The organism is Candidatus Campbellbacteria bacterium (genome assembly GCA_024653945.1).
In the GTDB taxonomy this organism is placed as follows: Bacteria; Patescibacteriota; Minisyncoccia; order Phycocordibacterales; family EsbW-18; genus EsbW-18.
This window is the reverse complement of the sequence record JANLIT010000002.1, coordinates 171790-229460: the sequence shown is the minus strand read 5'-3', so window position 1 is coordinate 229460 and position 57671 is coordinate 171790. Positions and strand designations below refer to the sequence as shown.

Here is a 57671-nt window from a genome sequence, read left to right as displayed (position 1 = left end):
TATTCGGTACCTCATTCCGGTAGAATTGGAAGTTTTATTTTGTTCCGCCGAAGTCATAAACATCAGCGAGTATACACTTTTCGAGTAAAAAGAAAAGGGACCTCCGCAGAGGCCCCCTCAGACACGTTGTCTGGTTATCGTTGGTGAATCATGGTGGAAATCATTTGTCTGACTTGTGCTTCAGTCAAAGATTTCCATCCGATTTTCCGCAAATCCTTTGCAATCTGCGGAGAGTGGGACTGGGCGGTCCTAATACTCATCCCTTGGTTGTTAGCCCAGGTAATGATTTCAGCCCGAAGATCTGGCTCCTTCTCTTTCAGAACAAACCGCTCGCCAGCCGATATCTTTTCTTGTGCCCGTCGTCGGCTTTTCTCCTCAATTGCGGCCAAGTCGGCAAGCATGTCTGCATCCGTCTTTGGCTTGAGCTTCGTTTTGTCCACCAGAGTAATAACCTCTGGTAACTTCGGAGCGGGCGGTGGAATCGAAAAACCACTGATGTCCAGAGGCTCCTCGCCCGGACCTCGCGAGAACTCAAGGGCCACCTGGGCCATGACATGCTTCACCAAAAGCTTTTCCTTTGGGGACATTGTCCACCTCCAGTTTGAACTTCTGAGAAGAATTATACCACCATTTGACAATAACACAATACTGTTCTCTTCTACAACATAGATACACCGAGAAACAACGTTGGTTACACAAAAACCTTCACAGAACAAGTTTGCGTAACCCCCACACAAGAGCATGTGTCATACATCAGTACCACTGCATATTAAAAGGTTTTTAAAAAGCATCGCCACTGCAATCGGCCCAATGCCTCCCGGAACAGGTGTCATGAGTGAAGCTTTGTCGGCACATGTTGGGTCTGCATCACCAACAACTTTTCCACCGCTCTCAGATGTGCCTGCATCAAGAATCACCACGCCATTTTTTACCATGTCGGGTTTTAGAAAGTGCGGAGCACCCGCACCGAGCACAATAATGTCAGCTTTGTGTGTGTGCTCTGCAACAACATCTTGGTCATCCAACGAAACGACGTGCGCTCCCCACTGCGACATCCACACCGCAACTGGCTCACCCACAAGTATTCCTTTTCCAACAACGACAACATGTTTTTCCGCGACCTCAATGCTGTATCGTTCAAGAATCTCCTTGATTGCCCCAACAACCGGAGGAAGAAGTGGACTATCTCCTCTTTCAAATGCATTTCGTGCTTGTGTGCCAAGACAATCCACATCATGCGACGCGGGAATAACATTTTGTATTTTTTTGAAATCAATATGTTGCGGGAGCGGTAATTGGACAATAATGCTATTGCTCTCAGTAATGATGTCCTGAACCGCACGAACAAGTTCCTGTGTTGTTATTTCTTTCGAAAACCGATGCTCCGTAAGCGTCACACCAACAGATTCCGCAACACGCTTCTTAATACGCACAAACTGCTCCATAACGACGTCATTTCCTACCATAACCACACCGAGGGACAGGTGTGTGTTGGTTTTTGAAAGTATCTTTTGAACACGAGAACAAATATCCTCCGCGATTTCTTTTCCGTTGATAAGCATGACTGACATCATATAACACGAGACGAGTAGTAGGTAGTAGATAGTAAAATAAATATGAAAAAGGCCCGCCTCCGCACAACAACGTGTGCATCGGGCGGGCCCAAACCTCCTCAGGAATTGCTTGCCTGTGTCATGTCTGCGCATGCAGGAGACAGGCGGGAGACGAAGCAAATACCCTGGCCCCACCTGTCGGGGCTGCCGAGATAGTCGGCCTCCACGATCCAGCCGCTGTCTAACCATTCCCCGAAGACCGCGCACAGCACGTCGTCCTTGTCACGGACGTAGCTGACGGTCAACGTCAGGTTGCCCACGGCCTGCTTAACGGCGAGAACCTCACAGAAGTGGGCGAGGAAAATCTCCACGCCCTCTTCGTTGCCGAGCTCCGCGACGATGGGAATGTCGCGTGAGGTTTTGAGAAGCTCGTGGAGACACAGAGTTGTGTCGTCCACATTCTCCTCGACCTTCGACAAAAACTGCCGCTTGAAGTTCTCGCCGAGGTGGCTGATGCGGGTGCGCTGACCCAGATCCATGTTGATCCGGAACGCATCCTTGGCGACGAACTTCTTGCTCCCCGCAACCTTGCTGGTGAAGAGAAAGCGGAGAAGGTTCTTCTTACCGCTCCAGACCTCCTCCTTGCGGAGGAAACGCCCGAGGGCAGTGAACCATTCCGCTCCGGCCTTGCCGAGCAGCTTCTCCAGCAGATCGACGAGCATCCCCAACCACTCGGCGGGAACGGTCACGATCATTACTACGATACGACCGAGCATGCTTTCGCGCATGGTCAGCCTCCTATTTGTGGCCGCTGTCTCCATTAACCGCGGTTTTGAAAATTCATTTCCAACATTCTATAATTCTATAGAATTATAGAATGAAAAAACCCTCAAAACTGCGGTCAATTTCGCCTGCCTGCGCAGGCAGACAATTTCCTGTGAAAGAACTTACTCTGATAGTATAACATCATTATTATCATTTTGTCAACCCCGATAGTGTTTTAACGCGGGCAAAACACTATCGGGGTCAATACTTCCTCGTATGCCCAAAATAACCTTATTTTAGGCTCTTTTCCCCTCTTCCCTAACAAGCTAAAGAAGCTACAAGCTAACAAGCTATCCTCTCTTCCCTAGCAAGCTAACGAAGCTACAACCTAACAAGCTATTTTATATTCCCGCCCGCGATAGAATGGTTTTCACCGTTTTGAGTGCAATTTTGAGGTCTAGTGTAATGCTTCTGTTTTTGATGTAGTACAAATCATAGGACAGTTTCACTCGCGTCTCCCCCACATCCGTTCCGTGGTGCGGGTGATGTTCGTGATAAATCTGCGCCCAACCGGACAGCCCGGGTTTAATCAAGTGACGCACATTATAAAACGGCACTTCGTGTTCGTAGTGTTTTACCATTGCAGGAAATTCAGGGCGCGGACCAATTAAAGAAAGGTCCCCACGAAACACGTTCCATAGTTGTGGCAATTCATCAATGCGAAGTTTTCGAAGTATCGCTCCCGTCTTGGTTACTTCGTGCTTGCTTGCAAGCACATCGTCTCCCGAATCACTTCCCGTCATCGTACGCACCTTAAAAATACGAATGACGTGGTTGTTTCTTCCCACACGGTCCTGTGAAATAAATAACGGACCCTTGTCTTCAAGACGAATGGCAAGGTACACAAAAGGAAAAAGAACGAAAGATACAAGCAACAGCGGAATAGAGAGCACAATATCCATCGCACGTTTCAAAAATTCGTATGTAAACTTTCGTGTCGCGGAAATATTTTCAAGAAACCAACTGTGTTGCACGAGAGAAAGTGGAATACGGTCAAAAATGTCTTCGTACACTTTGTGCATATCAATAAACCGAACACCTGAAAACATGAGGTTATAAAACTTGGGCAGGATTTGTATTACGTTTTCATGTTTAGTGTCTATCACGATTGTCGTGATACCCTCGGCATATACGCGCTCAACAACTTCTTTCTGAAAATCTAAGTCAGCAATATCAGACAAATCTATTGTTGAGGCGAAAAAGATTCCGTACCGGGGATTGCCGTTGACCTCACGCTTTAGTTCGTCCATTTCGCTTCCGCTTCCGATAAGTATTGCGGCCTGCCGTTCGGGAGATTCAAAAAACATGAGACTGTTGCGTCTCCACGTAACCACACACAAAAAAGACACAACAAGAAAAATAAAGAGTGTTGTTTTTGGTGTAATCCCAAAATAGGGAATGAAGTAGAAGAAAAAGATACCGAGAATGATATTGACCACTTGTGCATTCAAAATAATGGACGGAATACGCTTTTTAAGAAAGGTGGTGTGCTTGTCATAGAGTCCCGCAATAAAAAATACTAGAATCCACAACACAAAAAGGATTGTGAAAGGCTGAAAGTGTGACTCAAGGGCGTTTGTGTCGGGAATTTCAAAACGTCTCAAAAAAAGCGTTATCCACAATGAAAAATACAGGACGAGTACGTCCCCAAGGAAGAGAATGAATGCTTCTGAACGATTAACTATTTTCCCTACGTGCATGAATACACACACGGTACATCAGAGTGGGGCGCTTGTGAAGCCCACCCAACAAAGGATATATCCAGCACTTACCATAATCACTTTTTATTTTAGCTATTGCCGTAAAGGTAAGTGCTGGATATAGTGATGTAATGAACGGACGAAAAAAAATACTCTTTGTCATCACCAAGTCCAACTGGGGTGGAGCGCAACGATACGTATACGATATAGCAACGTCACTCCCCACTTCAGAGTTCGAGGTTGCGGTTGCGTGTGGTGGCAATGGACTACTTGTCTCGATGTTGCGTGAAAAAAATATTCCCGTGTTTGAAATCAAAAGTTTTCAACGCGATATTAGTTTTAGAAAAGAATTTTCTTCCCTGTTTGAGTTGTGGAAATTGTACAAAATGTTCAAACCCGATGTTGTGCACCTCAACTCTTCAAAGGCCGGTGGTGTGGGTGCGTTTGTTGCACGTCTCGCGGGAATACAAAAAATACTTTTCACCGCGCACGGATGGCCGTTTTGGGAGCAGCGAAATATGGCACAAAAAATCCTCATCGTATTCTTTTCATGGCTTACCATTGTTTTCACACACAAAACTATTTGTATTTCAGAATATGATGTGCGCATTGGACAGCGCATGCCCTTCGTTAAAAATAAAATTCACCTCATACGAAACGGCATTGCGATGTATGAGCCGTTGCAACGCGACATCGCTCGATTAAAACTTTTTGACCAAACAGTGATTGAAGAACATGCGCATGATATCTGGGTGCTCACCAATGCTGAACTCACACCAAATAAAAATCACCTACGCGCCATTGATGCTGTGATTGCATATAATCAATCGGCGTCCGAAAAGATTTTTTATGTGTGTATGGGTGATGGTGAATTGCGCGAAACACTTTCTGTACACATCAAAAAAAATAATGCCGAGAACTATATTGTTATGCTTGGATTTGTGCCACGGGGCTATTTGTATTACGGTGCATTTGATATTTTTTTCCTCCCCTCCCTTAAAGAAGGTGTACCGTATGTACTTCTTGAGGCCGGAATTGCAGGACTTGCGTGTATTGCAGGAAACGTTGGTGGTATTCCAGAAGTTATAACGCATGAAAAGAGCGGTCTCCTCGTCACGTCTTCAAATACCGAGGAACTCAAAAAAGCCTTACAAAACCTATGTAAAAATGAGACTAAGCGGTCACGCTTTGGAGCAGGGTTGAAAAAAACTATCGCAGAACAATATTCAAAAGACGAAATGCTTACACAAACAAAGCGTGTATATGTTACCTAGATTGTACCTCTCGACAAATACACACGGAATAGCTAGTATAGAGTCATGACCAACGACGTTATTTTTGATGAACGATCAATGTCATCAGTTGTTTTACAAGGACAGCGAAGTCCTCTTGTATCGTTACTTATTAAGAGTGGCCTTGTGCATTCCGAAGTAACTGCACGTGTAACACTTCTTGCTAGTGGCGCCGTATTTATAACACTCGCACTTTTTATTTTTCTAAGAACTGTGAATGACCCGGGAATTAATCCGGAGCGTGATATTCCACCACTGAGCCGAACGTCCGCAGGACAGCAATAATTTCATCAACATATCAAAATAATCAAGGATTTATCCAGCACTAAAAAGGACCTACAGATGTATGTATTCTCAAAAACATTTTAAAAAGCAAAATCATTTTTTTAGTGCTGGGTTTACCCTCATTGAGGTTATGGTTTCTATAAGTATCATCGCGCTTCTTTCAAGTGTGGTGATGTCAGCTACAAACAGTGCACGAAAAAATGCTCGTGACTCAAAAAGAATTTCATCTATCCGAGAACTACAGGTTGGACTAGAACTCTATTTCTCAGACAATCAGACATACCCTCCTGCAGACGTAATTGGTGAATCAGCTAACCGTGCAGGTGATCCTGCTATGGGTGATGCGGGTAACTGGGATACACCATTTGACAATGACTTTCTAACATCACTCGTTGGTGGAAAGTACATGCAAGGACATGTCTTTGATCCGCTTGGTGTAGCGGGTAGCTCTTTTCAAAACAATCTCCGATACTATCGTTTTCCCGCAGGGTCTTGGGGCTGTCCTGTAAATCGTGGTGCATTTTATGTCCTTGGAGTTGTTGACATGGAAACAAGTAGCGGTCGACACCAATTATCTCCAGGATGGAACTGTCCTAACTTTGATTTTGGAAACCCTGCAGTATACGGATTTGAATTCGTTGTTGGAAAGTACGAAAGTTAACCCTTTGCTCACCTCATATTTTTTCAAAGCACGAAAACCGCCTGGTGGCGGGTTTTCTATTGCATCACCACTTCATCACCAAACACATCTCGGTGTGTAGCGCGACGGTATCGGCGCATACCTGAAAGTATTCCGAGAGACAAGAACTCAATAACAAGGTGGCTTCCTCCATATGACACAAACGGGAGAACTGTTCCCGTAACAGGTAGGAGGCCAACGTTCATACCGATGTGAATGATGGCAGGAGCAGCAAGGGTGAGAGCCACACCAATCGCAAACAATGTTTCAAAATTGGTCGCGCCTAGAAACGCTTCTCGCAGAATTCGCCACACCACAACCCCAAAACACAACAACAAAAGAAGGATACCAACAAAGCCCCACTCCTCTGCAAATGCTCCAAAAATAAAATCTGTCTCATACTCTGGCAAAAACTGCAATCGTGACTGTGTTCCAAATCCAACTCCCTTCCCAAGAAATTCTCCCGAACCAACGGTTATTGTTGATTGATACGCATTGTACCCAGCACCCTGAATGTCAGTGAGTGGGTGAATAAATGTTCGTATGCGATCTTTTTGATAGTCTTGAAATACAAATCCCCACAATCCTCCAAACGCAAGTGCGCCAATCAAAAAAACGAGTGCGAGATGTTTTTTTGAAATACCAGATACAAGGACCATGCCGAGCCACAAAAAGAACACCACAATAGCGCCCCCGAAGTCTGGTTGAATAAAGAGTAAAACAAAGAAAATAAGTGCGTAGAATCCCGACACAAGAATATGTCTCACGTGTGCAATTTCAACATGTCTGCGGGAGAAATATTTTGCGAGTAAAATCACGAGTACTAATTTTGCTGGGTCAGACGGCTGAAGAAAGAATGCCCCAAAATCAAAACGGGAAACCGCTCCTTTTGTTATCGTGCCAAGAAAAAATAAGAGCGCCAACGAAGCAATGGAAATAAGGAACAACGTAACGACAACAGGGGTGTTTCGTAAAAACCTCCAATCAATGAGTCCTGCGAAGAAAAAGACGGCGAGAGAAATACAGAGCCACACCAATTGTTGTTCAAAAAAGGTATTTGGCTCAACGAATGAATTCATCGTTACCAAACCAAAAGCAGACAACACGAGTGTTGCTGCAAGGAGTGTCCAGTCAACGGAACGAAGGGCAAGAAACGACATACTACTGTACGAACGAGAAGAGTGGAATGATATCAATACGTGCTACTGCACGGGGAAACGGCTGAGGCCACGTAAACACAATCTCTTCATCTGATGTTCCCAACAAGCGTTCAATCACTGTTTTGGAAGCATGTATCGCATTGTCTTTGTCATCATACAAAATAGCTACCACGGGAATTTTGAGAAAGGTATCCAGCGTATTGTTACGCACATGTGCGATGAGACGTGGTGCTGAATCAACACCATTCATCTGTCTATCAATAACAACAACATCGGGTTTCACAAACGATGAATGCACCCAATCTGGACTTGCAAGCCAATCAAAGTCAGTAATAGTTGGAATACGCTCTTTTGTTTGTATACCTGTTTCAAAAATAGGAACAATGGCGTGTGGTGGAAGATAGACGTTTCCCTTTCGTTCTTCTACGAGCACGTTGCGATTATCACGAAGTCGGAACACATACGGAACAGAAACCGCTTCATAGGTGTCATTCGGATTTTCAACAAGCGCAACCGCTGTGTACACCCCAGGTGCTACTTGAAATTCTTGTTCCCAATACACAATTGGTTCTGCTGCCTGAAAACTACAAACACGTTCACATGACCCACCACAATCAATTCCATTTTCTGTAGCATTTTGTATTCCATCACTACAACTCGGTGCTTTATACAGCGTAAAAAAAGTTGGAATACCTATCACAAGAACCAAGAATGCTATGGTTCCAAATAAATAGGTGGCTTGTTTTTTTGACGTCCAGGACATATGGAAAAATTAGATATTGGAGATTAGATACTAGAGATTAAAGACAATACAAGAACATGTACAGGATAGCAGAAGAAAGCGTTTTCATAAACAAAAAACACCGCCCTCGAGGTGGTGTTTTTTGTAATTGAATACTTTGTTCTGGCGGCTACCTACTCTTGCCCTTGCGGACTACCATCGGCACTAATGAGCTTAACTTCCGAGTTCGGAATGAGATCGGGTGTATCCCCACCGTTAAGCCACCAGAACAAAATTTTCAATCAGAATGAACTCTGACAACTGCATAAGTAGTACACAAACACTAAAGAGTGATCCCCTTCTCATAAAGAAGAGGGTGGGTGGGATGACAGGATTTAAACCTGTGACCTCCGGACTATGAATCCGGCGCTCTATCTGGCTGAGCTACATCCCGTGAAAGAACGGCGGTGCGAAGGACAGGAATTGAACCTGTGACCTCTGGATCAAGAGTCCAGTGCTCTCCGTGAGCTACCTTCGCACGAAAGTACCACTCTTCAGTGTTTGTGTGTGTAACAAAAAGAAAACAATGCGTTCCGTGTGTACCGCACACGGTCGGTTATGAATCGATTTTCAGATTACCTAACAGGAGATGTCGACGAATTAGTACATCTCGGCTCCACGCATTACTGCGCGTCCACCTAATGCCTATCAACGTGATCATCTCTCACGGGTCTTAATGATTTCTAATCTTGAAGTTGGCTTCCCTCTTAGATGCTTTCAGAGGTTATCCATTCCCGACATAGCTACGCAGCGATGCACCTGGCGGTACAGCTGCCACACCAGAGGTCAGTTCATTCCGGTCCTCTCGTACTAGGAACGAATCTTCTCAAAAATCAACGCCTGCAGCAGATAGGAGACCAACCTGTCTCACGCATGTTTCCAACGATTGCTCGTTGCATTGGACTATACCTTCATCCAACTTTTTTGGATGGCTGACGTGTAGTCTCTACGGGCCCGTCAAAACGAGTTCCCTCGGAATTGTCCATGAAGGATTTTTCCGATATAAGTCAACTTGATTCATACGAATTACTTCGTATGACCGCCGTGATATGATTGGTTCCTTTTAGTTTTTCATCTTAAAAGACGAAAAGATTTTTGGGCAACCGATTTCATTGAAATCGGAAAGTCCAATTACACAACATTACTTCGAAGGGATTCAGACTGTCGGATCATGAAACATGAAACATGCAACCTGTAACAAAAAATGTTACATGATACATGCCACACGATACATGTTCCCGACGGTCTGAACCCAGCTCGCGTACCTTTTTAAATGGCGAACAGCCATACCCTTGGGACCTTCTCCAGCCCCGGGATAAGGTGAGCCGACATCGAGGTGCCGAACACCGCCGTCGCTATGGACGCTCGGGCGGTACCAGCCTGTTATCCCCAGAGTAGCTTTTATCCGTTGAGCTCCCCCCGCATCTAAAGCGAAAGGTCGGATCACTATGCTCTACTTTCGTACCTGCTCGACATGTCCGTCTTGCAGTTAAGCCCTCTTTTGCCATTACACTATCGGCACGGTTTCCATTCGCGCCTAGAGGACCTTTATAGACCCCTCCGTTACTTTTTAGGAGGGATTCGCCCCAAACAAACTACCTGCCAGATACTGTTCCCTACCGTTTTTGCCGTCAGGGTTAGAACGTACAATTTGAAAGAATGGTATTTCATATTTCGAGTCCAGCAAAGCCAAAACCTCGCCTTCAACCTCTGCCATCTATGCTACGCATTCAACTCGTACGCCCAATATCAAGCTGTAGTAAAGCTTCTGGGGTCTTTTCGTCTAGCTGCAGGTAGAGGGCATCTTCACCCCCATTGTATTTTCACCGAGCGAGTCCTCGAGACAGTTCCCCAGTCGTTACACCATTCGTGCGCGTCAGAACTTACCTGACAAGGAATTGCGCTACCTTAGGACCGTTATAGTTACGGCCGACATTCACCAGGGCTTATACAGTTCAGCATACGCATCACGCTGTGCGCGATGCACACGAATCATGTAACATGTAGCACGCAACAAAAATTTGTTACATGTTTCATGTTTTGTGATACATGAGCATCACATCCAATGTGATGCGTACACCCTCCGTACTTGACCTTCTGGCATTGGTCAGGTGTCACCCCCTATACATCCTCTTACGAGTTCGCAGGGAGCTGTGTTTTTGATAAACAGTCGCCAGGGAGACTTTCGCTGCGGCCCAACCGCATCACGTTGTACGCGATGCACACGAATCATGTAGCATGTAGCACGCAACAAAAATTTGTTACATGTTTCATGTTTTGTGATACATGAGCATCACATCCAATGTGATGCGGCCGGGCAGACCTTATTGCTAACTTACGGTCGCTTTTTTGCCGAGTTCCTTGAGGACCTCTCACTCGTTCGCCTTACTCTACTCGAGCTGAACACCGGAGTCGGTTTGCGGTACGGTCTGTTTGTATTTATTCTTAGAAGATTTTCTTGGAAGCGCGCTCTGTATCGTTCCCTAATCCGAAGATTAAGTTCCCGAAAACATTTGGGATAGTGCCTGCCGGATTTACCTAACAAGCGCCCTCATGTTCCCGACACAAATCCAATAATGTGCGATATATACAGCACTCCGTCTCTCCATCGAAATACACCCAGGTCATGGAATATTAACCATGTGTCCATCATGTTCGGCTTTCGCCATCCACTTAGGCCCGACTAACCCTTCGCTGATTACCATCGCGAAGGAAACCTTGTTCTTTCGGCGTGCGGGTATTTCACCCGCATTGCGGTTACTTGTACCAACATTCGCTCTTCCCAACGCTCCACCGTGGCTCACGCCTTCGGCTTCATCGCAGATGGAAATGCTCTCCTACCACTCAACCGCATCACGCGAAGCATGATGCGTAAATCCAAAATCCAAAGTTCAAAATCCAAAAAATAATAGTTTCTAACTTCAAACATCCGACCTCTCACTGCTATTATTTTTGAGCTTTGTGCTTTGAAATTTGAGCTTACCGTCATCACATTCCATGTGATGCGGTTGAATCCTCAGCTTCGGTACAATGCTTAGCCCCGATTGTCTGTGGCGCGAAGTCTCTAAATGAGTGAGCTGTTACGCTTTCTTTAAAAGATGGCTGCTTCTAAGCCAACTTCCTCAGTGTTTAAGAAACTTCACCTCCTCGACTGTGCACTTAGCATTGATTTTGGGACCTTAACTTGAGATCAAGGGCTGTTTCCCTTTTGACCAGTGGAGCTTAGCCCCCACGGTCTAACTGCCCAACAATTTACTCTTGGTATTCGGAGTTTGATTGGTCCAGCGAGATTTCTCCCTATCCAGACCATCCAGTGCTCTACCCCCAAGAGGTACGTTAGACGCCAGCCCAAAAGCTGTTTCGGAGAGAACCAGCTATTACTAGGTTCGATAAGCTTTTCACTCCAACCCACAAGTCATCCGAAGATTTTGCACCATCAACCGGTTCGGGCCTCCCTCCATCTTTCGACAGAGTTCACCCTGCTCATGGGTAGCTCACCTAGCTTCGGGTCTTATGCAGACGACTAAAAGTAGAAGTTGGAGGCCAGACTCAAAGATACCGAAGCACCTTGTCATCTGACTTCTAACTTCTACTATGTTCGCGCTATTCACACTCGGTTTCCCTACAGATTCGTCCGACAAAGGACTTATCTTACGCCGTGTGCATAAACTCGTTGGCTCATTCTTCAATAGGCACGCCATGACGGACGCATCACGCTACGCACGATACTCACGAATCATGTAGCATGTAGCACGCAACAAAAATTTGTTACATGTTTCATGTTTTGTGATACATGAGCATCACACACAATGTGATGCATCCGCTCTGACTCCTTGTAGGCATATGGTTTCAGATCTATTTCACTCCCCTCTCCGGGGTTCTTTTCACCTTTCCCTCGCGGTACTAGTTCACTATCGGTCTCAATGTGTATGTAGCCTTGCCGGTTAGTTCCGGCAGGTTCCCTCAGGCTATTCGTGTCCTGAGGTACTCAGGAACGGTAACTAGAAAGATGTGTTCTTTTCGCATACAGGACTATTACCCTCTAGGGTCGCGCTTTCCAGCGCATTCTGCTAAGAACACATTTTGTAACTTTCTCCTTATCCGAAGATAGGCGTTACCGCCCTACAACCCCGCACGCAGCACGCGAAACGCGATGATGCGGAAGCTTCTTAGCTTATTAGCTTCGTTAGCTTCTTAGGAATTTCCTAACAAGCTACTGCGCTACAAGCTACGGGCTTCGCTATCACATTCCATGTGCTACGCACGGTTTGGGCTTCTCCCGTTTCGCTCGCCGCTACTAAGGGAATGACAATTGTTTTCTTTTCCACTGGGTACTGAGATGTTTCACTTCCCCAGGTATGCCCGCGCACAGCGCGGAAATCCTAAATCCAAATATCGAAATCCGAAACAATATCTAATTTTCTAAATCAAAATGTTTAAAACATTTGAATTTATGATTTTGAATTTGTTTCGATTTTCGTATTTCGTGCTTCGAATTTCTGTGCTATGCGCGTCTGCGCGGTTTGCGCGCAGGGGTTTCCCCATTCGGAAATCTCCGGATCAAAGGTTGCTTAACACCTCCCCGAAGCTTATCGCAGTTACACCACGTCCTTCATCGCCACATTGAACCAAGGCATCCACCATACGCCCTTTAAATCTCCCGTTAGGAAATCTAAAAACCGTCTCGTATGCAATCGCCTACAAGAGGATTGCATACTACTTTCATATTTCTACTTTGTTGTTTCATTGGAGCTAGATTAACCAATGAAACTACCTGCTCTTGTCCTACTCAAAAGGACAAGATTTTTGTTTCTTTTTGTTACTACCTATGCAGTTGTCAAAGTTCATCTACCACGTTTGAGAACAAAAAAACCGCCTTTTCAAGCGGAGTTTCCAACGGCACACCGAATGTGCGCAACTAGTTGCTCCGTGTCGATATGCAGTTAGCTGATGTATTCATACGTAGTGTGGTTATTATATCTATACAGGCTCTCATGTCAAGGTTTTGGGCCTCAAAAATGACACCCTCCACATAAATTGGTGGTGTGGTTAAAAAAGCTTATTTGATAAGGGTTTTACGGCGGGTTTGTAAAGATTCTCCAAAGTTCTTGGGGAGAACGTGTGGAGAACAAAAAACCACCCATTTTCGGGTGGTTTTTTGTTCGAAGTGGATGCTACCAACTTTTATCGTTGTCGTTGAATTTTCGCGGTGCTCGTTCCGTCATAGGACGCGCAACGTTCACAGTGAGAGGACGTCCTTCGTAGTCTTTCTCGTGGAACATCTCAATCGCCTTGTTTGCTTCGTCAACACTACCCATTTCGACGAATCCAAAGCCTTTTGAACGACCAGTCATTTTGTCTTTGATAATAGTTGCCGAAACAACCGTGCCGGCTTGTCCAAAGTACTGACCAAGTGTTTGATCACTTGTGTCGTAACTCAAGTTGCCGACGTACAATTTTGCTCCTTCCGTCATATACGTTTTCTTTGCTAACTTCTCGAACCGAAAACGATGTGTTTTCCGCTCAAGACACTTAATAAACTACCTGCATAGTGTAGCAGAACGAGGATAAAAAGAAAATAAACTCAGCACTTAACTTGTTTAAAACAAGTTAAGTGCTGGGTAAACCACCCTCTTTGGGAGCTAGGCTTCCAAAAGAAGCTCCTGCAAACCTTTTTTATTTTCCTTTCTTTGAACAATATCTATAAGTGTCTCTTTGCAATATGTTTCATAGTCCTGTCGAGCGGAAAACTGGTCCAAAATAATTTCCTTCATACAAAACTGTTCTTTTTCTTCTCCCCCTCCGATATACTCGCCCCAACTTGACCTATATAACTTGGGAGCCAAGCTCCCAAGTCCATGAACTTTGAAATTTAAATTCACATAAACACTAAGATGCAGTAAATATTCATTTGAAGAGATGTGTATTGCTTTATACGTACCCTGAAACAAGCCCCCACTTCTTTTATATTTCTCATTAAAATAATTTGTATAGCCGGATCCTAGCCGATGCATGAATTTGGAGACACCGTTTTCAGCAATCTGTTTAATTACGAAATGGTAGTGATTTGGATTGAGACAATAAGCAACAAACATAACAAGCGGTAACCCTTTGGGAGCTAAGCTCCCAAGTTTTTTCTTTACAAGTTTACGCTCGTAGATGCTTCCAGTCAGCTCGGTCGAATTAAATTCGGACATGCCGAGAAAAAATCTCTGTATGTCATCTTCACACAAAAAGATATCGCGCTTGTCTGTTCCACGATTGTATATGTGGTAATACTCTCCTGTCACAAATTTGGTTTTTCTCATATGTGGGAGCTAAGCTCCCACGTTGGAGTATGAAGGAAGGGGTATGAGAAAAAACTAAAGACGCGAGAGTGGGACGGGAGAGGTTTGGGAGCTAAGCTCCCAAGTTATGGTGTGGGCTCGGGGACTATCTCGGGTGCTGATTCGGGTGCTGATTCGGGTGCTGGCGACGGATCCTCAATAACGGGCTCCTCTGTCACGGGTGCTGGTTCTTCAACGACTGGAGGTTCTTCGACAATTGGTGGTTCTTCAACTGGAGGATCTTCAGATGGCGACTCCTCCACAACTGGCGGCTCTTCAACTGGAGGCGTTGTGTCTCCTCCACCTCCTCCACCAGTATCCGCCGGAAGTGGCTCAACAGGCGCTGGCGTCGGCGATACGTTTGCATTATCAAGAAGTTCTTGCAACTGCGTCTCATTCACACACGTCGCTCCCACGCACAATTCATCCGTCGTGATTCTGTGCACAATAATTTCAAAGAAATGTGACACGCCGGAGCTTGCGTTAGCAAGTAGTGTCTCTACATCGGCAAAAATCAAATCAACCTTCGCGGAAAGTTCTTGGATTGCTTTGGCGAGAAGTGCTGTAAGTTTATTGTAGTCAACGCCCTGTGGAGTAACGCCGTCATCTTCGTAACTAACGACCTCGGGAATGATAATGGCAACGTCTTCAGCAATGAATCCAATGCGCGGTGAGATATCGGGGTTGATTTCTTCCTTGTAGTTAAACGATACCGGTCGGAGTTTCATGACGTCAGCCAAACCATACGGTATATCTATGATATTTTCCTTGAACCGTTCGGATGACGCACCACAGTCTGTTCCTCCGTTGGTGATTTCATACGTCGTCGGGTCAATACAGAGGTAGTTGTCTGGTCCTGATTCTGCTGACAATGTGCTGGAGAAGGCGGCGGTGCCAACAACCGACAGTGTGCGCCATGGAGATGTGGTCCCGATGCCGACGTTGCCACCGGTCGGTGAAATAACAAGATTTCCAGATGAATTCGTTTGCAAATCCGTGTACACAGAACCTACGGTATGTGTGAGTCGCAGTTGGGGGTTACTTGCATCAAGTGATTCAATTTTGCGTGCAGGAGAACCAATAGATGACGCGGAACCTGCGTAAAATCCGACAAAACTATTGAGAGCGTTATAGATAAGTGATGGATCACCTGCTCGAATATTAACATTCCCATTTGCCGAAAGTACGTTTCCTGAAGATGAGAAACGTAATGCGGTTACATTAGCTGTTCCGTTCACGTCTAACGGGTATGCTGGTATGACTGTTCCGATTCCCACATTTCCCGTCCCCGTCACCGTAAGAATATTCGCGTCCGTTGATGAGGCAATCTCAAAGATGTTCGCAGTGCCGGCAGAACCTTTCACCGAGAGCGTCGCTTCGGGAGAAGTGGTGCCGATGCCGACGTTACCGGTATTATTTATAGAAAACAATACGGCGGTAGTATCAAGAACACTATACGGCGTGGTCACGGTTGAAAATGTGTTACCCACAACACGCGTGTTTGCAGCTGAAGCCGCCACCGAGATACCCGTTTCTAATGTATCAAGTTGGTTTCCTTCAATACTAACACCTGTCGCCGTTGCTACATTAATTCCAACCCGACTCGCCCCCGCACCAGAACCTATTATTTTATTATTTCTTATAGTAAGTCCTGTCACCACATCAGTAACTGCGATTCCGTTGGACACCGTTGTTCCTGGCGATAGGATTGTGTTTCCATCGATTGTAATCGAATCACCTGACGCCACCCTAATGGCATCATAACTTACAGTCCCCGATGAGGCCGTTCCAAGTGAAATAACGTTATCCGAAAAGACTACACGTTTTGCCATTACATGTGTCACGTCATCAGGAATAAACCATATCAACGGATCAATTGGCGAAGAGGTTTGAACCGAGCTATCAAAAACATTTCCTGAAATTACGACGTCTGTTACATCGTGTATCTCAAAACCATTTCCACCATCATCTACCGTCCTAATAAAATTGTTTCCTGTAAAGACAAACCCTCTGCTTACCCCTCCATCATTTGTAAAATGTACAGAGGAATTAAAGAAAGTATTTCCTACGATACTAAACCCATACGCATTGGCGTGTGTATAAATTTGAACTCCTGTGTTAACGGTTGAAAAAGTGTTACCAGTAATAACTGCCCTTCTCGCCTTTCGTAGTTCAATGGCACTATCTCCAATCGCTGAAAAAATATTATCAGCGATTTCTATATCCTCGACACCAGCGGAGGTCAAAATTCCGTACGCTGACCCAGTCGAATTTTTGATGGTAGAACGTAAGATACGCGGGTTTAAAACGGTTGCATCATACCCTTGCGCATAGACGTTATAAATACCTGCAATTAAATTTCCATCAAGCGTCACATCTGAAATGGTGACATAATTTCCTGCTGTGTTGCCCTTGATTGAAGTGCGATTGAGAATATAAATCAGCGCACGCTCCGTCCCGCTTACCGCTTTAATAATGGTGCCGCTCCCTTGACCTTGAAGCCAGAGCCCATAGTGTGTGTAGATTTCCGATGTTGTGTTGTATGTTCCGTCTAAAAGAAGAACATGGCCACCAGTTGCTGGAAGTGCGTCAATCGCCGTCTGTATTTCTACTTCATCGGCCGTACCATCCGCAACATAATCACATTTGTTTTTATTTGTTGAATCGGATGCACAAACCGTGTATGTCACGCTTGCTGTTCCTATTATTTTCTTTAAACCAACGTCTCCTCGCGTAGCCAACCCTATATCGTCCGTAATTAATCCACCTGTTCCAATGATTGGAATACGCCCAGAAGTAAGTGCTGAACTTTTTATTGACCCCACAACGTCAAGTGCTTGACTTGGGCTTGTTGTCCCAATACCAACGTTTCCATTCATCAACACATTCAACCCTATCGCACCAGTTGTCAGTCCACCAGAGAACGTTGAGGTTGCCGTGGTTGAGGTCGCATTGAAATAATCAGCCCACAATGCACCGCCACCAGATGAGCCATTGGTGACACGAAGCACACCAGCGGACGTGCGTGCGAGACCAACGTCACCTGATCCTCCGATTGTTAGAAATGATTCGGCTGGAGATGTCGTGTCGGAGTTGGCATACGGAGTCGTGACCGAAATAAATCGGTTATCAGCGACTCGGGTGCCGCTGGCGCTCGCCGCAACACGGATGCCAGTCACACCTGTATCAAATATGTTCCCTTCAACTGTCGCGTTGACGGTGTTTGATAGGTCCACCAGTGCACCGCTGGCATTATCCGAGGTGCTCTTAATCGTATTGCCCTTGATTACCAAGTTGGTCGCCGCGGTCGTAGCTCTCACTCCCCAGTTATAGTCCTTTGGTGCGTAGATACGGTTATTGAGAATTGACACATTACTACCAGCTACGGTGATAGCACCGTATCCGTACCCACTAGCATTCGTCGCATCAGTAATCTCATTTCCGATGATTGTTGCGTTGCTGACCGTCGAGTAAACATAAATCAACGGAACCGACGTGTGAGCGGCCGTTGGCGTACTGGCGTCGATGATGTTATTCGCCACCACCAGGTTATTGATGCGTCGAAACGCAATTTCGACAGAACTACTCAACGCGCTTATCGTCCAAACGTTGTCGGAAAAGATAAATCCTTGAATCGTCGCCGAAACATCTGTAATGAGAAAATTCGTGTCCACAAGGACGTTGTTGGACACAATCCAATCCCGCGCCCCCGATTGTGCATATGTCTGAAACGAACAACGTCTAATGTCATTGTTGGTAACACGCACTTGTCCAGATGCTTTTAGTTCCAAACAAGAATCGGCCCAATCAGACAGTGTGCTATTAGTGATAGAAACATTGGTATGGTCAACAGTTTGAACTCCGTACGATGTGCCTGTTGCATTTTTTACTACCATTCGTTCAACATGAATGTCAGACCCTCCGGCGGCATACACGCCAAGAATCGTTGGACGGGCATTTGCATCAAACGTCATGTCTGAGACTATGAGGTTTGTATTGTGGCCACTTGTACCACCTGAGTACATATTGAAACCTCCTGCCGATGCAGATGCGATCTGAACAAGTGTTGCGTGTCCGGCTCCACTCAACCACGTATTGTTATTCGGTATAATCGGTCCCGTAATTGTGTACGTACCCTCCATCAACAACACATGACCACCACCGGCTGGCAAAAGTGCAAACGCACTGTTGATACACGTTTGATCCGCGGTTCCTGTACAAACAACATCCGCCTTGTTTTTATGAAGTGAGTCACTTGCTGCAACGGTCACGGTAACAGCCGCGGTCCCGCTAATCGTGCCATCTGGATTTACTGTTGTGCTCCCTGCTATCGAGCTATCCCCGTCAAGTACCAATGTCGCCGAGCCAGATGTACCACCAACAAGCGTTTGTCCGCCAGAACGTCCTGCAAGCAAGGCGTACTGGGTGTGATCGTCAGTGAGTAATCCTGCGAGAGACGAGTGCAGTACGTTGAGTGTCGATGTTGCTGTCGCAACCCACGCACTGCCATTCCACTGGATGAGGTTGCCAAGTGATGCGTTGCCTGCATGGGCAATCGTGGATGACGAATTGATGTAGTCGACAGGAAATCCCGCGAGACCAAGGGTGGTGGTGGCGACCCATGTGAGTCCGGTACCTGTTGACCAGAGTACTGCACCGTTTGTGCCACGCGTTGCATTGTTGTCATACAAACCGCCGGTAAGCGCGAGGTCACCTGCAACGGAGAGCTTGGCATATGGGGAAGTGGTGCCGATGCCGACGTTGCCCGTTGGGCGGTACACATCACCACCTGCAGATGTCCATGTACCGACAGCGCCACCACCAACAAGGTTGCCACTCCAGTAGAGGTCGCCCAACGAATCAGAGTAGAGTCGGTTTCCTGTTGCTCCTGGGGTGGTATTTACAAGATACACAGGACCGTTGACTGATAACGTGTCGGTTGGAGAGGTCGTGCCAACGCCAACACGATTGTTTATGTCATCAATAACGAGGGTTCCGCTATCAATGTTGGCAGAAAGAGCAGAGAGGTTGTTTGAGAGTGACAGTGATGTGCCGGTGAGTGTGCCCGTGAGTGTACCGCCGGAGAGTTCGAGAAAGTTGTCGGGAGAACGATTATCAGGAGACAGAGCTGCGATTCTAATTTTAGGAAGCAGTTCTGCGCGAAGTCCAGAAATGGCATTCGTCATGTCGAGAAAAGTGATGCCGGAGACGGTATTGGTTGTGATGGTGCGTGTTTCAATCGTGCGCTCTGGTCCTTGCACTATTGGTTGTGTCACTGTCGACGGTGGTAGGGTTGGCGAAGTGTTTGAGGGCAGATTGATGACGGTCTGTGGTGTATTGGTGATACCAAGCCACGAGCGTAGTGCAAGTCGTACTCTTCCAAAAAAAATCCCCATTCTTTCAAAAAAAGTTGGTGTGCTTGGTGTGGTAGTGCCCACACTTGGCGCATTAAAACTTTCCGCGACAGCTGCAAGGCTTTTCTTGAAAACCGATTGTGTGTTTCGAGCAAGTTGTTGTGTTGCACTCACAACGGTATCAAAACCCCCAAGTGTCAGGGCTACTGTTTTTTCTGCACCAGTGGTATACATGCCCGTAATCGTAGAGTTGATATTAACGAGAGTCCGTGCAAAAGTGTGTATGTTCTGTACAACTGCCTGAATTGTTTTTATTGGGTGTGTGACAAAAGTAAGGACGGTGTTCGGTACTTCTGCAAGAGTGTTGTATGTCTGTCGTGGTGCTGTGCGTGCAAACGTTTCAAAACCTCTTACTGTCATGTTGAGTGTGTCGCGAGTTCCATCTGCAAGTATCTTCACAACAACTCCCTCTAAAGAAAGAACCGTGTGTGGTACGCGAGCGAGTGTGTCATATGTTTTGCGTGCGTATGCAGGATGTGTTTCAAGTGCAAAGAGTCCAAGCAAAATAAAAAATATGCCAACGAGCGTGCTGGCTGCTGGAAGTTTTTTAGGAGAACGATATGGTGATGCTATGTTGTGTGCAGGCGTAGGAGTTGTGGTGACTGGATGCGGTACGTCAAGTGTCTCTGGTGTGTCCGTCAAAACAGGAAATTCTTCTACAGAAGCTAGAGTGGGGGCAGGTGTGCCGAAACCTTTATATTCTGCCCCCACCACAAACGCAAGAAAGCTTTTTTCTTCAACAAGTCGAACGTGACCCACGAGCATTGACTCGATTTTTCCCGCTCGACTGAGCTGTTCAATATAGTCACTGGTATAACCAGACAGTTTCGACGCCTCCTTTGTCGATATAAATTTCTTATTTTCAATGAAAAGTGGCTGACTCATAGAGCTACCTACAAGTATAAAGCACTATTGAGTTCATTTCTCTTAATAATGGCTTAACAGTGGATATCTCGTTTAGAAGACCGTAAAAAGTGTGTTGGACTGTTAAAAAATCACCCTGCCTTGGCGGGGTGAGTTGAACGTACTGTGGACGGCTCCGGTGCTAGTGGGAACGCTCCTAGGCTCGTTTTGCGCTGGCAGGAATGCCAACGACAAGTACATATACCAAGGCAAGAGAAACAAAAACCAGAAGCTTGAAGAGAATTGCAGTTTCCCTTAAAAGGTTCTTCATGGGAGCCCTTTCTCCGACTTGTCTGTAAGAACTGCCTAAAAACGACGATACGCCTCACTATCATGGAAGTCAATTTGTTAAAAATATAATAAAAAGAAAATGCGCCAGTGGTTACCCACTGGCGCACGAACGGCAATCCTCACAGGTTTTGCCGCACTGCCGCACTCACTGCGGTGTTTTATGAGCACCTCCCGTCTCCAAGAAAAAGAACCTTTGTTGAGAGTAACACATCATCAACGACGTGCAACTATCACTTTGCTCGCTGTTCAATAATTGCTTTTGCGACGCTGTCAGGAACCACTTCGTAGTGGTCAAATTCCATTGTTGAGTTTCCACGTCCTTCCGTCATAGAACGAAGCGCTGTACTGTATCCAAACATTTCAGAGAGTGGAACAAACGCACGAACCACTTTGAGCTGACCGCGGTCTTCCATCCCTTCAATTTGTCCACGCTTTGATGAAAGGTTTCCGGTGATGTCCCCCATGAATTGCTCTGGAATAACCACTTCAATTTTCATAATTGGTTCAAGAAGCACGGGGCGTGATTTTCGTGCAGCTTCTTGTAACGCCTGTGATGCAGCAATCTTGAACGCAATTTCAGATGAGTCCACATCGTGGTACGAACCATCATAGAGTTCAACGGACACGTTCACCATGCGATAACCAGCCACAATACCTCGGTCCATCGCTTCGCGAAGTCCTTTCTGAACTGCTGGAATAAATTCTTGTGGAATAACACCTCCTTTGATGCTGTTGATGAATTCAAATCCCTCATCTCGCTTTGTGTTCTTTGGCAAATCTTCATCTTTTATAGATGTGTCCATCGGCTTCACTTTAATCTTCACGTGACCATACTGACCTTTTCCACCAGTTTGTTTAACATATTTATTTTCAACATCTGCTTCCCCGAGAATCGTTTCACGATAGGCCACCTGTGGCTTACCAACGTTCGCATCAACTGAAAATTCACGACGCATGCGTTCAACAAGCACTTCAAGGTGCAATTCGCCCATGCCCGCAATGATGGTTTCGAGTGTTTCTGGATCTGATGTTACGCGGAAGGTTGGGTCTTCATCCGAAAGACGTTTGAGTGCCATGCCGAGTTTTTCTTGGTCTGCCTTTGTTTTTGGTTCAATACGGAGAGAGATAACTGGTTCGGGAATTTTAATTCGTTCAAGAATAATTGGGTGCTCTTCATCACAGAGCGTATCGGATGTTTTTGTGTCCTTAAGTCCAACCGCTGCTGCGATTTCTCCAGCAAACACTTTCTTCACTTCTTCTCGATCGTTTGCATGCAAACGCACAATACGCCCAACGCGCTCTTTTGTTTCTTTTGTAGCGTTATACACATACGAACCGGCTTCAAGGGAACCTGAGTACACGCGGAAGAATGTAAGCTGACCAATGAATGGATCTGATTGCACCTTAAATGCGAGAGCTGCGAAGGGTTCTTCATCGGACGCATGACGAACAATTTCTTCATTTGTATTTGGGTCAATTCCTTTTGCGGGAGGAATATCAAGCGGTGATGGGAGGTAATCAATAACCGCATCAAGTACTAATTGAACACCTTTGTTTTTGAGCGCAGAACCAGTGAACACCGGAATGATGAGGTTTGCAATAACCGCCTTGCGAAGCACCGCTTTTAGTTCGGCAAGTGGAATTTCTTTTCCTTCCAAGTACAGATGCATGAGTGCTTCATCCTCGGAGACAATTTTTTCAATAAGTTCGTGACGATATTTTTCTGCGTCTGCTTTTAAGTTTTCAGGAATGTCATCTTGTCGGAGAACACTACCTTTATCTCCTTCAAAATAAAATGCGCGCATCGTGAGCAAATCAATCACACCTTCATGTTTTTCTTCCTCACCAATTGGAATTTGCATGCGAACTGCGTCCTTGGTGAGGCGGTCAAGAATAGAGGCGTATGAGCGTTCAAATGATGCACCAATGCGGTCCAACTTGTTGATGAAACACATACGTGGCACCTTTCCTTCTTCTGCATAACGCCAGTTTGTTTCTGACTGTGGTTCAACTCCTGACACACCGTCAAATACCACAACGGCACCATCCAACACACGGAGAGAGCGCTTCACTTCAATCGTAAAGTCAATGTGTCCTGGGGTATCAATAAGATTGAATCGGTGCTTGAGTGCCGTGTTCGTCGTGTCATACGACGGTGTCCAAAAACACGTCGTTGCCGCGGCGGTAATCGTAATACCACGTTCACGCTCTTGGTCCATCCAATCCATGACGGTATCTCCTTCATGCACTTCACCAATTTTGTGAGACACTCCTGTATAAAAAAGCACGCGCTCAGACACGGTTGTTTTTCCTGCGTCAATGTGCGCCACAATTCCAAAATTTCTTACTTTCTCAAGTGGGTAATCTCTATTCATAGTTTAATGATTTAGAACATGTTGATACCGAAGCATGCCCCGTACCACGCATTGCGTTGGTGCGGGGTTACGTACTTTTTCTAGAGGATAGTCGCGGTCCATATAAAGTAGAGGTTAGAAGTTGGAAGTTACCTGCCTGCCGGCAGGCAGGGATGTTGGAATAACAATGATATAAAAACGCCCACACGGGCAACGACACTATAGCACCATTGGACTTTTTGGCAATGTACACGAGAAAAAATATATAGGTATGAAGAAACCCCGCTCGCTCATATGAGCTCGCGGGGTGCGACTACCAGACTCAGATAGCCGCTGCGGCTGCCTTAGGAAACTGCTTCTGCACACGAGCGAGAAAGGTCGGTGCTTCGATGTGGAATTCCTCCGTCTCCATCTCGAGAATTTTTCCACCCGTCTTCGCAAGATCGAAAACGAGACCGTGAGTGTTGCAATGGTGGCACGCCCCTTTGAGATCCATGTGATTCTCTTCGCAGTAACAGGCTCGCTTACAAACCTGTCGAAGTCTTTCTTCTTCCCCCTTGAGAAAGTCGACGGCCTCTCGAAGCTTTTCCAGCGAAACGGTGGTCATTGTTTTTCCTTTCTTTGTAGACAGAGTACAAAACCTAAAAACACACTACTCTTTCTCGATATTTATGTCAACAAAAAACCGCCAGTTGGCGGTTTTCGTGTTTGAAAAAATGATGACTACGTTCTTTTTTTCGGTCTCGCAAGTGCGAAGTGAGCAAATGCTTTGTTGGCTTCTGCCATTTTGTGAACGTTGTCACGCTTTGCCATGGCACCTCCCTCCCCTTTACTTGCGGCAAGCAATTCTCCTGCGAGTCGTGTTGCAAAATCTGCACCTTTCTTTGCACGAGCGCCTTCAAGAATCCAGCGAAGTGCGAGGGCCAATTGTCGTGCGGGACGAACCGGATGAGGAACCTGGTAGTTTGCACCTCCCACACGTCGTGAGCGAACTTCCATTGTTGGCGCAACACTTTGAATTGTTTGTTCCAAAAATGCCGAAGGATCTTCAATGTTGTTCTTTGTCTTCAAAATATCAAATGCATCATACACAAGCTTTTGAGCAACACTCTTCTTTCCATCTTTAATCACGTGCGCAATAAGCTTACTGACCGTAACTGAGTGGTACACTCGGTCTGGAAGCATTGGGTGTTTTTCTCGTTCTTTTAGTTTGCGACGCATAATGATGAGTTAAAATTCGAAGTTCAAAATTTAAAATCCAAAAAATGTTTGATTGTTTATAATTTAAAGTTCTTTTGAGCTTTGTGCTTTGGATTTTGTGCTTATTTGGTTACTTTTGGTCTTTTTGCCCCATAGTGACTTCGTCCTTTTCTTCGCTTCTCTACTCCTTCAGCATCAAATGTTCCACGAACAATAGTGTAACGAACTCCGATGTCTTTTACACGACCGCCTCGCAACAGCACCACCGAGTGTTCCTGCAACTTGTGTCCCATTCCTGGAATGTACGCCGTTACTTCCTGACCGTTCGTCAATCGTACACGCGCAATTTTTCGAATAGCCGAGTTTGGTTTCTTTGGGGTTGTTGTCTTCACTTGTGTACACACACCACGCTTAAATGGAGATGGGTATCGTGATGGTCGGTTCTCAAGTGTGTTAAAACCACGACCAAGAGCAGTCGTCTTTGTCTTACGAGCTGATTTCTTTCGATTCTTTCGTATGAGTTGGTTGATTGTAGACATGTGGCTGACTTTGTTAGTGAGCGAGGCGAGACTTTCAAAGTCGTCATCCCGCACTCTTTTTTTCTTTCCCCTACCACTCTGAGAGTGCGGGGTCCGGTTTAAAAAATCCCTGCCTGCCGGCAGGCAGGCGCAGGAGCGGCTTCAGGGAGAATACTATAGAAAGAGCCCTCGTGCAAGTTCCCGATTTGCCCCTGCACAGCAGGGTTGCAAATCGCAATCCCCTTGGGGGACCCGCCTGATTTAAAAAGAAATGCCGGTAATAAGGGTAAACAAGAAGCCGACGAGGGGCGCAATGAAACGCCATCCGACGATAACCACAATAAACACAAAAATAAACCCAAATCGTTCAATTTGCTGAAAACGTGATGCCCACTGGAGTGGGAGTACAGCCATAAGCACCTTTGAACCATCCAATGGTGGTACAGGGATAAGGTTAAATACCATCAGCGCAATATTGGTCACCACAACAAGAACTGCGACAGAGAGAACGCCCTGAGGAAGTACCCCTCCCGCAAAACGAACGAGTAAACCAAAAATAAGAGCAAGGAGAAGATTGGTTGCAGGACCAGCAAGGGCAACGTACGCTTCGCTCCACTTCCCCGCACGCAAATTGTACGGATTGTATGGAACCGGTTTTGCCCATCCAAAAATAAATCCTCCCGAAAGCCATGTGACGGTTGGAACAATAATAGAACCAATGAGGTCAAGGTGAGAAATTGGATTGAGTGTGAGACGACCAGCGAGTCGTGCGGTCGGGTCGCCTAATGCATTTGCCATGTAGCCATGCGCCACTTCGTGCAAAACGACAGACAACATTACAATAGCAATAACAATAATGGTTTCAGACATGATGAGGAAAGCACAAAGCTCAAAGTACAAAATCCAAAAAAATTATTTAGAAGATTTTATTTTGGCTTCAGTGTTCCACATGATAGTACTAAATATTCGAGCAAGTTCCAACGACTCACGGTATAAGCGTTTTCGGACTCCTTCGAGTTCCTCGGTGTTAATTGAAATAAGGCTAAGCCAATAGCTACTTTCTCGAGATTCTTTACGACAAATTCGTATACGAAAAACAAAATCTTTACGACTCAAACACTCATTTGCCTCAATGTAATTAGCCCCCACTGATCCTGACGACCTGACGAGTTGTTTACCGTCCTCTATATTTGCCTGAGTTTTTTGAAGAGTGGACGTAAAATGTCGAACATTCATTGCAAATGTCCTACTTCGTTCTTCTAAATCAAATATTTTCTTCTCTTGTTGAACTTCGTTTGTCATTTTTTGAGCTTTGTGCTTTGGATTTTGGGCTTTGACTGGCACATTTTACTGTGCTAGTATCAAGTTTCAATAAAGTCAAATTTCTCATAAATGATTTATGTCCAAAGAATGCGTAATAACAGGAGCAACAACACTAACCGCTGGTCGCTACAGCAACAGAACACGTGCGACACAGTTTAACCCTGGCGTAAAACGAGGTAAGAAGCGCCGAAAGGCCAACTTACAGAAGCGCAAGCTTTTTATTCCTGAACTCGGAAAAAGTGTACACGTTGTCGTGTCAAACCGTGGCATGAAAACAATTCGCAAAAATGGTGCGTATGCCGCCCTCAAGAAAGTCGGCGCCCTCAAATAGGTTTCAACAAAAAACACTCGGCAGTATGCCGAGTGTTTTTGCTTTCTACTTTTCCCGACGTTTCAGTCGGGACCCCGACCGTAGCGTCGGGGCTACCAACTAGTGCATCGAGGCCACGAGTAACGCAAGATATTGTTTGAGAAGCTCAATCAGCTGCAGTTGGAACTGTTCGAGAAGTGTTTGGGTATTTTGAGGAACAAGAACATGTCTCCTTCCTGAAGAACCCCCACCCACGGATTCAGATGTACACGTTCCTGAAGGAGTAACTGTTATTGTTGTGGTGTCGCTTGCAGAAGCAAGACCAAGGCGAGATTCGGTATCACTACATACTTCACTTGTTACATACAGTGCATTCCCGTCGTGTGAAAAAGCAACCCTATCCGCTGAAGCAACGACAATAGCGGAACCATTCTCGATGGTAACTGAAAAATCATTTTCATCAACGGTTATACTTGCGATTTCGGCACTGCTTCCATAGATAGTTAAATCGTACACACCAACGGTAATAATCGCCGCTGTTTCAAGTGTGACCTCGTCAAACGTCGCGTATGTTTTTGGAGTAAGAACAAAACCACAAACAAATAACATCGCCACAAAAACAAGAGTTTGTATATGTTTCATATCTGGTGTGTATTAATGTAATTAGTTTGCGTTAAAAGTACAAGCCGTTACTGTATCTGAAACTAACACATACGCAGTACTGTTACAGACACAAAGCGTGATTTTTGTTTATAAATGCCACCTTAATAAATTACAAATTACGAGCACGTGCCCGTCCCATCAACGGGTGCCCAGGAAGTACCGTTACAGAAACATAAGTCGGGGCCGGTTGTATCCAACATAAGCGCAGCAAATCCGGCAGGTGCAATACCGCTGGAACAGGCAGGAAGGGTTGCGGCAGACGGGATGGCAAAAGGGACGTTTGACTTCACCGGACCACCACCAGAAGAATCAAATGAGAGTGCTGTCCCGTCACCTCCCGCGTCAATCACGGTGTCGTTTCCTGCAGTGATAAGGGCGGGGACTTGCAGGTTTGAGGTAGAAATAGAAATGGAATCTGAACTATACACCGTAATAGATGCGAGTCCTGAGGTTATGCTTGCAGAGGTATCTTGCACGGTAACATTTGATGAAGTATCAGGACTAAAGAGAGAAACAGCGGTTCCACCCAAAGTAATACTTGGCGGTGTTGCGCCATCACCATACAAAACTGCTTCAGTGTCGCCGAACAGGGCTCTGGGTTGTTCAACACCTGCGAGTCCCTGTATATTCCCCGATAATGTTGAAGTACCTGTTACGGTAAGGATTCCCCCTGTCACAATGTCCGTCCCAATAGTAGTTGCGGCGGTAACGCCAAGCGCAGTTGCGAAGAACAGTGCGACGACAGGTGTGAGATATTTGGTTATTTTTTCTGACATAGTGTTTATATAGATAAGGTAATAACGTCCATACATAATAGCACGTGTGTATGAAACCATACACCGTTCACCGTGGAAACCCCACCCCGGCAGAGTTGAACTTCTGTGCTTACTACATACCACTTTCTACTTTTACTGTTTTCCCGTCGCTTTCAAAAATGATTATACCGAGGTCGTATGTGGCGAGGGTTTGAATGCTTGATGATGCAAAAAGTTGCATAACCTCTTTGTGTGGGTGGCCATACTGATTATCTTTTCCCGCAGAAATAATCGCGTACGTCGGAGAAACTGCTCGTACAAATTCAGGAGAGCTTGATGTTCGTGAACCATGGTGTCCCGCTTTCAAAATATCACTCTTGAGTGTTGCTCCGTCAAGCGCCACCACATATTTTTCAATACTTTGTGGTGCGTCACCTGTCAGCATCACTTCTGTGTTTCCATACACAACCTGCACAACAATAGATGCATTGTTATTGTTTGTCACAGCGCTTACGTCACGGTCAGGAAATAAAATGCGCACGTATGCACCATCTTGAAAATTAATTATTTGTCCTCGCCGAGCTTCAATATATTTTCCGCCCTTCTGTATTTCCTGTTCGACAAGTTGTATGTAGTATCCGTACGTTCCACTGTCCGATTCAATTCCTGGATCCATAACGTACGACACATCATAGCGACGCAGTATCTCGGGCAATCCGCCGATGTGGTCTTTGTCCGGATGTGTGTTGAGAACGACATCAACGCTTCTATCAAAAAACGGCATCACACGAGAGAGTTGTTGTATGACATGCTTGTCTGGACCACCATCAATAAGCATCTGCTTTCCCGACGGGCTTTCAATAAATATAGAGTCGCCTTGTCCAATATCTAAAAATGCAACGGTTAAAACTGGCTCACGTTCAAATTGGTGTGCAACATACCAAATACTTCCCGTTATAAAAACAAGAAGCGCGAGTGCAAAAAGATATAGTTTCCATGAGCGCATGTGTTCAGTATATATCCGTGAGATAAAATCCAGATTAGTTTGGAGGAGCTTAGCTCCTCCAAAAGAAATAAATCCAGCACTTAACATAAGTGCTGGATAAAAAAACACCGGGCTCCCTGTGAAGGGTGCCCGGCGCGAAGAAAACCAAGAAACTTACGGAACGGCGGACGACCACTCCAACGTATCGCCGTACTCGAAGCCGTCGGCAAACACCAACGAGTAGGTGTTGTAGTATGCGGCTCCGGCATTGGTAGCAACCTCACCGGAAAACGGCGCACCGGCAATCCCCTCCCCACCACCGACAGCGCAGGAGAATCCGACACGATCGAGTACCTGTGGGTCGTTGTCGAACAGGGTGAACTCGGAAGTCCAGTTCCCCAGACCGTTTGCCCGAGAGAAGGCGTTGGACTTTCCATCGTCCACCGAACCCACGTCCGCGTACGGACAGCCGAACATGACGTTGATCCCGGAAATCCCGACGGACGTACCGCACTCGGCGAAGCCGAGCGAGGGGGCAAAGGTATGCTCGACGGTGTACGACCCGCCGACGTGTCGGCGGAACGTCACCACAACACCCTGTCCTTGTCCAGCACCAGACCCTGGAGGAAGTGTGTCGAAGTTGTGAAGCGGAGCGCCGGAGATGAAACGTGGTCCGCTCCCTCCGCATGAATACCCGAGACGCTCGAGGCCTGTGAACTTGGTCACGTACCCCCAGTTTCCTGCGCCACCAGTATTTTTTCGGTGAACGTAGAGTGCACCGGGAATGCCGCTGTTGTACTGCAGAGGAACACCGACACCCAAGTCGTCGCCCGCGACACACAGGGCGAACCCCGCGTAATCGCTAGCCGAAAGATCGGGCATCGAAACGACGTGTTCGGTCCAACTTGCAGACCGCGCGAACGAAGACACTTTGTTCTTGAGGTACGACGCGCCAAAGGCGGTTTGACCATCGTCGGTCACCGCGACCGACTGACCGAAGTCATCGCCCGGGACGAGCCCCGCCGCCGTTTTCTTCACGACGAATTGATACTCACCCAGAGATGCGTTCCAGTCGAAGACGAAGATGGCACCGGTGCCATCGTACCCCTTGGCGCCGACGACGGCCGTCGCGCAGTTGGGAGTGACGGCCAACGACTCACCGAAGAATCCGGAGAGCTGGTAGCTAGGTGCCCCAAACGAGTTGAGGTAGACACCCGCGTGGGTGTACACTTCAACATTGTTCTGACCGGACTGTCCGATCAGGAACTTGCCGTCGCACGACGCCGTCGACTTGGCGAAATTGCCGTTGTCGATCGGGTTGTTTGGAGTAATCTCGAATGCCATCGCCGGAACGGCGACGATCATGAGAACGAGGACAGACAGCGCTATCGCGAGCTTTCGCATGTTGCTCTCCTTTCGAGAGAGTTGTGGAGCAGTATGCTCCAGTTTTGTACTTCTTTTGTTTCTTAGTTTACAAGCTACTTCCGAGGACGATTATACTTGGAATTACGTAAAAGTCAAGGTCTTTTGTGTGCTCTATATATTGTATGAAAAACAAAACGACGCGGTAGGGACTTCCCCACCGCGCCGCAAAAAGACCTTCTTCACACTAACCTTTGAGCGTCCGGTCAACGTGACCTTGGAGCTCCTGTAGTCGTTTGATGAGCGTGGTCAAACGATTGGCAACAAGTTCCCGCTCGGTCCATGAGTGCGTCTTCCACAGACGCTCCCAATCGTCGTCGGAGAATTCCGAGAACCGATCGAGAACGATACTGGTGTTTGCCATCGTCCGTTTGATAGTCCGGATGTGGTCATACGGTTGTGCCTCTCGCCCACGCCCCGTCTTGATCTTGAGCTTGTCGGCATACTTGTCGATCAAGGTCTTTGCTTCGCGCAGGTTGAGCTTGCGCTTCATAATTTCTCGCGCGAGCCCCACCTGCTCTTCAGGACGTTCGTGAAATGCGGTGAGATACTGAGCCACCGAGGGACGCAGGATTGCTTTTGAACTTCCCTGCTTCACCGGATCCATGAGATTCTGAACGCGCACGTCGAGCTTCTCGATGAGGATGAGGTGGTTGTAGACGCTCGCGGTCGTCATGCCAAACATCTGACCAATCTTCGCGACGGTGCGCTTCAGCGGTCCTTCCTTGAGTCGCATGAAGATGCGCGCTTGTTCAATCGGTGTGTGACCTTGCCGAAGGAAGTTTGCGATTGCCGCCTGTTCAATCTCCTCCTCATGAGGAAGCTCGGGAACGACAACGACACGTAGCGGACGCTTGAGCTTCGTGCACACTCGCCACCGTCGTTCACCATCACGAATGCGGAATGTGCCGTCGGGAAGTGAAACCGCCGGAACGGTCTGAATCTGCCCCGCTTCGGCAATTGAGTTGAGGAGACCCTCGAGCTCATCTTTGTCGAAGTACGTGCGTGGCTGTTCACTCAGAGGAACTACCAGCGCACAGTCAACTTCAAGAACGGTGTCGACGGGAACTTGTTTCCCTTTGACGAGATGGATAGTCTTCTGTGTCTTTACTGTACCGCTTCCTCCACCCCCCGCCGTGTGCGAGTGACTCCTGATACGGTCTGAGATGTCGTCGATAGAAGAACCGTGCCCGCTTTCTCCATCTCTCTTTGGCGCCCAATCGGGACGCTTCTCAATACCGTTCTTGAGATGAAAATCACAGAGTCCGCGGTCCTTGTTTTCTGCCACACCACCCCTCTCTCCTAAACCGTGGTTCAGAAGACACGCCCAGCAGAGTCGCCACGGCGACTCGCAGTGAAACTCCCTCGTGCACCGTTCCGTGTTGTTCTGCGGAACAGAGCAGAATGCCTTACATGCCCCAACACTAATTCTAGACCGATGGACAGGACAGTAAAAGAGGTCTTCTGACCGTACCGCCCGGGCCTTTGCTGCCACACGACGAAGTGTTTGAACCATGGCACCCTCCATATTCGTTGATTAAAAGACCAAACCTATCTGCATGTATAGCAGAAGAAAAGCAATTTGTATACAAAAACCACCCCGCACAGAAATGTGCGGGGTGGTTTTGTTTTGTTTATAGTATATCGGCGTAGAAGGCAAAACGTGCGTTTCCTCGCATATCGCGAACCACGTGGTCTGCGTCACGTCCTTGCGCCCACTTTGGGGTATTCACAACAGAAATTGGTGAATAGAAGTGAAGCACATCTGCAGACAAGGGGCGTAATATTGGATTAGCAACATACACCGCCTCCGCAATTGCAACCGCACTTTTCCATGAAGGATTCTCATCTTCAAGTGTCAGTGATGAGTTAATACCATACTGCGCGTCAACAGAAGAAAATCCTGAAAACTGACCGGGTTGTAACACTACTCCTTTGTAGGTGTCGCGGAACTTGCCTGATTCAACACGGTTACGAATAACCCACGCAACGAGTGTTTGCTCAGCGGGAACTTTGGTTTCCGAATAAATAGCTCGGGCAAACCACAAAATTTCATCCTGTACATCAACGACCGGTGTTGCCTCATCCCCTGCAATCGCAGCCGTAACAACGGATGGATTTGAGAGAAGATTAACACCTGTACCAAACGTTAATACGTGAATAAGACCGAAAGCACATACTTTGGCTGAAAAACTTGGAAAGCTTGCTAGAATTTTTGATTTCATATAGTTTTGCCTCGCCTCGCTGTACCTATTCTCATAGATACAAAAGGCCGCCCACAAGGGACGGTCTTTCGAAGAAAGGTCCTTTATTATAACCCTAGGGCAAGTTTTGTCAATAGAGGAAAATACTTTCTAGAGTCTGTCAACCAGTACCTTTAAAAGTGGCTTAGTTGAGCCATTTTTTAGATTATGCTATACTTTTACCATTATTAGTATCTTGGAGACTTTTTCTGGGCATCTGACCTATGTCTCCTATTTGTAACCTTTATGACCGACTACAAACCACAAGAATTCAACCTCCCCGCCCTCTCCGGTCTATCTCAAAAGACTATTGAGACCCACCTTAAGCTCTACGAGGGATACGTAAAAAATACAAACCTTATTTTGAGCCAAATTGAGGAGTATGCGAAGGATTCTACGAAGAATGCATACGCTCTCGGTGAGCTCCAGAGACGTTTTGCCTTTGAATTTGACGGCATGCGCAATCATGAGTTTTACTTCGGCGCACTCGAAGGTGGTTCTCAACCTCTCCCTTCTGACTCGCCCCTCGCTGTTGAAATAACCAAAACATGGGAAAGTATTCCTCAGTTCATGGCTCGATTTAAAGCAATCGCTCTCACTCGAGGCATTGGCTGGGCCGCACTCCTCTATGATCCTGCGGGCGATCGACTTCTCACACAGTGGGTTGATGAGCAACACCTCGGTCATCTTGTCGGACTTCATCCAATCATCATGCTGGACATGTGGGAGCACGCATATCTCATGGACTATGCACCTGCAGACAAGATGAAGTATATTGATGCCTACCTTGAAAATTTCAACTGGACTAAAGCGAATGAGTTGTTTGTCCACGAACGAGTTTCATAGACTTGTGGCAACTACAGCAATATCAGATATACTATAAACGACATTCGTACACGGGTGTCGTTTAATAATTACTACATAATCATTACTGTTGTATGAAAAAACTTATTGCATTTTTAATGGTGGTTGGTATTTTACTTTCTGCTACGCCCGCACTCGCAGAAAGCGATTCTTCATCACCTAGATCGAATGGAAAAATCGTAGACCTTACGTGCATGCAAACGGCGGTTGAGAAACGTGAGAATACAATTATTACTGCGTGGGACACACTACATACCACTGCCACAACTGCACTCAAGGCACGTCGAGATGCACTTGTTGAAGCGTGGAAAATAGAAGACAGAAAAGAACGCAATGCGGCAATCAAGGCTGCGTGGAAAAGTTTTAAAGATGCGAAGAAAGGCATGTGGAGAACGTGGAACAGTGCCCGCAAGAGTGCCTGGAAAACATTCAAAACAGACGCAAAAGCATGTCGTGCAACTGACACGGGTTCAGAATCAGAGTCAGCAGACAACGTATAACTACACATTCTGGTTGTCACCCAACACCCGCCTCTTTGGTGGGTGTTGTTGTTTCCAAATCCACCAGAGAAGTACACTGTACACAACAAGGAGTATGGCAGGATGCAAACCAACATCAACTGATGCAAAGGGTACACGCGAGAAAAAGTCACTTACCTCCAAAATGTATTCGGAAACAACAAATGTTGGAAATGAAAGAAGTGTTGCGACTGGTGCTACAAATGGACCAATACCACCCAAAAGATACGTGAAAAACATGGAGAGCGGAATGACTGGCAACACAACAACATTCGCAACAAGCGAAATGAAACTCACCTGCCCATTCATATGTACCAATAGTGGTACCACAAATACTTGTGTGGCAAGTGTTGCAGAAAGTGTTTGACGCAATGAAAACGTGTTGGTAACACGCGCGAGTTTTTTCTCAATAATCGGTGAAAGTGTGATGAGCCCAAACGTCGCCAGAAAACTAAGCTGAAACGACGGGTCAAACAGCAGTACGCGCGGATTGTGTAGAACCATCACAAACGCAACAAGAAACAGCGCGCGAACAATGTCGTATTTCGCTTCCACTATTCGAGCAAGAAGCGCGAGCACTGCCATACTTGCTGCACGAACCGCTGTGGCCGTTGCACCAGTCATAATAGTAAATAAAAGTACCACCACACCTCCCCCTCCCAACATAAACGCACGTGGTAAAAACGAGAGAAGTCGCATCACCGTATCTGACACAACCGTAATGTTGTATCCAGATAACACGACAATATGAATCAAGCCCACCCGCCGAAACATTTCATCTGTTGCATCATCCATACCATCTTTTGCACCAATAGAAATTCCTGAAAGGAGTGATGCGTTCGGTTCGGGTAGATGTGTGGCAACAGTATCAACGAACCGTCGTCGAACAGAAAACAACGCGCGATACAAAAAGTTTCCTTTGCCACGTGAAATAATGTCTATTATAGGAAACAGCATCTGCTGAAAAATGCCGTCTTTAGCAAGATACGCTGGATAGTTGAACGTTGAGCCGTTATCAGTAACAAATGATTCGGGTTTTTTGAGATTTCCAGATACCCGAAGCACGTCGCCATACACAAACGGAGGGAATGGCGAAGTAATAATACTCACGCGTGCTGTTTCTTTTTCGTGCAAAACTTTGAGCGTCACATTTTGAGATTTCTCCGTAAACGAGGGCTCACCGACAACAATTCCTTCAATTATTGTTTGTCCGAGTTGTGCATCAAGGAAATTTCCATCGTTCGCAAATGAAACATCTGCACGAATGAGCCCAGCAGAAAAAAGAACAAAACAGATACCACACGAGAGCACGGCGCGGGTACTCCCGCGCCGTGCGGCACCTGCCACACATACACAGACTCCAACAATTCCCACACAAACCTCAAAAATCATTGGCACCTCAAACACACTTCTCACCGCAACACCCACAAGAAAACCAATGACTCCAGCATATACAAAAATACTCGGCATGGTCTTCTAGCGTACCCTTTCCTCATAAAGACAGGATAAAATTGGAGGACGGTAGTTTCTCTGCTAGGATTCAGACAGATGAGAGAAAGGGGAACCTATGGGGTTTGCAAAACTTGTTGTTGTCGTACCCGCAGAGCTCGTTTACACCGAGTTTACTGAGAGGTATGGCACGGAGGTTACATTCCAACAATTCAAGGTTGTTTTTACTCGTAGGACAGAATCCTTGTTCTTCACGGACAAAGAATGCTGTCTTGTTCGAGTGACTGCGGGAATGTACCTGCTTGACCTTGATCTTGCCGAACTTCAAAAAAGAAAAGCCGTGGTCATCATCGCCGTATGACTTCCAGCACCACTGATGTGTTTCAGAGTGGTGCTGGTTTTTTATCTATGATGATTTTGTTTGGAATGTGATGCTTGGTTATTGATTATTTGGATGTATGGTGTACATCCATCGCTTCGTTGGCAAGTGCATCCGCCTCTGCATTTTGTGCTCTAAAAATATGCTTGAAGGTGACGTGTGGAAACCGCGAAAGAAGTGCGTCAACTTTTGCAAACTGTAATTTCAACCCAACGTCTTTCACTTTGTATTCATGACGAAGTTGTTTAATTACCAATTCGCTGTCCATACGAACCTCCACGTTATGTTCTTCTCTTCCTTTTTTAGGCATACGGATATCGAGTTCCGTAAGCGCTCGAATAAGTGCTTCATATTCGGCTTGATTATTTGTCGTCTCACCAATGTGTGCGTGCCCGCGTTTAACGGTAATATTTCCTTCAACAATCACAAAACCAATTCCCGCAGGACCCGGATTTCCTCTCGCACCTCCATCTGTGTAGACAATGTAATTCATCCCGATATTGTAGCAAAATAAATACGAAAAAGACCCGCCCTGCACTCTTGTGCATCGGCGGGCCCAAACTTCTTCAGGAACTGCAGGGAAAGGCACGGTCACCTGCATCCCAGCGAATGGTGTCTAAGTAATACACTAGCACGCTCCACCCGCTGTCGTCAGTGCTCCAGTAGGCGTCGACCACAAAGACCTCACCGTTGAGTCCGCAAACATAGAAGGTGTTCGCGCTCCCATTGGTCAGGAAGTCCCCATCCTTGCCGTCCCACTGACGCCCGAGAGCGCTGGCAAGGTAGAGGCAGAACGAGCGAGCATCTTCGAAGACATGGTTCTCGCCGAGCTCCTTGCGGATTTCGCCCTCGTCCATGTCCTTCGGCAGGTCAAACGGCGTGCCAACCGTTGCCAGCAAGTCGCCCCCCATCGCGAGCGCTGGAGCGAGAATTTGCTCTTTAAACTCCCACGAGACCCCGAGACCCTCTCGAGTTTTGAAGAACTCGAGGAGGTTGAGCATCGGAGTGGCAACCACCCCATACGAAACCCAGCACGGCTCCTTGCGAAGAAAGTGTTTTGACTCTCGAACCCACTCGGGGGTAGGATTCATGAGCTTCTCCGCAAAATCGGTGATGAGATTCTGGGACTCCTCGCTGGCATCCATAAACGCCACAACTGTTCTGCCGAGCGTGTCGTGAGACATGGTCGACTCCTTTCTTCTTATCCCGAGAGTAGTATACCGTCGGGTGCTTCTGCCCGCACTATATGCTTAGGACGTGAGTACGTCAACAATGCGCAATCGGATGCCATTCGTGTAGCCAAATGTTTCTTTTTCAAGAGATGCAAGAAGTGTGATGCTCTGCCCTGCTGACAACCCTTCCAATGTAGGATTTCCTTTCGCAAAAAACTTCACTGCAGAAATCATTTTGTTTGCTGATGTTTTAAAAAGTAATTTAATATGCTGTTTTTCTTTTCCAAACATTTCTACTCTATCAATTTGTATCTGTTCAAATGCAAACACTGGTTTTGGGTTTCCTGCACCAAAAGGAGCCAGTTGTGTAATGTCTGAGTACGTAGTTTGTGTAACATCATCAAGAGAAAGTACTGCATCAACGGTAAGCTTTTCTTCAGAAACTTCTTTTGATGCAAGTTTTGTATGTGCCTCTGAAAGTGCACCTTCCAACAACATGAGATTTTCTACCGTGATAGAAAAACCGCCCGAATACTTGTGTCCCCCAAATTCAATAAAGAGATGTCGTACTTCACTCATCAACTCCATCACACCAACACGCCCATCGGACCGCACGGAGCCTTTAATAACGGCCGCGTCTCCCCGTCCCCACACAAAGGCACTTTTTCCGTAGGCTTCAACCGCATGTGTTGCAGCGAGTCCAAGTAAGCCTGGACGCCAGTGCGTATTCCCCACAACAATAACTGGAAATTCATTTGGTGTTTCCTCAAATTTTTGTTTTATTTCCTTGGACATCTGCGCAACCGCACCTTTTCGTTCGTTGTTGATAGTATCCAAGTGACGCACCAGTGTTTCTGCTTCCGTCAGATCTGTTGTTGAAAGAAGTTGAAATGCTGCCTCTGGTTCATCCATGCGTGATGCTGCATTAATCCGTGGAGTAATCATAAATACCACATCATCTTCGGTGAGCGTGTGTTGTTTTATCCGCAAATGTGAAAGAAGTGTGCGAACACCGAGACGTGGTGACTTTCGTAACACAAGAAGTCCATAGTGCACAAACACACGATTTTCTCCCGTGAGCGAGACCATGTCAGAGAGTGTTGCGATACCAACCATATCCAAAAGCCACTTCTCCCACCCTGGGGCAATGGACGGGTGGAGCATAAATGCAGGTGTGAGCTCTTTCTTTTTACTTTTGTCCTCTAGTTTTTGAAGAAATGCTTGTGCGACTTTGAACGCAACACCTGCGCCACACAAATTTTTGTTTGGATACGTGTCCCCTTCTTGGTTTGGATTCACAATTGCAAATGCTTTCGGCACCTCTTGATTTTCCATATGGTGGTCGGTGATGATGACATCAATACCCGCTTCGGTTGCGCGAGCAATATGTCCAACATCTCCCATACCACAATCAAGTGTGATGATGAGTCCGACTTTTTTCTCAATAAAATTTGAGATTGCCGTTTCATTGAGACCAAACCCTTCTATATTTCGGTGTGGAATAGTGATAGAGAAATTTTCATATCCAATTTTTTTGAGGACGTCGTGCATCACCACCGCAGAAGGAATACCGTCTGCGTCAAAATCAGAAAAGAGTGCAATGTGTTCATTGCGCTCTATCGCCAAAAGAATACGCTCAATTGCTTTGTCCATGTTGTGGAGCAAAAACGGGTCGTGCACATCACGGTCGTAGTCTGGCGAAATAAACGCCTCCGCTGCGGGTGCAGTCACAATACCTCGGTGAAATAAGAGATTTTGAACAATCTCCGAGTATTCGGCGAGCTCCCGTGCCCTCTCCCCGCTTGGTTTTTCAGCAATTGTGTACTCTTTCATTGAGAGCAGTATACCGCTACAATGGCAGGTATGTCAGACTGTATTTTTTGTAAAATCGTGGCGGGAAAAATTCCTGCAGAAAAGGTATACGAAGATGAATATACCTTTGCTTTTTTAGACCTCAATCCTGTGAATCCTGGGCACACACTTGTTCTTCCCAAAAAACACTTTTTGAACATATTTGATACACCCGAAGAAACACTTAGTCACGTGGTAATCACAGCAAAGAAAGTGGCTACCGCCTTGAAAAAAACTGGTTGTGACGGTGTTAATATCGTTTCAAACAATGGTGGTATTTCGGGGCAAATTGTGTTCCATGCCCACATACACGTCATTCCACGCTTAGCAGACGACGGGCGCGAGCAGTGGCACGGCAAACCCTATGCTGAAGGAGAAATGCAACAGACCGGAGAAAAAATTCGAAATGCATTTATATAAATGAAACGCCCCACACTTCCGTGCGAGGCTTGCTTCTTGCTTCGAAAACCTACCAGCGACTGTAGCTGTAGGGATACCTATCTCTGTTCTTCGCCTCCCTGTCCCTTTCGAAGCGCCGGAATTCCTCGCTCTGACGCAGAGCCTCCTGATAGAGACGCCCTACATCGGCTCCCTTCAACCGACGCTTCTGGCACTGGCGCTTGCGCTCGGCAGAACGAGCCTGACCTGGCGTCTGCTGCCGAGTCTTCCGACGAGACCGTGAGATCTTGGAATGAAAGCTCCTGTGCAGTGACATATGCCACCTCCTTTGAAAAGGCTACGTTGTCGTCAACAGCATCATGCCTCCTGATGAGATACCTCCGCGGAATCGTTGGGTGGAGTCTTTTTGTTCCACTCATGACGACGCAGACTTCGGTCTAGAAGCAGACGGTGTCCTTCATCGAGAAGTTTCCGAAAATCCTCGAGTGAAAGCACGACAGGACCACTTCCATTCGATCCGTAGATGGCAAATTCGTCCTGTTCCTGGCGATACGCGAGCGATGGGTCGTCTTTGTTCATAATTCCCTCCCTGAAAGAACTGTATCCGTGTCGACAATACATGGAGAAACCACATCCGTCAACTACTTCAACGCTTCAATCCCCGGAAGTGTTCCTTTCGCCAAAAATTCCAACATCGCTCCGCCGGCAGATGAAATAAAAGAAAAGTGTCCCGTGATATGACCCTCGGCAAGAACGGCGTCAGTATCTCCACCACCAACAATACTTTCAGCATGTGATGACGCAATGGCGCGCGCACATTCCTGCGTTCCTACAGAAAATCCTTTTTCATACAAGCCAAGTGGACCATTCCATAACACAAATGACGCACCAGAAACAACTTGAGAAAGGTGTGCCAGTGTCTCTGGTCCAGCATCAACAATGGTGTCATCCGGCCCAATTGCTTCTGGTTTGAGTACATGTTCTTTTCCGCCTGTATCAATAGTGAGTACGTCTCTATATGCAGATATGTTTGGCATGGCCAAAATAGTTTGAAGAGATTCATCGCTGGATACAGCAACCAGAGACTTTCCAACAGAAAATCCCTTTGCACGAAGAAGTGAGTTTCCTGAAACACCAAATACAAACACTGTATCCATGTGAGGCGCAAGTGCCGTAATCAATGGGAGTTTTGTTTCCGGTTTTGCACCACCAACAATAAGTACCGACGGGTGTTGCGGGTTAAACGCTTGAGAAAGATGTGTATATTCCTCCGCAAATTCCAGTCCCATGTATGACGGTATCAATTTCGGCACACCAACAACAGACGCGTGCGCACGATGTGCAGAGGTAAAATCGTCATTCACAAACATGTCAGCAAGCCCAGCAAGTTTTTTTGCAAAATCTACGTCGTTTTTTTCTTCTTCGGGAAATTGACGAATGTTTTCAATACACACAATATCTCCATCTGCCATTTTTTTTAGTACTTCTTTTCCTTCAGAATTAAACGGATTAGTGAGAAACGAAACCGGAATGTGCTGTGCGAGAACGCCCGCAACGGTTTTAAGAGATTCCCCTTCAACAGACAAATGTCCTATAAGAATAACCTTTGCGCCTTTACTCTTGAGAAACCGCAGTGTGGGTAGGTTTCCGAGAACCCTGGAGGTATCTGCTATGACACCATGTTCAATAGGAACATTAAGATTTCCACGGACCAAGACACGGTCACCGAGAGAGATGGGTGCTTCAGTAATAGATTTCAACATATATTCTAGTGTGCTTTTTCTAGTGCAAAAAGCATGTCAGCCACATTTTTTGCAACAAGGCTTGCGTGTCCAACAAGAACACCTTGCACCGCACCCTCGCGCACAATGGGGTTGATGTTGCTCGGTTCAACAGACCCACCATACAAAATGGGAATTGACATACCAACCGAGCGACCATACATTTTTGAAAGTATTTTTCGTATAAATAATGCCATTTCATGAACATCATTTGGGCTCATTGCCTGTGCAGATGTTCTGCCGATTGCCCACAATGGCTCATACGCCAGAATTATTTTTGGTGCTCGTGCTTTTGAAATACCATGTAGAGAACCTCGTATCTGCTCTTCAATAAATGCAAAATGTTCCCCATGCATACCGCGTTCATGTTCCCCAATACAGAGAATTGGTGTAAGGCCTGATGCAAGGACCGCTTGTACTTTTCGAGCGATTAACTCATTTGACTCCCCAAGAGCACGACGCTCTGAATGTCCTGCAATAATGTATCGAACATGCATATCTTTGAGCATACCCGTTGAAACTTCTCCGGTGTGTGCTCCATTAGGAAAAAGAGACACATCTTGCGCACCAAAAAAAACCAAACCATCACTCTTTGTCGCACATGATGCAATAAAAGGCGTTGGTGGACAGACAACCACACTCGTCTTACGAGCCTTTTGTGCGTATTTCTTCGTTGCATTCCATAACATAACAGCCTCACGCACAGAGTCGGGATTCATTTTCCAATTAGCAACAAAAAGTAAACGCATACACACCCATTATATCATGCCATACACTTACTCAACCTCTTCCCAGGAAATAGTTATGTATTGGTCTGCAGTAAGCGGAAAAGATGGCGGAGGCGCATACAATAAGTTTGCATCGTAAATATAATTACGGGTTTGATAGCCATTACTCCCATACCACAGGGCAGATCGCTGGTTTGTACCCAACATACCGTATGTGGTAAGAAGTGTGCGCAAATGATTCGGTGAACACTCAGAAGTGTAGCTATACCTACCTATTCGTCCATTTTGAGCAATAATTGCCGCATCAACACGAAGGTCATCCTCGCTCACTAAACCAACATTAAAATTACCCTGTGCAATGAGACCAATGACATCGGTGCCATCATAATTCGTATATCGTATATCGTTAGTAACATTGATATTTGTCCGTGTTGAAGGATTGTCAGGAAACTTTGCAGACGCTATGGTAAGACGCGCGCCATCAATCGTTCCATTAACCCACATATGATCCTCCACAAAAATAAGACCGTTCGCTGGAAATGTGTAGTTACTAAGGAACGTTTCTCCACCACTTTTGATACTCAACGTTCCACACCCCGTACCACTACATGAACACCCACTTTTTGAGTACATGGTATTTACACGATACAAATCAAACGTATCATTTGTTTTGAGCACCACATGATACCCGAGACCTCCTGATGCCGCAAAATAGCGTCCCTCTGATTGTGCGGCACTTTTTATTTGTGACAAATCTGAAATGATTCCAGTAAAATCAACTGCAGGTACTGGAAATTGGCGACCCGCAACAAAGACATCCGCGCGATTAGGTACCGCCGCTGGTGGGAGCGGATCAACAGGAGAATCGTGCGTATGAACCCCAAATTCATATCCACCCGAATGGTCTGGGTCATCAAATGTTGATGTGGCACTCGTTACTAAGTTGTATGCAATACCGTCAAAACGCAATCCTGTGTTTGAGTGAATTGGTCCATACACATACGCAGTTGAACCAAAATTCACGAAACTATTTAACACCCACGCGTATTTTGCAAACGATGGAATGGCAAAGAGTACTTCAATTTTTCGTGTGATTGTTGGTTCTGCAATAGTGGAACCTGTGGAACGCACTCTCACAATCGTGGACCCCGCTACTGGCGCCGTAATGGTGAGAGAGAAATTTCCAACCATGTTTCCTGCGGTGTCATAGAACGGGTGAACATATGGACCAGCGACACCTGTTCCGTCTTGGTAGTCAGTTGGTGCGTGTGCCAAATGCCATCGATAGTAATCAATACCGGCCTCCGCAACATGAAAGGCGAGTTCGCGTGATGTTGCAGTCCGCAAAACCCGTGCGTTCATTCCTGTCCAAGCAACGAGCCCTGTCAGCATTAAAATACCAATGGATGCAAAAACGAGCACCGTTACCAATAATCCTCCTTTGTGTAGGACCTGACTGGACGTCAAACGTTTTTTTGTCAAAAGAGAATACATTGTTTACAAATTATCTTTAATGGTACGAAGAGAGATCTGCGTTGTTCCAATAATCGCTGGTGGTGGAATAAGTGCATTATCATCAACAACAATAGTTATCTTCACAAGACGAACGCTTGATACAGTAACCGGTTGCGTAAGCGGTGTTGTTGTTCCGGCATAGTTGGTATCGTAGTACGAAAATAATGGTGTGGTTGTTGCTTGCACATTTTTTACCATACTCCGTGTGGTTTCGCTCCCTGTATACGCCAACGGACTCCCTGTTGGTTTCAAGGTTCCTTTTTTTAGTTCTGTTCCTTGGAGAAAATATCGTATCCGCTCTTTCACGCCATCGTTATCAGTATCTACATAAAACGAAAGTGTTGATGATGAGGTCGTTGCAAGCGCATATGACCCAACACTACTTTGTGACGCGGCACGGAGCTCGGCACTCATTCGTCGTGTTAACACCTGCAATTCTTGCTGTATTTGTAATTGTCCCTGAGCACTCTTTGAGAATGAAAAAATGTCGGAAAAAAAGGTCATCACCGCAATACCAATGACAGTAAAAATTCCCATGGCGACGAGTGCCTCTACGAGACTGAACCCAGCACTAAACAACAGTCTCTTTCTGTAAGGTTTTTTTGTAATAAAAGAAAGTATCATAAAAATATAATGTTTAGTGCTGGCTGAATCCTTTTTTAGTATTGTGAGAATACATATATAGGCAGGTATCATTCTGGGGTAAGAATCGCTTCATATGATATAAAATTGCTCGTTACTGATAGTGGAGCACTTGTGTATGGTTGATATCCCGATTTTGACACAGAAACAGTATACGAACCACTTGAAAGTCCTGAAAATGTAACTTGACCTGGTGGAACACACTCTGAGGTAAACGTGAACGAAACGTCTGAAATAGTTGGTGTAACGGACACATCCTCGGTTTCTAAGAAAACTTTGTATCGAAAATATTGCTGTGCATTGTGGACCACATTAATATTTTGGTCTGCAACAGTATAGTAACTACCATTCGTTGCATCTGGTCCGAGAAAATTCCATGTCGTTGTCGCCACATCATTACTTGTTGCAATCTGAAAACGAACAGGGTCTGCGCCCGCAAGCGGTGGCTGATCCTCTGGTTGCCACGTAATTCTATAAAAATTACTTGTTGTTCCGACATCAAATATTGACGATGTGAGATCACCCGATGGAGTGTACGATCCCGCAAACAATACCAACTCCATAACACCCGCCGGCGTATCGGTTTCAATGTTTCCATCATCTGAACTATATCGAGAACCACCAGACCACACCGTTTCACCAGACCCGCCCGACCAATCCGTTTGTCGCAAAAATCCTCGCCCTGTTGTTTGCGTCTCTTCCCCCGTAATCGCAACATCTGCCTCGGATATAGGTAGTGCTGTTGCACTGTCTTTAACAGTTACCAGTAGTGCGTTTGGATTAAGTGGGCCAACAACCACTTGTACATCAAGATTGGAGTCGGGTGCAATTGTTGGAGGAAGAAGTGGAATAAGACCGAGAAGTTGGTATGTACTACCACTCACCGAAAGTGAGTAGGTATCCCACTCTAAATCATTTATTACTTTTTCTCCCAACCCGTTCGTTGTATGCGATTGAGAGTATTTATTTACATCAGGACTTGTGCCTATAAGCTTACTGCCTTGTATATCAATACCAACACCGGCAACTGCTTCACATGTTTGCGTAACGCTGGTAATAGACAACGAACTTACCTTGTCTATAGAAAAACTAATTTGGGTAACCTGCTGTTGGGCAACCGTTGCATACGGCGTCGTTGGATTTGGGTTGCTCACTGTGGCGGTATATGTTTGGTCTGAAGAGTATCCGTCTTTACTCACGTATACTTCATACGCCCCCGCGCCTGGCGGAATATCAACAAGTTGCAAGTTTCCATTGGTATCGGTAACGTCATCTATGCGAATAGACGGCACGATTTGATTATTTTCTACACGCACATCAGCACCTTGTACCGGCACACCATTCGCGTCAAAAACACGAACAAAGAGTGCACCATTTGTTGAGGCGAGCTCAAGGTTTTTTGGACTAACGTGTGTTGTAAATATCTTTGGTGGAAAGTCTCTGCACGTGTCACATGCAATTTCTGTCTCCACAAGCTTATAGTCAGCTGGAGCCGTGTCATTGGGTGTTCCCCCAAGCGTGCCGTCAAACGGGTTATCAATATTTCGCACAATCGTTGTCACGGTAAATGTAAATCCATCACGTATGAGTGTTTGGGTATGAGGAACAAGGCCCGAAGGAATACTTCCGGCAACACCAACTTTTGCGTACGGCATGTTGCGTATAATTTCAAACTGTTCAGTCGCGAGGGATGATGCGACAAGATTGACACGCGATGAATTAATGACACGAAAAAGTGTTGTGTATGCTTGATACAAACTCACTGCAATGAGAAGAAATATCGTGGATGCGACCACTGTCTCCACAAGGGTGAACCCAGCATTCATGTGTCGTGTAGCATGTACCATGTAACAATTTGATTCTTGTGTTTTGTTATTTGTTTTATGCTTCATGGTACATGTTTCCTGTTACATGTTTCATGTCTCTTGTCCTAAATACTTGATGAAAGCGAGTAAATTGGTGTAATCATTGATACGGCAAAAAACCCAACAGCCGCACCAATAACCACCATCAGGAGTGGCTCAATAATCGTGGACATGTCTTTTGTTTTCTGGTCAACTTCTGTTTCAAGGAATGTCGCAATTTGGAGAAACATGTCCGGTAGTTTTCCCGTTTCTTCTCCAACAGCAACCATTTCGGTCACCATGGGCGGATATAACTTTGGATACCGCGCAAAAACAACAGAAAGTTGTGTTCCTTTTTGAATTTCTGTTTCTGCTTCTTTTAAGACCGCTTTGTAAAAAGAGTTCTGTAGCACATCACTCGTAATACCGATACCTGACACAATTTCAACACCAGACGAGAGGAGTGAAGCGAACGTTCGTGCCATACGCGCAGAGTTTGTTTGTTGCACAAGTGTTTTAATAACCGGCAAATGCATGATGGCACGTTCAAACAGACGCTTTCCCGTAGTAGTTCGGAGTGCCTGCATACACAACACAACAAAAAGTATGAGTCCTCCAATATAGAGTATTGGATGATTTGCGAGTCCGTCCGAAATGGTAATAATAAACTGGGTGCTTGCTGGTAAGTCAACTTTTAATTCTTTAAAGGTAGTCGTCAGTGTCGGAACAACATACATGAGCATGAGAATACCAATAACCACCATGAGCGACATAATAACGGCTGGATACATCATCGCACCACGAATACGACGGCGGAGTGCAAAACTTCTATCCATCTGTTCGGCGGTAATACGTAGTGCCTCTCCAAGCTTCCCCGATTCTTCTCCAGCACGAACCATGGCAACAAAAAGCGTTGTAAATACTTTTGGAAATTTTGCAAACGCAGCTGAAACAGGTGTTCCTTTTTGAATTTCTGCACCAATAAGAGAGAGTACTTCACGAAACTTTCTACTTCCTGATTGTCGTTCCATAATTGCGATACCTCGCGATATTGTAAGACCCGCATCAACCATTGCTGCAAGATTTTTTGCAAACGTAATCTTCTCTGTAATTTTAATACCACCTCCGAAGTCAATATTAAATCGCTGATACCATACCTTTTCTTTTATTTCGGTCGCAACAACAAGGGTTTCACCTTCTTCGGTGAGTTGTTTGGCAAGCGCAAATGAATCTTCCGCGTCCGTAATTTTTTCGTAGACTTCACCTGTAGCCGCTACCGCTTTGTACTTCAAACGCATAGCACCATTATCGCATAGTTACGCACAAAAAAACCCACACGTGGTGGATTCTGTGTATTTTACAGAACTTTTGTACAACAAAAGTTCGTGGTACGGAGCTCGCCTATTGCCGAAAAAGACTCTCGGAGGACGTGAGTCCGAGAGTGAGCGCGTTTTCAGCAGAAAACGACGCGTGCTTTTGAGGCAATCTAGGCGAGTGGAGAGTTATTCGGTAACCACACGCAACACCTCCTCAAGGGTCGTCAAACCCATAACCGCCTTAAAGACACCGTCCTCAATCATCGTCATCATTCCCTCGCTCTTTGCTTGATTTTCCATTTCTTCCATTGAGGCACGTTTAATCATAAGTTCGCGTAGTGCACTTGAAACCTTAAGCACCTCATGAATACCAATACGCCCCTTGTATCCATCATCTCCGTCTTTCACTTCTTTTGGACGATAGAACGGAACTTCTTTCCACGTTGCGTTCTTTGCAACCAATCCTTCGGTTATAAGAAAGCCGAGCATGCGATCAAGGTCAACTGACTTACCAAGCGCTTTTAATTCATCCGCAGACAGAGAATATTTTTCTTTTCGTGCAAGAACACGCACAAGACGCTGACCAACAATGACCTTGAGCGTAGATGCGATAAGAAATGGTTCCGCACCCATGTCCAACATTCTTGGCACCGCACCAGCTGCGGAGTTTGTGTGAATTGTTGAGAGTACGAGGTGTCCGGTCAATGCGGCGTTGATTGCAAGTCCGACCGTTTCTCCATCACGAATTTCTCCCACCATAATAATATCCGGGTCCTGACGAACAAGTGCGCGCAATCCATTTCCAAACGTCATCCCTATTTCTGGTTTTACTTGCGTCTGATTTACCCGTGGCATCTGATACTCAATTGGGTCTTCAATGGTTGAAATGTTTACATCTGGTGTGTTGAGAATATCCAAAACTGTATACAGGGTCGTTGTCTTACCTGACCCAGTCGGACCGGTTGCAAGAATCAATCCCGTTGCCTGCTTTGTTGCCCAATGGAGCGCTTCAAGTCCTTCTCCGTGAAAACCGAGTGTTTCAAGTGTAAAACCGGATGCGCCTTCGTGAAGAATACGCATCACAATCTTCTCTCCGTAGTAAATAGGAAGTGTTGAAACACGAAAACTCACACGTTCACTTTCAATGTCCATTTTAAATCGTCCATCCTGTGGTAGTCGTTTTTCATCAAGTTTTAAATTGGAAAGCACCTTAATGCGCGCGACTATTCCGGCCGAAACCTGTTTGGGTAAGGTCATTGCATCATGAAGTAGTCCGTCAATGCGGTACCGAATAAGCAAATCCTTTTCCATGGGTTCAATATGAATATCAGATGCACCCTCAACAACCGCGTGGCGGATAAGCGTTTCAACAATACGTACCACGGGAAGATCTTCGGCTAACTTTTTGAGTGTTTCTCCAGAGGCATTTTCACCAACACTTCCCGATGTAGCAGAAAGTGCAGCTGCCTCATTTTTCAAAATATCACCAAACTCCAATTTCAAACTTCGTTGGTATTGAATGAGTGCATTTTTTATTGAGTCAACATCGGTAAGACGCGGAAGGATGCTAAGACCTGTTTTCTTTTTTATGAAGTCAATTGCCTTAAGGTCCTGCACATCCAACATGGCAACCTCTAAATCTGTGCCCGTAACACGAAATGCAACAACATTATTTGAACGAGCAATCGGTTCAGGAATGAGCGACAGTGTTTTGAAATCTATTTTTTCATTCTTTAAATCAACAAATGGAATGCCGAGAACGTGCGATTTTGCTCTCCGCAAATCATCTTCAGGAATAATTCCCTCGGACACAACGAGATCCTCAAACGACATTTTTTGCTCGAGGGCCCGTTTTTCAAGTTCTTGCGCCTTACCAAGGGAAAGCATTTTTGTATCAACAAGAAACTGAATGAGTTGTTGTAAATCAAAGTGCATGAAAAGGTGTTAGGGTGTTAGGTATATTGTAGCACTTCTTGTATTTTCACCGAACTTTTGTAACACAAAAGTTCGGGGTACGGAGTGAGTCTCTATTTTGTAGAAGCCTCTGGAAGCGCGGCGGCGCTGGAAGGAGAAAACCGCCACCAGGCGGTTTTCGTGCTTCTACAAAATATGAGACGAGTGCAGAGCTAGCGAATTTCGTACGTAATAGAAACGTTTGCAGTGATTTTGTTCTCACCAACTGGAATTTGGGGGACGGGTGGAACTGAAGAATCACTTGATACTGTTGCTTCCATACCCTTAAACATCATTGGGTAGTAGCCACCACCATTTTCCGAGAAACTTACAATGCGCACGATTCTTACACCGAGGTCTTTTGCCAATTGTTCTGCTTTATTTTTTGCATCATCAATTGCTTTCTGACGTGCTTCGCGTTGCAATGCCACCTCATCATCAATGGTAAATGTTGGACCGTAGATATCGGTCGCACCCTTCTCACCAATACCAGAAACGAGTGCCCCGACTTTCTCTGTATCACGAATTTTCACGGTAATAGTTTGTCGAACTTCATACCCAACAATGACTTGATTTTGTGGTCGTGGGTAGTAGTCAGGATATACAACAGATGTTTGCACACCACCATATCCAGGCTCTGCGGCACCAGACGAACCACTAGACATTGGCGTTACTTCGTTTGTCCATTCATATTTCGGATTTGCACTGTAGTTGGTCGTTTTAATATCTTTGTCATCAATTCCTTGGTCTTTAAGGAATGCGAGAATTGTATTCATCTTTTCTGCCGATACACTCTGTGCTTCGGTTAGTGTTTTTTTCTCTGCAAAAACCGAAAAACCTATTTCTGCAATATCGGGAACCGCAAATACTTCGCCTTCACCGTTGATGGTAATGACGTTAGACGCAGAAACCCCTCCGCCAATGTAGCGGTTTTCTTTAAGAGCATTTAATGCTGAAACACCAACAAAAATAATGAGAACGATACAAAGCCACCCAAGATACTTTACCGCTTTTTGTACTGCACTTGTTTCCATATAATGAAATGTTAGTTGTTTAATATTGGTACTATCTACTCCAGTATACGCCGAGGTCAGTAAAATGTTACACAGTGAGGGTGGTGTCGTTCTTAGAGATTGAATCTCTTTGTGTGCTAGTTACTTTGCGCAACGAGTGTAAGGTCAATTTTGACCGAGTCTGAAATAACCTTATCCCCAAGATCACTAAAGAATTTGCCTGAACCGTAACGAATGTCCCACAGTGTTCTGTCAAGAGTCAGTGATGCTGTGCCTGAAAGTGTTTTTCCATCTTGTGAAATTGTTGCCGGGAAAGAAACCTCCTTCGTCACATTTTTAATGGTTACGTCCGCTTTCACGATGCCGTTTTCAACACTCTTGATACCAACGGTTGCAATCGGATACGTTGCAACATCAAAAAAATCTGCCGATTTGAGATGAGTCTCCAGAGCGCTTCCTGGAACTTTTTGATTGCTTGTTGAAATCGTTTTGAATGACTTCATATCAACAACAAACGAACCCGCAACAAGAGTGCCCCCCGTTACAATTACAGACCCTTCCTTGAATGAAAGCGTTCCGTTGTCAAAATATTCTTTAATGAGTGTCTTACTTCCCGTCCATGTAAGGGAACTTTTCTCTACATCAAGTGCGTACACACCGTCAGTGAGCGTACCCACGGAACCTTGCCGTGTTGTTGTTGCTATGTCATTAGGAGCTTCCACCGTCTTACGCGACATAAAATACCAACCGCCGGCAAGAAGGATAACAATAATAAGAACCCAGATAGTTTTTTGGTGCATAAATAAATATGGAAATTAAATAAAAACAACTGTACTAATAAGATCATTATACCACAGTGCAAAAAACCCTTACTTGTCCATTTTGGGGCTCATTGCCCAACCAATAAGAAGAAGAAGTGCAAAAGCCGTTGCTGACATCACCGGAATAGTAATGTATCCGTACCCAATAACATATTTTTGAAGACATGACACGGCCAATCCTCCTGGATCACAAAAAGTGGAAACTGTTTGAAATGTTTGAATGGCAATGTTGTACAGCGCAATACATAACCCAACAGCCGAAAGTGTGTTGGTGTACAAAAACACATCCTGTCTTCCCTTCCACAACGCGGCGCCAAAAAGAATAAGTTGCGGGTAGAGAAGAATTCGCTGATACCAACACAGCGAGCATGCTGGAAAACCAGCAATTTCTGAGTAGTACAAGCTACCAATAAATGACGCGAAAAGAATAAGAAACGAAATGGTCATTCCACGAGAGCGGACAAACGAAACCACAGAAGAAAACCCACGCACGTTGAGCAATCCGAGCAAAAGTGTAAGAGATGCCACCTGCAGCACGGCAATGCCGAGCATGATGAGCGTATTAATGATTGGATAGGGGATTGTTTCCATAACAGAGAGAGTATATCCCGCACATACCTTTTTTCAAAATTATGTGCAGAATATACCAGAAAATAATTAAATTATTCTTGAAAATCAATTTCGTATGGGTACATACCCATACCACATGTTCCCTGCATCACTCCGGCTTTTGGACTTCCGAGGTCCACATCAAGACCTCCCGATGGTGGCAGATTTTTCGTGATATTCAAGCTCGGAATACGGACTATTGATGAACAATCAAACGTACCGCTGGTTTTGAGACGCAAAATAGTTGGAATACCTGCCTTTGCCACACTTTTTTCAGGAAAGTATCCTCCTTTTGCAAGAATTTCAACAACCTGAACCCCATCCACAATTGAAACGTTGTTTTCTGGAACATCATTTGGAAGTGGGTTTGATTTAGAGAAAGTGAACGCAAAAAAGATAAGTGCGCCGGCAATAACGAATGACAGAAGTGTGAGTTTGTTCATACGGATACTAGAAGCTAAAAACTGGTGGAATAAGACCGATGACCACAAGACTGTTAATGAGATTAAACAGTGCAAACATAATAACAATAAGTCCTGCTGATTTAAAGAAGATGCCCGATTTTGAACTATTTTTAATACTAAATGAACTAAAGCTCACGAGTGTCAAAACTGGTAGTGTACCGAGGGCAAAGGCAAGCATGGTGAGTCCCCCACTCATAAAACTTCCTGTTGTAAGTGCATACAACTGCATTGACTGTGTGAATCCACACGGCAAAAAGAATGTTGCAACACCAACGAGAAGTGGTGTGAGTGTGTGATTGAATTTTGAAATACCGTGCGCATGCTTCCCTATAAATGCTGGCATTGATAGTTGTAACTTTTTCGCCCATGGAAATACATCGAGAAGATTGATGCCGAGAATGAGCATCACGAGTGCAACAAGGAGACCTAAAATAAACGTTCCCATTGTACCGAGTGTAAATGCCGATCCCAGCGCACCAATAACCCCACCGAGAAGAAAGAATGAAACAATGCGCCCGCCATGAAACATGAGTTGTGGTTTAATCTTGTCTCCCTCCTTGGCAAACGTTGCAGACATAGAGAGGAGGAGTCCCCCAACAACTGCCATACATGTTGAGAGCGATGCAACAATACCAATAACAAATGCCGTTCCATACGACACGCCATTTGCGTTGATAAGATTCACCAGTCCTGCCTTTTGTAACAGAACAAAGAGCACCGCAAACCCAAGTGCTATTGGAATCGCGATTTTAAAATCACTCCATATTGCTGTGTGTTCTTGTCGTTCAACCGACACGATGTACCCACTTGCTTTCAATGGAATGGTCAATTCCTGCGCAATTTGCTCTGGTGTTTTGTCACCAAAATCCCCCACCACTTCAACTGAATGATTGGTAAGACTTGATTTTACATACGACACGTTAGGCAATTCTTTTAGTTCGGCTTCCGTCAAAAGCACACATGCTTTACAGTGCATTCCATGAACATGAAATGTGTACTTTTTTTGATTTAAATCTGCCATAGTGCGTCATTGTACCACAAAACGCACCAGCATGACGCTCGCATCTATAACGTTATTCGGTCAGAATCCACGAAAACGATCTTTGCACGCCACCAACGCCTTGTATATTTAATTTCAAATGTTGTGGATACGGCACAATCGGAGTAAAGACAAGAACACCTCCTCGGTGGTGACCTCCTACTGGCGCACCCTCCCATGTAGTTGGACCGTACTCATTTCCAAAGTCATCGACAAGCACAGCAACTTCGGTCATATTCTGATCTAACTCAACCGAATGGGTATCCATAATAATGTCGAACTTCCACTCTTGTGAATCTACCAGGTTTATTTCCGGAGTGACAGACACCGTCACGCCGGCCTGTTCGTCAATCTTTGTCTCCCATGTATGTATTGCAGATGGTGTGACAACTTCAATTGGAGATGCCGGCAGAGATGGTAGCTTCTTATAGAACACAAAAGCCCCCGCAATGACAGCGGCGATCGTCATAATTATCCATAGTGATTTTTTTATACTCATACGCGTCTTTTGTATGTAATTATTTTATTGCTAATAAAGACAATGCCAAGCGCGTTGAAAGCAAGCCCAACCCAGAAAAACTCAACTTGATATTGAGCGATGGTAGACAACACCCCCGCAATCCCAAGTATTGGTACTATGTTTGCTAGATAATGTGCACAGCAAGAAATCATTGTGAGTGTGGAGGTTGTCCCTGTCGTAGCCATTATCTTACCCCCTACAACCATACCGCCATTTGTCACGAGCTGTTTGAGATATGAGTACAACCCAACTTGGACTCCGAAACCACCCGCTAAACTGACCAGAAAGTACCAGTAATTTCCAAATTGATCTTGGGCAAATTTCCATCCAGATACCGCTGTAACTACACCTATATAGACAAGCAGGAGTACGGCGGTCGCACTAATGGCGAACAGATAGGTTTTTGACTTCTGTTTTTTGTCCATGTCATTTTACATACGTGCTTGGATTGCCATCGAATTGGTTTTTACAGTGTTCGGAACAAAAATAATATATTTTACCCCGATAGTCGCTCTCAAATAAATCGCTTGTTGATTTCATTCCACACACAGGATCAATACGATCTTTTTCTTTTACACTAAACCCAAATCTACTCAGCTTTTTAATTAGTGATTTAACTCTGTTTTCCATAGTATTTGTTTTTAACAACTATTAGTGACAGCAGCTGTGTCCAGAATGACCCGCATCGTTTTTGGTATCTTGCTTCTTGTTGTTTGTATCAGTTACTTCATGCTGTTCATCAGAATGTTTGTGTGATTTTCTCATCATAACGAAGTGAATCACCACCATCACTATAATTCCACCAAAAATAAACCACGTTGGAGCACCGATTGCTTTTCCACCCGCACCAAAAATCACTATAAGAAGAAGTGGTAGAACACAACAGAGCACCATCATCCACATCATGCCACTATTATTTTTTTCATCGTGAATATGCATAGGTATAGAGCACTATATTATTGGTAAGAAGTTTTTGTTGGATATCCAACTTTTTACAACGTGCAATGGTTGCTTTTTAAGCAAACTACACACTACACCCACCTCCACCTTGTTGCTGTTGTGGTTGTGTAACTTGTGCCTTAATTTTTGCGTATCCCGTACCACTCGAGTATTGTGCACCAAGCACTTCTGATGGAGACACATTCGCCCATGCGATACCTTTGTTTTTCATGTATGTCGCAATGGTACGATAGGTATCAGGAAACCAGTACGAATTGACTGCAAGAGCTGCTTTGTACATGTCTTCTTCACTCACACCTTGTGATGCCATCAGTTCAAGAAGGCCGAGCATCGCCATGCCGTGATTGCAGTCAGGAAAATGTGTGGAGTTTCCACAGCATGGACGGAATATGCCCCGCGATACTTTGTCTACGAGTGCCTGTTGCTCTGGTGTGAGATTGAAGAATCTATGTTTGCTGTAGTGGTCCATTGGGTTACCTTGTGCAATTGTCCAACCAGCGGTTGAAGTAAAGTTTTGTGCACCACCATACTTCGGGTCAGACATTTCTCCTGATTCCAAAATAGAATTATCGCTTGCAAGCCCGAGCGCCCATAAGAGATTGAGAAGATAGGCGGAATTCTCACGAGTTATTTTTAACTTGCCATTGTTTTGTTCAAGGAGAAGTTTATTAAATCCCTCTGGAAGTGCGCCCCTCTGATCATAGGTTGTCTTTAATTTTTCAACATCAATTGCACCAACACTGACAAGTTTTGCTCCAAGATCACCCCACGTTGCTGGTAAGACAACACCTTCCGATGGAATAATTGACTCTTCAAAAGCCAACACTTGACTGTTTACTTCTTTGTCACCTGTCGCCTGAAGTTGACCCACTCCACCAGTACCTCTGAACCACATTGCACCAGCGATAAGAACTCCAGCAACAAGAATTGCGAGTGGTATTGGATTTGAACCACTGCGAGGTGCTGGATTGTTTACTATAGTTTCTTCTGTGTATTTTGTTTCTTCCATATAATTATTCACAACACGTATCTAATGCTTTAGTAATGTCTTCTAAATGTTCCCCCTTCTCCGTTGCGGTAAACATACCGTTGAAAACCGCCCACACAAGAGCGTATATACCTACTGCCCCGACGGTATACCACCACATAAACTGTAAAGTCGCATACATGGCTATAAACCCGAGAGGGATTGTAATGAGCTTCCAATACATCGTCACTGGTTTATGAAAGACAGGTCGCAGTCGTGCGGCAAGTGTGTACGAGATACCAACCACACTACCGCCCATGAGCATCGCAAGGAGCTCATTATTAACGGCATACCCAAGTACCTTGAACACAAACATTGAAAGCCATGTGAGAGCTACGAGCGTGCACACCGGACAGACTTTCTTGAGAAATGTCATATTAGATGAAAAGTACTAGGATGCCGATAATAATCATTGCAATACCCGCCCACAGATGAACGTCTTTCATTTGGGTTTTTTTCCACAGCATAATTTTGTCGATAAGTGTTGGATTTGCAGCAATCCAAAGGGTCGCTACAAGTGGTACAACGAGAATCACATTGTAGAGGAGGAGATATCCAAGACCTGAGAAGTAGGTAACTTGGTCATGCAGAAGACCAATAACCATAAGGTACGGACCACCCATACATGGAAACTGACAGAGTCCAACTAGTAATCCGAGAGCAAACACTGCTGGCACGGAGACGGTGTTAATAAGTTTACTCATCGCCCCGTGCGCAGCGTCAGGAAGTTTGAGTTTTATAGGGAACTTCGGAAAGAGCGCGCCGAGGAGGTTGAGTATTCCGAAGATAATAAGGAGCGCTGCCCCAAGTTTCCCCATAAAGTGCGGCACATTGAAGATGTGGATGACCTTCAAGATACCGATGCCAATCGTAAAGTACGCGGCAAAGATTCCAGCAATGTAGAATCCACCAATCTGGAGAATTTTCTTTCTGGTCATTTGTAGACCAAAGAGAAACGCAATAGTGATGAGCAAAATCGAGAATGAGCACGGATGCACACTGTCAAGAAGCGCCGAAAAACCAACAAGAGGCAGGAGCCAGACACCGCCATTGCTCGCGTTCCATAGGAATGTTGAGAATCCGGGACTGTACTTCAGAACAACAACCGCACTAAGTGCGATGAGCACCACCCCAATACTAATAATAAGTTTTTTCATATGACTATGGGGTTACTACAGCTTTAACTTCAATACGAATAGATTGGTTTGCAGAATCTGTGATGGTAATGAAACGGTCAATTTTTCCAACACCTGCTGGACCGTGAGCATTTGGGTCATACACAACACGAATGATGCGACTTTCTCCTGCTGGGATTATTTCATTTGCTGGAGGAACCGCACCTCCGTGTCCCGGCATACCAAACGGTCCCTTGTTGGTTCCATCCGGTTCAACAATATATGCAGCTGTACACATACATGACGTTTCAACACGACCAACCATAATATCTGCATCGGTCGGGTTAGTAAGTGTGAAATCTTTTGTTACGTTTCCATTTTTCATGGATATTGTGCCAAAATCATAGAGGGTTTCAGACACAGTGAGTCCACTTTCTCCTGTAACCGCTGACACACCTTGTACAGATGCTGCTGCGTTTCCGTTTTTGTTATAGCCGACAACAAGAAGACCTATAACAGTGGCGAATGCAAGGACTGTGATAATAACTGTTTGTGGTTTCATAATTTGTAGATTAGAAGTGAGTAGTATTTTGTAATACAAAAACCCGCGATGCATGCGCGAGTCGAAAGCACTTAAAAAGCTAGACTTTTTAAGTGCTTTTAGGTGCGGGAGGGGCTATTTTCAAAAAGAGACAGCCACTGAATTATTT

Annotated in this window: 55 protein-coding genes, 2 tRNA genes and 2 rRNA genes (2 of these 59 only partly in view); 8 read left to right on the top strand and 51 right to left on the bottom strand. The window is 45.5% G+C overall.

Translation table 11 applies throughout. The features are described from left to right. The 5 genes from secD to NUW02_01680 form a co-directional block, all read right to left on the bottom strand. Positions 1-15: the start of a protein translocase subunit SecD gene (gene secD, locus NUW02_01700; protein MCR4274742.1), read on the bottom strand. 1296 nt of this gene lie to the left of the window's left edge; the window shows 15 of its 1311 coding nt (coding positions 1-15); it begins with the start codon at positions 13-15; its stop codon lies off the left edge, out of view. 119 nt (positions 16-134) lie between these two features. Then, positions 135-644: a hypothetical protein gene (locus NUW02_01695; GenBank protein MCR4274741.1), complete on the bottom strand. Its 510-nt coding sequence runs from the start codon at positions 642-644 to the stop codon at positions 135-137. A 102-nt stretch (positions 645-746) separates the two neighbouring features. After that, a complete protein-coding gene (locus tag NUW02_01690; GenBank protein ID MCR4274740.1) occupies positions 747-1574 on the bottom strand; it encodes a bifunctional 5,10-methylenetetrahydrofolate dehydrogenase/5,10-methenyltetrahydrofolate cyclohydrolase in 828 nt (275 codons plus the stop codon). A gap of 98 nt (positions 1575-1672) precedes the next feature. Then, positions 1673-2341, bottom strand: coding sequence for a hypothetical protein (locus NUW02_01685; protein ID MCR4274739.1), 669 nt, complete (start codon positions 2339-2341; stop codon positions 1673-1675). Positions 2342-2719: 378 nt separating this feature from the next. Then, positions 2720-4078: a sugar transferase gene (locus NUW02_01680; GenBank protein MCR4274738.1), complete on the bottom strand. Its 1359-nt coding sequence runs from the start codon at positions 4076-4078 to the stop codon at positions 2720-2722. A gap of 131 nt (positions 4079-4209) precedes the next feature. Between NUW02_01680 and NUW02_01675 the strand changes: the two genes are divergently transcribed. The 3 genes from NUW02_01675 (at position 4210) to NUW02_01665 (ending at position 6316) form a co-directional block, all read left to right on the top strand. Next, positions 4210-5352 (top strand): glycosyltransferase, encoded by a 1143-nt coding sequence (locus NUW02_01675; protein ID MCR4274737.1) that lies wholly within the window; start codon positions 4210-4212, stop codon positions 5350-5352. 45 nt (positions 5353-5397) lie between these two features. Then, positions 5398-5655 carry a hypothetical protein gene (locus NUW02_01670; protein MCR4274736.1) on the top strand — a complete coding sequence of 86 codons (258 nt, stop codon included), beginning with the start codon at positions 5398-5400 and terminating at the stop codon, positions 5653-5655. 61 nt (positions 5656-5716) lie between these two features. Then, positions 5717-6316: a type II secretion system GspH family protein gene (locus tag NUW02_01665; GenBank protein ID MCR4274735.1), complete on the top strand. Its 600-nt coding sequence runs from the start codon at positions 5717-5719 to the stop codon at positions 6314-6316. Positions 6317-6372: 56 nt separating this feature from the next. Here the strand turns inward: NUW02_01665 and NUW02_01660 are convergent, their stop codons facing one another. From NUW02_01660 to NUW02_01595, 14 genes are all read right to left on the bottom strand, one after another. After that, the gene (locus tag NUW02_01660) at positions 6373-7494 is read right to left on the bottom strand and encodes a rod shape-determining protein RodA (GenBank protein MCR4274734.1); all 1122 of its coding nucleotides are present in this window, start codon (positions 7492-7494) and stop codon (positions 6373-6375) included. A gap of 1 nt (position 7495) precedes the next feature. Further along, positions 7496-8257, bottom strand: a complete 762-nt coding sequence (locus NUW02_01655; GenBank protein ID MCR4274733.1) for a hypothetical protein — start codon at positions 8255-8257, stop codon at positions 7496-7498. A 139-nt stretch (positions 8258-8396) separates the two neighbouring features. Beyond that, positions 8397-8504 (bottom strand): 5S ribosomal RNA (gene rrf, locus NUW02_01650). A gap of 88 nt (positions 8505-8592) precedes the next feature. Then, a tRNA-Met gene (locus NUW02_01645) sits at positions 8593-8669 on the bottom strand. 14 nt (positions 8670-8683) lie between these two features. Further along, positions 8684-8753: transfer RNA gene (locus NUW02_01640), tRNA-Lys, on the bottom strand. A 102-nt stretch (positions 8754-8855) separates the two neighbouring features. Continuing rightward, positions 8856-12939, bottom strand: a 23S ribosomal RNA gene (locus NUW02_01635). Between the two features lie 510 nt (positions 12940-13449). After that, entirely contained in the window at positions 13450-13749 is a 300-nt protein-coding gene (locus tag NUW02_01630) for an RNA-binding protein (protein MCR4274732.1), read from the bottom strand. A gap of 168 nt (positions 13750-13917) precedes the next feature. Continuing rightward, positions 13918-14583 (bottom strand): transposase, encoded by a 666-nt coding sequence (locus NUW02_01625; GenBank protein MCR4274731.1) that lies wholly within the window; start codon positions 14581-14583, stop codon positions 13918-13920. A 104-nt stretch (positions 14584-14687) separates the two neighbouring features. Continuing rightward, positions 14688-20900: a right-handed parallel beta-helix repeat-containing protein gene (locus NUW02_01620; protein ID MCR4274730.1), complete on the bottom strand. Its 6213-nt coding sequence runs from the start codon at positions 20898-20900 to the stop codon at positions 14688-14690. A gap of 539 nt (positions 20901-21439) precedes the next feature. Continuing rightward, positions 21440-23584 (bottom strand): elongation factor G, encoded by a 2145-nt coding sequence (gene fusA / locus NUW02_01615; protein ID MCR4274729.1) that lies wholly within the window; start codon positions 23582-23584, stop codon positions 21440-21442. A 702-nt stretch (positions 23585-24286) separates the two neighbouring features. After that, positions 24287-24784: a 30S ribosomal protein S7 gene (rpsG, locus tag NUW02_01610; protein MCR4274728.1), complete on the bottom strand. Its 498-nt coding sequence runs from the start codon at positions 24782-24784 to the stop codon at positions 24287-24289. Between the two features lie 101 nt (positions 24785-24885). Further along, positions 24886-25302 carry a 30S ribosomal protein S12 gene (gene rpsL / locus NUW02_01605; protein ID MCR4274727.1) on the bottom strand — a complete coding sequence of 139 codons (417 nt, stop codon included), beginning with the start codon at positions 25300-25302 and terminating at the stop codon, positions 24886-24888. Positions 25303-25542: 240 nt separating this feature from the next. Further along, a complete protein-coding gene (locus tag NUW02_01600; GenBank protein MCR4274726.1) occupies positions 25543-26151 on the bottom strand; it encodes a site-2 protease family protein in 609 nt (202 codons plus the stop codon). A gap of 42 nt (positions 26152-26193) precedes the next feature. Next, entirely contained in the window at positions 26194-26625 is a 432-nt protein-coding gene (locus NUW02_01595; GenBank protein ID MCR4274725.1) for a four helix bundle protein, read from the bottom strand. A 55-nt stretch (positions 26626-26680) separates the two neighbouring features. On the opposite strand from NUW02_01595, the gene NUW02_01590 reads away from it, so the two are divergent. Continuing rightward, a complete protein-coding gene (locus NUW02_01590; protein MCR4274724.1) occupies positions 26681-26935 on the top strand; it encodes a 50S ribosomal protein L28 in 255 nt (84 codons plus the stop codon). Positions 26936-27034: 99 nt separating this feature from the next. On the opposite strand, the gene NUW02_01585 is transcribed toward NUW02_01590, so the two are convergent. From NUW02_01585 to NUW02_01560, 6 genes are all read right to left on the bottom strand, one after another. Beyond that, positions 27035-27556, bottom strand: a complete 522-nt coding sequence (locus NUW02_01585; protein MCR4274723.1) for a hypothetical protein — start codon at positions 27554-27556, stop codon at positions 27035-27037. A gap of 137 nt (positions 27557-27693) precedes the next feature. After that, entirely contained in the window at positions 27694-28413 is a 720-nt protein-coding gene (locus NUW02_01580; protein ID MCR4274722.1) for a hypothetical protein, read from the bottom strand. A 52-nt stretch (positions 28414-28465) separates the two neighbouring features. Continuing rightward, positions 28466-29425 carry an MBL fold metallo-hydrolase gene (locus NUW02_01575; protein MCR4274721.1) on the bottom strand — a complete coding sequence of 320 codons (960 nt, stop codon included), beginning with the start codon at positions 29423-29425 and terminating at the stop codon, positions 28466-28468. Between the two features lie 66 nt (positions 29426-29491). Then, positions 29492-30721 (bottom strand): hypothetical protein, encoded by a 1230-nt coding sequence (locus tag NUW02_01570; protein ID MCR4274720.1) that lies wholly within the window; start codon positions 30719-30721, stop codon positions 29492-29494. Positions 30722-30926: 205 nt separating this feature from the next. Next, entirely contained in the window at positions 30927-32255 is a 1329-nt protein-coding gene (locus NUW02_01565) for a ParB/RepB/Spo0J family partition protein (GenBank protein ID MCR4274719.1), read from the bottom strand. A 118-nt stretch (positions 32256-32373) separates the two neighbouring features. Next, positions 32374-32964 carry a cell wall hydrolase gene (locus NUW02_01560; protein MCR4274718.1) on the bottom strand — a complete coding sequence of 197 codons (591 nt, stop codon included), beginning with the start codon at positions 32962-32964 and terminating at the stop codon, positions 32374-32376. 264 nt (positions 32965-33228) lie between these two features. Here NUW02_01560 and NUW02_01555 point away from each other — a divergent pair, with 264 nt between their 5' ends. Together NUW02_01555 and NUW02_01550 are read left to right on the top strand one after the other, a co-directional pair. Then, the gene (locus NUW02_01555) at positions 33229-33828 is read left to right on the top strand and encodes a Fe-Mn family superoxide dismutase (GenBank protein ID MCR4274717.1); all 600 of its coding nucleotides are present in this window, start codon (positions 33229-33231) and stop codon (positions 33826-33828) included. Positions 33829-33920: 92 nt separating this feature from the next. Continuing rightward, positions 33921-34346, top strand: coding sequence for a hypothetical protein (locus tag NUW02_01550; protein ID MCR4274716.1), 426 nt, complete (start codon positions 33921-33923; stop codon positions 34344-34346). Here the strand turns inward: NUW02_01550 and NUW02_01545 are convergent, their stop codons facing one another. Beyond that, a complete protein-coding gene (locus NUW02_01545; protein ID MCR4274715.1) occupies positions 34347-35834 on the bottom strand; it encodes a ComEC family competence protein in 1488 nt (495 codons plus the stop codon). Positions 35835-35931: 97 nt separating this feature from the next. On the opposite strand from NUW02_01545, the gene NUW02_01540 reads away from it, so the two are divergent. Next, the gene (locus NUW02_01540; protein ID MCR4274714.1) at positions 35932-36174 is read left to right on the top strand and encodes a hypothetical protein; all 243 of its coding nucleotides are present in this window, start codon (positions 35932-35934) and stop codon (positions 36172-36174) included. A gap of 85 nt (positions 36175-36259) precedes the next feature. Here NUW02_01540 and NUW02_01535 read toward each other — a convergent pair whose 3' ends face one another. The 3 genes from NUW02_01535 to recJ form a co-directional block, all read right to left on the bottom strand. Continuing rightward, entirely contained in the window at positions 36260-36685 is a 426-nt protein-coding gene (locus NUW02_01535; GenBank protein MCR4274713.1) for a ribonuclease HI family protein, read from the bottom strand. A gap of 73 nt (positions 36686-36758) precedes the next feature. Then, positions 36759-37376, bottom strand: a complete 618-nt coding sequence (locus NUW02_01530) for a hypothetical protein (GenBank protein MCR4274712.1) — start codon at positions 37374-37376, stop codon at positions 36759-36761. A gap of 66 nt (positions 37377-37442) precedes the next feature. After that, complete coding sequence (gene recJ / locus NUW02_01525) at positions 37443-39197, bottom strand: single-stranded-DNA-specific exonuclease RecJ (protein ID MCR4274711.1); 1755 nt, start codon at positions 39195-39197, stop codon at positions 37443-37445. Positions 39198-39227: 30 nt separating this feature from the next. Here recJ and NUW02_01520 point away from each other — a divergent pair, with 30 nt between their 5' ends. Beyond that, complete coding sequence (locus tag NUW02_01520) at positions 39228-39635, top strand: HIT family protein (GenBank protein ID MCR4274710.1); 408 nt, start codon at positions 39228-39230, stop codon at positions 39633-39635. Between the two features lie 336 nt (positions 39636-39971). Here NUW02_01520 and NUW02_01515 read toward each other — a convergent pair whose 3' ends face one another. From NUW02_01515 to NUW02_01410, 22 genes are all read right to left on the bottom strand, one after another. After that, on the bottom strand, positions 39972-40193 hold the full coding sequence (locus tag NUW02_01515) for a hypothetical protein (GenBank protein MCR4274709.1): 222 nt from the start codon (positions 40191-40193) through the stop codon (positions 39972-39974). 62 nt (positions 40194-40255) lie between these two features. Beyond that, complete coding sequence (gene pgk / locus NUW02_01510) at positions 40256-41377, bottom strand: phosphoglycerate kinase (GenBank protein MCR4274708.1); 1122 nt, start codon at positions 41375-41377, stop codon at positions 40256-40258. 5 nt (positions 41378-41382) lie between these two features. Further along, entirely contained in the window at positions 41383-42144 is a 762-nt protein-coding gene (locus NUW02_01505; GenBank protein ID MCR4274707.1) for a triose-phosphate isomerase, read from the bottom strand. Positions 42145-42171: 27 nt separating this feature from the next. After that, a complete protein-coding gene (locus NUW02_01500) occupies positions 42172-43605 on the bottom strand; it encodes a hypothetical protein (protein MCR4274706.1) in 1434 nt (477 codons plus the stop codon). Between the two features lie 15 nt (positions 43606-43620). Further along, entirely contained in the window at positions 43621-44262 is a 642-nt protein-coding gene (locus NUW02_01495) for a hypothetical protein (GenBank protein MCR4274705.1), read from the bottom strand. Positions 44263-44330: 68 nt separating this feature from the next. After that, positions 44331-46172, bottom strand: a complete 1842-nt coding sequence (locus tag NUW02_01490; protein MCR4274704.1) for a carboxypeptidase regulatory-like domain-containing protein — start codon at positions 46170-46172, stop codon at positions 44331-44333. 38 nt (positions 46173-46210) lie between these two features. Next, a complete protein-coding gene (locus tag NUW02_01485) occupies positions 46211-47422 on the bottom strand; it encodes a type II secretion system F family protein (GenBank protein MCR4274703.1) in 1212 nt (403 codons plus the stop codon). Between the two features lie 204 nt (positions 47423-47626). Next, positions 47627-49375 (bottom strand): GspE/PulE family protein, encoded by a 1749-nt coding sequence (locus NUW02_01480; protein MCR4274702.1) that lies wholly within the window; start codon positions 49373-49375, stop codon positions 47627-47629. 191 nt (positions 49376-49566) lie between these two features. After that, positions 49567-50427 (bottom strand): SIMPL domain-containing protein, encoded by an 861-nt coding sequence (locus NUW02_01475; GenBank protein MCR4274701.1) that lies wholly within the window; start codon positions 50425-50427, stop codon positions 49567-49569. A 116-nt stretch (positions 50428-50543) separates the two neighbouring features. Then, complete coding sequence (locus NUW02_01470; protein ID MCR4274700.1) at positions 50544-51206, bottom strand: YceI family protein; 663 nt, start codon at positions 51204-51206, stop codon at positions 50544-50546. Positions 51207-51275: 69 nt separating this feature from the next. Next, positions 51276-51818 (bottom strand): disulfide bond formation protein B, encoded by a 543-nt coding sequence (locus tag NUW02_01465; protein MCR4274699.1) that lies wholly within the window; start codon positions 51816-51818, stop codon positions 51276-51278. A gap of 71 nt (positions 51819-51889) precedes the next feature. Continuing rightward, on the bottom strand, positions 51890-52279 hold the full coding sequence (locus tag NUW02_01460) for a cupredoxin domain-containing protein (protein ID MCR4274698.1): 390 nt from the start codon (positions 52277-52279) through the stop codon (positions 51890-51892). A 7-nt stretch (positions 52280-52286) separates the two neighbouring features. Next, positions 52287-53321, bottom strand: coding sequence for a sulfite exporter TauE/SafE family protein (locus NUW02_01455; GenBank protein ID MCR4274697.1), 1035 nt, complete (start codon positions 53319-53321; stop codon positions 52287-52289). Between the two features lie 52 nt (positions 53322-53373). Continuing rightward, on the bottom strand, positions 53374-53838 hold the full coding sequence (locus NUW02_01450) for a hypothetical protein (protein MCR4274696.1): 465 nt from the start codon (positions 53836-53838) through the stop codon (positions 53374-53376). Beyond that, positions 53835-54284, bottom strand: coding sequence for a hypothetical protein (locus NUW02_01445; protein ID MCR4274695.1), 450 nt, complete (start codon positions 54282-54284; stop codon positions 53835-53837). Before NUW02_01445 ends, NUW02_01450 begins: the two co-directional genes overlap by 4 nt. A 1-nt stretch (position 54285) precedes the next feature. Beyond that, positions 54286-54417: a YHS domain-containing protein gene (locus NUW02_01440; GenBank protein MCR4274694.1), complete on the bottom strand. Its 132-nt coding sequence runs from the start codon at positions 54415-54417 to the stop codon at positions 54286-54288. Positions 54418-54510: 93 nt separating this feature from the next. Further along, the gene (locus NUW02_01435; GenBank protein ID MCR4274693.1) at positions 54511-54798 is read right to left on the bottom strand and encodes a hypothetical protein; all 288 of its coding nucleotides are present in this window, start codon (positions 54796-54798) and stop codon (positions 54511-54513) included. 85 nt (positions 54799-54883) lie between these two features. Beyond that, positions 54884-55828 carry a hypothetical protein gene (locus NUW02_01430; protein MCR4274692.1) on the bottom strand — a complete coding sequence of 315 codons (945 nt, stop codon included), beginning with the start codon at positions 55826-55828 and terminating at the stop codon, positions 54884-54886. A gap of 4 nt (positions 55829-55832) precedes the next feature. Further along, positions 55833-56222: a hypothetical protein gene (locus NUW02_01425; GenBank protein ID MCR4274691.1), complete on the bottom strand. Its 390-nt coding sequence runs from the start codon at positions 56220-56222 to the stop codon at positions 55833-55835. Position 56223: 1 nt separating this feature from the next. Continuing rightward, positions 56224-57003, bottom strand: coding sequence for a hypothetical protein (locus tag NUW02_01420; GenBank protein MCR4274690.1), 780 nt, complete (start codon positions 57001-57003; stop codon positions 56224-56226). 4 nt (positions 57004-57007) lie between these two features. After that, the gene (locus tag NUW02_01415) at positions 57008-57523 is read right to left on the bottom strand and encodes a DUF1573 domain-containing protein (protein ID MCR4274689.1); all 516 of its coding nucleotides are present in this window, start codon (positions 57521-57523) and stop codon (positions 57008-57010) included. A gap of 98 nt (positions 57524-57621) precedes the next feature. After that, positions 57622-57671 carry the final stretch of a hypothetical protein gene (locus NUW02_01410; GenBank protein ID MCR4274688.1) on the bottom strand. 364 nt of this gene lie beyond the right edge of the window, so the window shows 50 of its 414 coding nt (coding positions 365-414); the start codon falls outside the window, past its right edge; its stop codon occupies positions 57622-57624.

Excerpts from the sequence above, each read along its gene's own strand:
- NUW02_01625 (MCR4274731.1), bottom strand. The coding sequence starts at position 14,583 with ATGAGAAAAACCAAATTTGTGACAGGAGAGTATTACCACATATACAAT.
- NUW02_01630 (MCR4274732.1), bottom strand. The coding sequence starts at position 13,749 with ATGACGGAAGGAGCAAAATTGTACGTCGGCAACTTGAGTTACGACACA.
- NUW02_01585 (MCR4274723.1), bottom strand. The coding sequence starts at position 27,556 with ATGAAACATATACAAACTCTTGTTTTTGTGGCGATGTTATTTGTTTGT.
- NUW02_01470 (MCR4274700.1), bottom strand. The coding sequence starts at position 51,206 with ATGCACCAAAAAACTATCTGGGTTCTTATTATTGTTATCCTTCTTGCC.
- NUW02_01435 (MCR4274693.1), bottom strand. The coding sequence starts at position 54,798 with ATGCATATTCACGATGAAAAAAATAATAGTGGCATGATGTGGATGATG.
- NUW02_01475 (MCR4274701.1), bottom strand. The coding sequence starts at position 50,427 with ATGGAAACAAGTGCAGTACAAAAAGCGGTAAAGTATCTTGGGTGGCTT.
- NUW02_01580 (MCR4274722.1), bottom strand. The coding sequence starts at position 28,413 with ATGGTTTCATACACACGTGCTATTATGTATGGACGTTATTACCTTATC.
- NUW02_01535 (MCR4274713.1), bottom strand. The coding sequence starts at position 36,685 with ATGAATTACATTGTCTACACAGATGGAGGTGCGAGAGGAAATCCGGGT.
- NUW02_01455 (MCR4274697.1), bottom strand. The coding sequence starts at position 53,321 with ATGGCAGATTTAAATCAAAAAAAGTACACATTTCATGTTCATGGAATG.
- rpsL (MCR4274727.1), bottom strand. The coding sequence starts at position 25,302 with ATGTCTACAATCAACCAACTCATACGAAAGAATCGAAAGAAATCAGCT.
- NUW02_01495 (MCR4274705.1), bottom strand. The coding sequence starts at position 44,262 with ATGATACTTTCTTTTATTACAAAAAAACCTTACAGAAAGAGACTGTTG.
- NUW02_01555 (MCR4274717.1), top strand. The coding sequence starts at position 33,229 with ATGACCGACTACAAACCACAAGAATTCAACCTCCCCGCCCTCTCCGGT.
- NUW02_01425 (MCR4274691.1), bottom strand. The coding sequence starts at position 56,222 with ATGACATTTCTCAAGAAAGTCTGTCCGGTGTGCACGCTCGTAGCTCTC.
- pgk (MCR4274708.1), bottom strand. The coding sequence starts at position 41,377 with ATGTTGAAATCTATTACTGAAGCACCCATCTCTCTCGGTGACCGTGTC.
- rpsG (MCR4274728.1), bottom strand. The coding sequence starts at position 24,784 with ATGCGTCGCAAACTAAAAGAACGAGAAAAACACCCAATGCTTCCAGAC.
- NUW02_01550 (MCR4274716.1), top strand. The coding sequence starts at position 33,921 with ATGAAAAAACTTATTGCATTTTTAATGGTGGTTGGTATTTTACTTTCT.
- NUW02_01515 (MCR4274709.1), bottom strand. The coding sequence starts at position 40,193 with ATGAACAAAGACGACCCATCGCTCGCGTATCGCCAGGAACAGGACGAA.
- NUW02_01530 (MCR4274712.1), bottom strand. The coding sequence starts at position 37,376 with ATGTCTCACGACACGCTCGGCAGAACAGTTGTGGCGTTTATGGATGCC.
- NUW02_01560 (MCR4274718.1), bottom strand. The coding sequence starts at position 32,964 with ATGAAATCAAAAATTCTAGCAAGCTTTCCAAGTTTTTCAGCCAAAGTA.
- fusA (MCR4274729.1), bottom strand. The coding sequence starts at position 23,584 with ATGAATAGAGATTACCCACTTGAGAAAGTAAGAAATTTTGGAATTGTG.
- NUW02_01415 (MCR4274689.1), bottom strand. The coding sequence starts at position 57,523 with ATGAAACCACAAACAGTTATTATCACAGTCCTTGCATTCGCCACTGTT.
- NUW02_01575 (MCR4274721.1), bottom strand. The coding sequence starts at position 29,425 with ATGTTAAGTGCTGGATTTATTTCTTTTGGAGGAGCTAAGCTCCTCCAA.
- NUW02_01465 (MCR4274699.1), bottom strand. The coding sequence starts at position 51,818 with ATGGAAACAATCCCCTATCCAATCATTAATACGCTCATCATGCTCGGC.
- NUW02_01545 (MCR4274715.1), bottom strand. The coding sequence starts at position 35,834 with ATGCCGAGTATTTTTGTATATGCTGGAGTCATTGGTTTTCTTGTGGGT.
- NUW02_01570 (MCR4274720.1), bottom strand. The coding sequence starts at position 30,721 with ATGCGAAAGCTCGCGATAGCGCTGTCTGTCCTCGTTCTCATGATCGTC.
- NUW02_01490 (MCR4274704.1), bottom strand. The coding sequence starts at position 46,172 with ATGAAGCATAAAACAAATAACAAAACACAAGAATCAAATTGTTACATG.
- NUW02_01485 (MCR4274703.1), bottom strand. The coding sequence starts at position 47,422 with ATGCGTTTGAAGTACAAAGCGGTAGCGGCTACAGGTGAAGTCTACGAA.
- NUW02_01690 (MCR4274740.1), bottom strand. The coding sequence starts at position 1,574 with ATGATGTCAGTCATGCTTATCAACGGAAAAGAAATCGCGGAGGATATT.
- NUW02_01685 (MCR4274739.1), bottom strand. The coding sequence starts at position 2,341 with ATGCGCGAAAGCATGCTCGGTCGTATCGTAGTAATGATCGTGACCGTT.
- NUW02_01520 (MCR4274710.1), top strand. The coding sequence starts at position 39,228 with ATGTCAGACTGTATTTTTTGTAAAATCGTGGCGGGAAAAATTCCTGCA.
- NUW02_01460 (MCR4274698.1), bottom strand. The coding sequence starts at position 52,279 with ATGAACAAACTCACACTTCTGTCATTCGTTATTGCCGGCGCACTTATC.
- NUW02_01565 (MCR4274719.1), bottom strand. The coding sequence starts at position 32,255 with ATGGTTCAAACACTTCGTCGTGTGGCAGCAAAGGCCCGGGCGGTACGG.
- NUW02_01480 (MCR4274702.1), bottom strand. The coding sequence starts at position 49,375 with ATGCACTTTGATTTACAACAACTCATTCAGTTTCTTGTTGATACAAAA.
- NUW02_01660 (MCR4274734.1), bottom strand. The coding sequence starts at position 7,494 with ATGTCGTTTCTTGCCCTTCGTTCCGTTGACTGGACACTCCTTGCAGCA.
- NUW02_01620 (MCR4274730.1), bottom strand. The coding sequence starts at position 20,900 with ATGAGTCAGCCACTTTTCATTGAAAATAAGAAATTTATATCGACAAAG.
- NUW02_01540 (MCR4274714.1), top strand. The coding sequence starts at position 35,932 with ATGGGGTTTGCAAAACTTGTTGTTGTCGTACCCGCAGAGCTCGTTTAC.
- NUW02_01670 (MCR4274736.1), top strand. The coding sequence starts at position 5,398 with ATGACCAACGACGTTATTTTTGATGAACGATCAATGTCATCAGTTGTT.
- NUW02_01450 (MCR4274696.1), bottom strand. The coding sequence starts at position 53,838 with ATGAGTATAAAAAAATCACTATGGATAATTATGACGATCGCCGCTGTC.
- NUW02_01420 (MCR4274690.1), bottom strand. The coding sequence starts at position 57,003 with ATGAAAAAACTTATTATTAGTATTGGGGTGGTGCTCATCGCACTTAGT.
- NUW02_01430 (MCR4274692.1), bottom strand. The coding sequence starts at position 55,828 with ATGGAAGAAACAAAATACACAGAAGAAACTATAGTAAACAATCCAGCA.
- NUW02_01590 (MCR4274724.1), top strand. The coding sequence starts at position 26,681 with ATGTCCAAAGAATGCGTAATAACAGGAGCAACAACACTAACCGCTGGT.
- NUW02_01600 (MCR4274726.1), bottom strand. The coding sequence starts at position 26,151 with ATGTCTGAAACCATTATTGTTATTGCTATTGTAATGTTGTCTGTCGTT.
- NUW02_01675 (MCR4274737.1), top strand. The coding sequence starts at position 4,210 with ATGAACGGACGAAAAAAAATACTCTTTGTCATCACCAAGTCCAACTGG.
- NUW02_01445 (MCR4274695.1), bottom strand. The coding sequence starts at position 54,284 with ATGGACAAAAAACAGAAGTCAAAAACCTATCTGTTCGCCATTAGTGCG.
- NUW02_01505 (MCR4274707.1), bottom strand. The coding sequence starts at position 42,144 with ATGCGTTTACTTTTTGTTGCTAATTGGAAAATGAATCCCGACTCTGTG.
- NUW02_01655 (MCR4274733.1), bottom strand. The coding sequence starts at position 8,257 with ATGTCCTGGACGTCAAAAAAACAAGCCACCTATTTATTTGGAACCATA.
- NUW02_01665 (MCR4274735.1), top strand. The coding sequence starts at position 5,717 with ATGTATTCTCAAAAACATTTTAAAAAGCAAAATCATTTTTTTAGTGCT.
- recJ (MCR4274711.1), bottom strand. The coding sequence starts at position 39,197 with ATGAAAGAGTACACAATTGCTGAAAAACCAAGCGGGGAGAGGGCACGG.
- NUW02_01680 (MCR4274738.1), bottom strand. The coding sequence starts at position 4,078 with ATGCACGTAGGGAAAATAGTTAATCGTTCAGAAGCATTCATTCTCTTC.